Genomic DNA, 57,082 nt, shown 5'->3' on the forward strand with positions numbered 1-57,082 from the left:
CAGTGACGGCCGGGTTCGCCCGGATGTTGTGGAACCAGTCCGGATCCCGATCTTCCCGGAACGAGCTGAGGTAGAGCGTATTGCCGCGATAGTTGGGCGCCAGAGGCACTACTCGGAGCTGACCGCTGCGGGCACCAGTCGTAGTCAACAGGATCAGCGGGTATCCGGCGTAGTCACCGCCGACCTGGCCTGCGTTCGCCCGGAACTCGGCAACCACGTCGTCGTTCCAGTTCGATGGATCTTGACCGGTTTCCTGATTCCACGGGGCGTCGGCGTCGTCGTAGCTGATGTCTTGGTTCGCCATGCTTCGAAATCTCCAAACGTCGATCACTGATGGGGGTCGCGGACTTTGCCGAGTGCCTCAAGCAGTGTGTCGTGGATGTAGGTGAGTTCGGGAGTCGGCTCCCACGCCGCCGAATCGTCAGTGGTGTCGGACCAGTCAGCGCCGGTCGAGCTCTCGTCCCAGTCGTTGTCCAGGGCGGTCCCGCTTTTGTAGACCCACCACAGGTTGTGCCAGGGGTCGAGGAAACGGGAGAAGACATCACCGAAGAACTCGGTTGGGCGGGTGATGATCTCGGCACCGCCGGCGGCCGCCCGCTCCAGCACGACCTCGACATTGTCGACATAGACTTGCAGCAGTGCCGGGGTGAATGGCCAGCCGGGCTTCCGTTCGGCGAACATCACAGTGCTGCCACCGATCTGAAGCTCGGCATGCAGGAGGAGACCGTCATCGTCGACAGTGCGGGCATCGGGATGCTCGACGCCGTCGAAGACATCGGTCAGGAAACGGATCAGGCCCTCGGCGTCACGCGTGACGATGAACGGGTTGATCGTTGAGAAGCCGGCCTGTGCGGCGGGGAAAGCAGTCATGGGACTATTCGATCGCGAGACCGCAGGCGAATTCTTGAACCAAAACGACAACTCTTCGGTGCCGACACCGTCGCGGTGTCGTCGGCAGTCGCGTCAGTGCTGCCGACGCCTTTGGGCGGCAATGATGGCGGCCGGGGTCTGACCGCGAATCAACCGCAGTGAGCGAGTCAGATGCGGCTGATCGGCGAATCCGGCTCCGGCCGCCGCTTCCGCAGGCGAGTGCCCGGTCTGCAACAGGAAGTAGCCGTGCTGCGCGCGGTGAAGTTGATCGATCTGCTGAGCGGTCAGCCCGACCGTGCGACGGTAGCGGCGTTGCCAAGTCCGTTCCGAGGCGCCGATCCGATGCCCGCTCAACGCCTTGCGGACCTCCTCGTCGACCAGTAGCCCGCGGTTCTCAGCCAGGGGACCGACCCAGTCTTCCAGATCGGGCCACGCTGGCACCGGCCATCGGTGGTCCCCAAGGAGGACGTGGCCGCCCGATACCGGCAAGGTCACCGTCTCGCCGAGGATCGCCTGCTTAGGCACGCCTGGGATTGCGACGTAGGCGGCGAGTTCGACGCCCCAGTACCGCTCGCCCACATGCCCGTCGACGATCCGATTACGCAGGCTCGGACCATCCAGCTCGGCGGCCAACTCTCCGTCTCGGCGACGGATGAACGACAAACCCCAGTACTCGGATCCGATCACCGAATAGCGTTCGGGACTCTCCACAGTCGCGCGCCAGACTGTGCGTACCCGCGGTGACCGGCCCGCCCGTTCCTCCCACATCCGAGGAAACATACTGGTCGGTTTCCCCCTCCGGGTAGGCCCCGCCCACGGAGCCGTCAGGTGAGCACCTCGCCGCTCTTTTCGCCGGTGACGGCGGGGTAGGAACGCCCCACCAGGAAATTTCGTATGAATACACAGACCAGGCCGACGAGGATGGGTGGGGACCGATCTGATTCATCAGATGAGCACGGCGAGAGAGTTATCTGACATAATGTGTCTTATCGGCGTTTGATATACGCAGGGCGGATGCGAAGGGCGGCACCACCTGCACCTTTTGCGACGTGCGCCTCCCGTGCCGACGCTCGATCTCACCCCCGGCTGCCAACCTTCACGTCCCCACATATGCCCGCGCCGCTCGGCGCGTGTACGTACGGCAACGCCGTGTCGGCTATCCGCCAAGCACGCTCTGCATCAACATCTAAAACCGCTCGGGCGCAGTTGTCCGTTCTCATTGAATCTGGGGCACATTTACTAGTCTGACCTGCATTGCCCCAGATTGGATGAGAATTTCGATCGCGACGTTTCTCATTGAATCTGGGGCAACCCTGCTTCCGCGCCCGGCTGCGAGCGCAGCAGGGTAGCCGGAATGGTCTCCTGTCGATTCCGTTGGCTCGGGTACGTCTTCGGTATAACTACTGTGATCGTGTCTCTCGTGACACACGATCATGATTCTGTGGTGCGCTCGCTCGTGTTGGTAGTTCGGGTGCCGGCTGCGGCCTTTGAGCACCTTGGCCACCGCCCGTTTTAGATTGTCATAGCGGATACGGGCCGGGACATCACCAAAGTGGTTGAACGCCAACACATGCCGATGCAGGAGCGCCTCCTGGCCCTGAGTGGTGAAGTTGCTCCGAGCTAGAGGGCGAACGCTCCGCCTTTGATGAGGATGAGGGCCCCGATTGTGATCAGTGCAACGGGCAGAACGATGTGGCCCCAGCGTGAGAGTGCTTTGGCGATGATCGGGTGGGAGGCGAAATATCGGCCGGCCGCGCACCAGATGGCCACACCGATGAGGAACACGATGATGTAAACACCGATGGTGGCGATCGTTGAGACGGCGAAGATCGGAACGTACACGCCGATGTTGTCGCCGCCGTTGGCGAAGGTGATGACTGCGACCTGCCAGGTGCCAGGCGTCAACAGTGTTGCGGGATCATCGGTCGGCGCCGGTTGGGTGCGGCGATCCCGCCAGGCCAGCCATGCCGCCCGCAGCCCCAACACGATGGGCAGCAGCCCGAAGTACGGCAGTGCGGCTGGAGGAAGCAGCGTGGCACCCAGGAGTGCGCCGCCGACCGAAACTGCCAAGATGGCGGTGAAGCCGAGGTACTGACCGGCGGTCACTCGGATGGCTGCGCCACGATGACCGGGCGCCTGGCCGAACATCACCGCGAGGACCACGATGTCGTCGATATTGGTGATGGCGAAGGTGGCGATCGCCTGAACGAGTGTGGCTGGGCTCAGCACGGCCAATGCGACCAGCTTCGAGTGAAATCCCACCGCATCGGGTGAGCCTACTGCTCAGCAGGCCCCGCGCTCCCGCGCACCAACGACCTCCAGTGGGGCGGAAATTCATGACGACTGCCGGGGTCAACGGACTTGACGAAATACATGCCTCCGGTGCCACGGAGGTGGCTCCTAGAGGTATCGACATACGTCATCGGCGCTGCATGATTCCGGGTCGACGCTTTCGGCGCCCTGCCGCAGCCGGGCGATGGTCTCGCGCAGTGCCACCAGTGCGCTGATCTGCTCGTCGAGGTCGGTCAGTCGGATGTCGAGCAGGTCGCGCACGTGCGTGCACGGCGCGTGGCCGCTGTCACGGATGTCGAGGATCTGCCGAATCTGGGCGAGGCTGAACCCGGCGGCCTGTCCCCGTCGGATGAAGCCGACCCGGGCGATCGTGTCGGCGGCATAGTCGCGATACCCCGCCGGGGAACGTTCGGCGGGCGGGAGCAGGCCTTCGTCTTCGTAGTAGCGCAGCGTCGCGGTGGTGGCCCCGGTCGCCTCGGCGAGCTTCCCGATTCTCACGATGTCTCCTCAGAACACTTGACCTTCAAGCCTACTTGAAGGTCAAGGATGGGTGCATGAGTCAGGGATTGGACCTCGCGGTCATCGGTTCCGGCGGCGCGGCGATGGCCGCGGCGATCCGCGCTACCGCGCTCGGCAAGTCCGTCGTCATGATCGAGCGCGGCATCTTCGGTGGCACGTGTGTCAACACCGGCTGCGTGCCGTCAAAGGCCCTGATCGCAGCGGCCGAGGCCCGGCATACCGCAGCCGACACTGCCCGGTTCCCGGGGATCGCCACCACGGCCGGCCCGGTGGACATGGCGGCCCTGATCGCCGGCACGCACGATCTGGTGGAGTCGCTGCGCTCAGAGAAGTACCTCAACGTGGCCGAATCGTATGGCTGGCAGCGCATTCAGGGCCAAGCGCGGTTCGCCGGAACCCCGGACGCGCCCGTCATCGAGGTCGGCGATGCCACCATCGAGGCCGAGCACTACCTGATCGCCACCGGCGCGAACCCAGTCATCCCGCCCGCATTCGAGGGCGTCGCCTACCTGACCTCGACCACCGCGATGGAAGTCACCGAGGTCCCGGAGTCGCTGCTGGTGATCGGCGGCGGCTACGTCGCGTTGGAGCAGGCGCAACTGTTCGCCCGGCTCGGGTCAACGGTGACGGTGCTGGTCCGCTCCACGCTGGCATCGAAGGAAGAGCCGGAAGTCGGCATGGCGCTGCTGGAGGTGTTCGCCGACGACGGCATCCGGGTGGTGCGCCGCGCCACGGTGAGCGAGGTCGAGCAGGCCGACGATCAGGTCACGGTCACCGCGACCATCACCGGCGGAACGCAGCAGTTCCGTGCCGCGAAAGTCCTCGTCGCCACCGGCCGCCGTCCGAACACCGACGGCCTGAATCTCGAAGCGGTGCAGGTCAAAACCGGCGAGAACAACGAGGTCGTGGTGAGCGACGGGCTGCAGTCGTCGAACCCACGGATCTGGGCGGCCGGCGACGTGACCGGGCACCGCGAGTTCGTCTACGTCGCCGCCCATCACGGCGCGATGGTCGCCGACAACATCTTCACCGACGCCGGCCGCAGGGTCGACTACCGCCATCTGCCCCGCGTGACGTTCACCAGCCCCGCGGTCGGTGCGGCCGGGACGACCGAGGCCGAGCTCCTCGCCGCCGGGACACGGTGCGACTGCCGGGTGCTGCCGCTAAAACATGTGCCGCGTGCGGTGGTCAACCGAGACACCCGCGGTTTCATCAAACTCGTCGCCGACGCCGGCACCGGCCGCATCCACGGCATCACCGCCGTCGCCAAGGATGCTGGCGAGATCGCCGCCGCCGCGGTCTACATCCTCGACGCCGCGATGACCGTCGACCAGGTCGCCGGGTCCTGGGCCCCGTATCTGACCATGGCCGAAGGCATCAAAATCGCCGCCCAGTCCTTCAGCGCCGATATGTCCCGACTGTCCTGCTGCGCATCCTGACGCATGGCTCACTCGAAAGGTTCCTGATGCCCAATTTCCTTGACCGCCTGACCATTCCGGAAGAGTCCGGGCTCGACCCGACGATGCTGGTGCCGTTGCTGCGGCTGCTCGCCGCCGGCGAGCCGGTCACCGTGGAGGCGCTCGCCGCGGCCGTCGGCCTCCCGGTTGACGAGGTGACCCGGCGTCTGGCCGCGGTACCCGACACCGAATACGACGAGCAGGGCCGCATCGTCGGCCAGGGCCTGACCCTGCGCCCGACCCGCCACCGATTCACCGTGGCCGGCCAAGAGCTCTACACCTGGTGCGCCCTGGACACCCTCATCTTTCCCACCATCCTGGACCGGCCCGCCAGCATCGAATCCGAATCACCCGTCAGCGGGCACCCGATCAGGGTCTCGGTCGGCGAAAACGGTGTCACCAGCGTGCAGCCCGAGACCGCGGTGGTCTCGCTGGTCAACCCCGACGACCTCACCTCGATCCGGTCCTCATTCTGCAACCAGGTGCACTACTTCACCTGCGCGCAGGACGCCGCGCCGTGGCTCGCCGAGCACCCCGAAGGTCAGATCGTCAGCGTCGCTGAGGCCCACCAACTCGGCGCAGCCCTGACCACACAAATCCTTACCCAGCTCCATACCCCGCCAACTGCCCACCCCGGCTGCTGCAGCTGACCAGCCGCACCCAACCTGATGAGGAGAAATCAATGAATCAACGTCCACGAAGAAATCCCGTGCTGCTGGGTGCGGCAGCGGTGCTGGTGACGGCCCTGTGTTGCGCCGCGCCAGTCCTGATCGCCGGCGGCGCGCTCGCCGCCGTGTGTGGACTGCTCGAGAATCCATGGGTCATCGGGGCAGCCGTCGCGCTGCTGCTGGCGGCTGTGGTCGCCTTCGCCCGCCGCGGTCAACGCGGCGATCACTGCTGTCCCGCCGACAGCCATTCACCCGCGACGCACACGCTCGACGACCTGACGAAAGGAAGCATCGACAATGTCTGAAACGCGTTCGTTTACACCCCACAGGTGGGCGGGCGTTACGGCTGTGATGCTGGCAGCGGGCGCGCTGACCGCGTGCGGCCAATCGGCCACAACCAGCAATCCGACCTCACCGCCACACGCCAACGCCACAACCCAGGCGACGGCGGCGACACTGACCACGGTGGACGGCAAAACCGTCGAACTGCCCGCTGCCGCCCCGACCGCGATCCTGTTCTTCTCCTACGGGTGCGGCGAATGCGTCGGCGGCGGTAAATCCCTGGCCGCTGCTCGGGCGGCCGTGGAGAAAGCCGGAGGCAGCGCCAAGTTCCTAGCCGTCGACATCGTCCCCACCGAGAAACCCGCCGATGTTCGCCACTTCCTGGACCAGATCGGCGGCACCAGCCTGCCCGCGGTCGTCGATACTAACGGGGCCCTGACCAGCCGCTACCAGGTGACCGCGCCGACCACCGCCCTCGTCATCGACCCGTCCGGGCAGATCAGCTACCGCGGCCACGCCCCGTCCCAGGATCAGATCCTGGCCGCCCTCGGCAGCAGCGCCGCACGGTGAACCTGCTCGCGCTCGCGTTTACCGCTGGCATGCTCGCCCCGGTCAACCCCTGCGGGTTCGCGCTGCTACCGGCGTGGATCACCGGCACCATCGCCACCGGCGGCACCGATGCGGTGCTCGTGCGGCTGGCCCGGGCACTGCGCACCGGGGCCGTCCTGACCATCGGGTTCACCGGCACCCTCACCCTCGCCGGTATCGCGATCAGTGCCGGTGCCCGGACCCTGGTGACGGCTGCTCCCTGGCTCGGGATCACGATCGGGCTCACCCTGGCCATCTTGGGCGGCTTCATGCTCACCGGCCGCACCATCGGTCTGCGTATGCCTGCCCGGACGCGTCATCGGCCGGACTCCCCAACAGCCGGTGGTGTGCTCGCGGCCGGAATCGGCTACGCCCTGGCGTCACTGTCCTGCACCTTCGGGGTACTGCTCGCGGTGATCGCCCAGGCCCAGGCCACCAGCGGATGGGGCGGTCTGCTGGCAGTGTTCACCGCATACACAGCCGGTGCCGCCACCATCTTGATGCTGGTCAGCGTCGGCACCGCCATCGCCGGCACGGCCCTGACCCGGCATCTGGGTATCCTCGCCCGCCACGGGACCCGCGTCACCGCCGTTGTCCTCATCGCCACCGGCGCCTACCTCGCGTGGTACTGGCTGCCCGCGGCCACCGGGCACACCGCCAGCGGCGGCAACCTGCTCACCGGCTGGTCGGCCACCGCGACCGGATGGCTGCAGGACCACGCCCTCCCGGCCAGCGTCATTGCCGCCTTCGCTGTGGTGGTCAGCGCGGTGGCCGCGTACTGGACCACCCACCGCCGGCCAATCACCGGCAAGCAGCGCCGCCGGTGATGATTCACCGGCCGATACACCCAGCCAGATACCACTGTCCCTAACGATTAGAAAGCCGATAGATACAACCGTCGGACACAGTCAGATGCACACCACAAGTGCCTTACTGATAAGGCACATTCAAGACTGCCGACCCCTAAGCGCGACACGCCAGTTCTGCGCCGTCTGAGCGTGTCGTCAATACGGCAGTGGCGAATAGGCGTCGGTACTGCGCCCATTGCTCGACGGGGGTGGCGTCGGCATGGTGGGCGCCGGTGCGTTCGTTGATGCGGTCGAGCAGTAGCGTCGGCCAGGCGGGTTCCGTTGGCGTCCTGGGCTGTTCAACCCGAGGGCGAGCTGTGAGCAATGTTGCGGCTACGGCGATCACATCGGGGTAGGCCACCACGTGCGCTTCTGGGCCATTCTGCAGAATCCCCGCCGCCACGTGACGCTCTGCGTGAGCCCAGAAGACCAGGATGTGGCGGGCGTCGCCCAAGGCGTCATGAAGGTCGACCTCTGAATACTGACGGGCCAAGCGCCGATGCGTGCGCCCGGCACTGAGCACCGTGGGCCGGTCACGAAGATCCACCTGGTCGTCAAGAACGCGCGTTGGTGAACCGATCCAGCGTCGGTGACGGTGGCATACGGAGACATGTGCAGGCAGGTAGCAGTAGACGGGTTCGTGTATTCCCTTGCGTGCCATACATCTTTGACACAAAGGGCGGCGGAGATATTGCTTGAGCGCGGTGGGGTCGCCAGCAAGCCCGCAGAGACGGGACCGGATTACCTGCTCAGGTTGGCCGCTGACGACGGCCAACCAGTCCGGTCGCGGCCGGGCTGCGCATGATTCGGCGACATGGCCGCGCAGTGTGGAGACGCCGATATGGTTGGCGCGGGCCAGCCTGTCGATGTAGGACGATACGGCTTCCCAACGGAACGGTGCGATCGTTCGCGGGAGCCGCTGGCGTGGTCCGCGCGGCCACGGCCTGACAGTTGCCACGTCAGCTGGCCGTGCGGGCCGCGGCCGTGTGGGCGGCGTAGTCGATCAAAATATCGTCCATGGCCTCGCGGGTGATGTGCTCGGTGCCGTCGAGCATCGCTTGGATTGCTGAAGCCCGGATCAAGTGGGCCAGGCTGCCGATCATCCCGCCGGTGCGGCGGTGCAGGTAACGGGCCTGGGCGACAAGGCTTCCCGGTTCGTGTCGATGCAGACGCAAGGTACCTTCCATGGCGGCGACGAGTTGTCGCCACTCCTTGGCGTCGGGGAATGCGCTGGTGTGGATCACCCCGCAACGGCCGGCCAACTGCCGTCCCCGCGTGCCGGTGAACAGCCCCGAGCGTTCCACTTCGATCCCGGCGTAAACGAATGTCGCAGGCAGATGCTCGGTGAAGTATTTGAGGTGGTCGGACAGTTCTTCGCCGGCGCGGGTGTCGAGGTTGAGGTTGTGGATTTCATCGACCACCACGATGTCGGTACGGGCATCGATGAGCACCTGGCACACGGCATCGGAAATATCGGTCACGTTCATCCGCTGATTGAGCGTGGGAAGCCCCAGAAACCGTGCGAACTCCATCGCCAACTTGCGGGGCGACCCTTTCGGCGGGGCCGTCACATACACCACCGGAATCCGGCTCTCATCGCCGGGAAACCGTGCACGGGTGCGCAATTCGTGAAACCGACCCAGTTGCTTGATCGCCGTAGTTTTCCCCGTCGCTGCCCCGCCGGAGATGATCAGCCCGCGCCGGGCCCCGATCTCGCGCTGGTTGAGCAATGTCAACAGCCGGCCCTGATGGGTGATCGCTTCGATCGCCGACGTGGTGACCACCACCAGCTCCGAATGATGCGCAACCCGGGCCTCGTTGTAGGCCGTCCGCTCGTCCTCACCGAGGCTGGCCCACTCGTCGTCGGCGAGCAACGTGAACTCCGGCGGATCGGCATCAACAAAACGCCGCCAGCCCTCCAGCGTCGTGGTCGGCTGGCGGCGATCCTCTAACTGACCCACCGCCGCAATCTCGGTCACAGTCGCCACGTTTGGGCCTCCTTGCGTGCATCAAACACCGGCAGGGGTATGACCTCCGCCATCTCGCCGTCATCGTCGAAAGTCTCGTTGTCGGCGGCCCGTTCCGACGGTGACGGGCCATGATGTTCGGATGATTCCGTCGGGTCCGGCCAGTCCCGGCCGGCGCTCGCGGCGCTGGTCCGTCCAGTCACTCGGCGCTCGGCTTTCGTCTGCTGCTGCGGCCCAGCGGCGGCGCGGTCCAGCAAGTCCTCCGCGATGGCCGCAATCTCCGCTTCCTGGGTCTTCTGGGCCCCTCTGCGGTCGGCTACGGAGCGGGCGTGGCGCCACAGTGTCTCGCCGAACGGCACCGGCGAGGACCGAAGGTGCGTCCACGTCGCGGCCAGCCATCCGTCTTCGTGGTGATTGCGCACCCAAATCCTCGACACGTCATACGGGTCGTAGTGCACTTCCCACTGTCCGTTACGGGCATCGACCCCGGAATGCTGGCGCCGGTATGGGTTGAGCGCCTTGGCGTCATAGGTGCGATGGTTGATCCGGACCCCGTAACTGTTGATTGTGCGCCACTGCACGGGAAGCAATTCGATATAGTCGTCGGCGTCCAGTGGGACCGGTACATAGCCAGCCACCTCAACGAGGGCAGTGTATTTCTCGTTGGGAGACAACGCTTTCCCCGGCGTCACCGGATCCCGCAGGCCATCGTGGGGGCGGTTCTGCCACACCGCGATGATCCACTCGTCCAGCAGCGCCTGCAGCTCAATCATCGACCACACCGCGTCGTCCTCGGCGTTTTTCCCACGCCGCTCCACCGATGAACCGACGTAACCGGCCACGTACTGTGCGAACAGGGTGCCCACCGACTGCAATGTCCGCTCGATCTTCGGCTTATCGGTCGGGCAGTCGGGATGAGCCGGCTGCAGATTGATCCCCAATGTGCAGCACGCTTGCCGAAATGTTTGGGACAGATACGCTTTCCCGTGATCGCAGACGATCGTCTCGGGAGCGATCACCGGCCTGGCCGCAGCATCGGCCAGGCGCTGATCGACACTGGTCAGGCTGTGGTGCGGAAGTACCGACCGGGACATCCGCAGCGCATCGGCCCATCCCGGGCGCATCGGTTCGGGCGTCAATGCCCGCGCCAAGAGCAGTGACGCGTCCACTGCTTTGGTCGTCGGTCGCAGCACCGCGGCCGGGATGGACCGCGTAGCGTTGTCGACCATCGCAGTCAGCTCGACTCGGTCTACCATGCCGTCATCGAGCACTACCCGTACATCCAGAAGGGTTGAATCGATTTCCACCATCTCGCCGGGGCGCACCACGGTGATCGACCCGAATGGGCCATCGGGCTGCTTGGACAGCGATCGCCGCGTCCGTGCTGACCCGAACGTGTGCCGTCCTTCCGCGAGGCGCTTGACCAGCCGGTAGAAGGTGGGCTGCGACGGCATCGCGGGCGCGTCGTCGGCACCATAGGTGGCCACCAGCGTCTTGGCGACCCGCCGTTGCAGACGCTGCACCGTTCCCGTTGACAGGTCGGTCTCGCCCTCGATCGCATCCCGCACCGCGGCGACGACACGGTCGTCCACACGGCCGAATACCGCGCGCCGCCGATTATGGCGCCCGTCAACCACTCCCAGGAGCCCGTCCCGTTCGTAGGCAAATCGGCGACGCTGCAACGCATTCCGACTCACGTCGTGGCCGGCGGCACGCAGCTCGTCCAACTTGGCCAGCTCACGCTGCCGCAGAGATCGTTTCGCCGTGTCGAACTCTGGGCGGGGACGAATGCCCGCGGCCGTCCCAGGCGGGCGGCCGCTGAGGATCTCCACGATGTGGCGCTCCCACCACCGTGCTTGCTCGACGGCTGCCTCGGGAATGCCAGCCAGCATTTCCTCAGAACACAGTGGCGGTCGCGACCCCGACACCAATTCCAATGCCGGATCAACCATCAGCTGCGAGAGCGGCACCACAATCTGCTCGCCGACAGCGTCAACCAGTCGAGCTGATCCGCCCGACAGGGTTACGACGGTGAAAACACCTGCTGATAAACGGATTTCGTCTCCCTCTCGGACGACACCCGTTCGCACGTCAGGTCACCACCCGGTCCCGAGGCCAATCGCCGTGTCGTCGCCAAGTGCCGCTCCTTGCAGATCGGCAACTAAACGGCCGTGCCAGAGCAGATGAAACAGTACGGGCAGCACCACCAAAGGAGTCCCGACCGCGTGCACACCAGCCATCAACGGACGGACCCGAGCGAAGACCTCCGCCAGTTGATCAGCCAAACCGATCTTCAATACTCGCGGATGCCGATAACCCGACAACCAACGTAGATTCGCCCGCAGCACTGGATCGAGGGAACCGACACGCAGGTAATCCCAACCGACCATCGCGCACGTGGCGGCAGACCGATCGAACACGTCCCGATCAGCGTCAGAGATCCGGTCGTCCTCACGAACGTCGACTACGACGACAGATCCATCGCGGCGCCGCACGAAGTAGTCAGGAGCATGCCGCGTGCCGTCACGCCAATGAATCCAAAATGGTTGCGACAGAACACCAACAACATCCGGATCGGCATCCAACGCCATCAACTGGTCACGTTCTACCCAGGACTCGTGACCTACATGTGCGCCGGTTGTGGCGAACCACCACAGCCCGGGAAAGTTACGCTGACCTCGAAACGAGGGGAAATTCCGCACTGGTGAACAGTCCAACTCAAACCGGGTTGCAGCACATCGGTCCAGCGATTGCCGCGTGCATCCCTCGCGGGTGTTGAACTCCAAGTCCACTGCACTCGCTACACCTGGCCCAGCCGAAACAGCCGACGTCAGCACACATAAACGCTAAGCCTCGTGCCCCAGATTCAATGAGAAAGACACGCACTTACCCCAGATTCAATGAGAATGCCCCAGAATCAATGAGAACGGACAGCAGTATATTTGACGACTATGATACCCCTTCTAGCCATCCAGCCCCACACCATCATATCGTCACAGTGACGATATGATGGTGTGGGGCTCTGCTTGGCTCAACCTGCGGACGCGCACCCGAATCCCCGACGGTCAGCCGAGATCGCCTGACACTCATCCGATTCAGACCACGCACGAAACGATGGCTTATCAACAAAAGGCATCAAGACGACCTATTCGCGATCCCCGTCACCTCCGAAAATCCGCGGCGACTCGTTGACCGCCAACAGTGCTCCGCCGCACTTGCGTCTCGATTCGTAAACAGAAGCTGCGCGATCGCGTTAAACCGTCACAAAACAACGCTACCCCACCGGCCTTGCCCTCCCCCGCTAGTCATGCACATTACGTCACTGTGACGAATTGCTCACGAATCACGCAGCACGACAATCCTTTTCACACACTTTGGTGTCCGTTCTCAAATGACCTGTCGCATTCTCATCTAATCTGTCGCAACCGCGTGTCGTTCTCATTTGAGCCGCATCGGGTCGCCGCTGATGCCAGATCGGTGGGATCGATCGGGTTCTTTTCAGTGTGCCGGGATGCTTCTGAGGTTCTCGTGAGGCTGTTTCTGTAGCTGTTGACGCTGTTGAGTGTGTCCGGTTAGGGAGGTCCGCCAGTAGTGCGTGGCATGCGCAAAATCGTTCCAAGGACTCTCAATCACCCAAGTGATGTTGTCGCCGCGATTCGTGCACGGTGAGAGCGCCTGAAACCGCGCTACCCGACCTGGGCTGTCCAAGCCGGAGTATCCTGGACGTAGACGGATATCTAGTACCTGCCTACTTATGGGCGCGGCACCGTCGAACTATTCGGCACCGATTACGGGCCGAGGCTAGGAGCGTCTCATGGCGCATCAGATATTTTGTCCACAACCACTCCAGTCGGCTCTGTGCCTTCATCTGGATCCGAAAACTGGATACGCCGATGGAGCTTGGTGCCCACGATCGAAGGATCTATCGGTCGAGGTTCTGCCGTTGCTTACGCGACTTAGCCTCGATTTGGGTCCCATTGATCGGATTACCTATCGAGCTGGGGAATGGGCACCCTCCTCGCGGAGGGTGCTTTTCCTCAACCGTCTGGTTCACCTGGGTTGGTCACTTCTGCAGCCCGCCAGCACTATTAGCGTTCGAGGGACGAACGGCGCACATTTGACCCTGCTGATTGTCCCCCCTTCCAGGAAATCGCATTCGGAAGCAGAGGATCAATGCGATTTTGGCGGTAGATCCGACCGGGTGCCTAAGTCGCAATCAGCCGGACCGACAACATCATGATCAGCGCGGTCACATCGGCGGTAGAGACACTCGACTGCGACGACTCGATTCGTCTTCGACTAAAGCCCGATGGTGACTGGAGCGGACATATCGACGGCGCATGGTGGCCGCGCTCACAGGACCTAAATCAAGACTTACCAGCAGTTTTGGATGCTGTAGCTTCCCGGTTAGGGACCATCAAGCGCGTGATCTACCGCATCACCGAATGGGACACAGCGCCGAAACAACTGTGCTACTGGGGTCGTATGGTGTCGTTAGACGGGTACCGTTACCAGAGGCCAGACACCATCTACATCAGCGATCTAGACCATCGTCGACTAGTACTGCTGGTTGTCCCTCCGATGACCGACCCGCATCATGCCCACGACGTGATGACTAGAGCTGCCGAACCGGGCAGCACATGTAGCCCAACAGCATTGCTGTCAATCGAACCATTGGCGGCAGCACGCAGAACAGGGTGATGACCTTCACGGGCTGCCTGGATCGCAGACCCGGGATCGAAAGTCGACCCCGGCTTTGAGTAGTTATCGCATGGCACAAGGCACCGTGGAGTGGTTCAACGCCGAAAGGGATTCGGGTTCATCACTCCCTGACAGTGGCAGCCAGCTTGATCGCGGAGCATCGTTAATACCGTTGCCCGATCGCGACCCTTTGGGCGCGGCCCCGCCGCGCGAATCCCATCATGAAATTGGCACAGTTGGCGAACTTCGTTGTGGTCAAACGCATATGCCAGCTGGTCCCATCTGAGCTTGGCGGCACCTATCGATAGTCGTTGCGTCCGGGACTAACTAAGACTCTGGCATTGAGTAACCGTCACGAGGGTTGAATCCCTCAAGCAGCCAAGATTATTCGTAGGGCCGCAGTCACCTGGTCCTGACTCGAGGAATCAAGTAGGGGCATCTGTGCAGTCAGACGCATGATCCTTCGAGCGAGGAGCTTGTTGGTGCGTGCCGGCACCATGAGCATGCGGACCGTTCGATACTCGCCCCGGAGCGTGACCACCCAATGGAACGGCCGATTTGCGAGGTACTGAGGCATCGCAACCGACCTCATGCAGGAACGCGACGAGCCCGGCTTCCAGTTCAGTGAGACCTGACTGACAGTGCCAATGTGCTCGAATAGCTCGTCGATCAGGGGCGACAACTCCCGGGCAATCAGTCCATCGTCCTGGGGCCACCAAGCCCCGTCCATTCTGCCGGTCCTGCTCGACCCTAACGTGAAGCGAACCGGTGAACCAGCACATTCAGCCTGCGTCATACGTACTTCCCTGTCGCTCAACGGGACTCAGACAACGGACCTCAAACGCACCGCACCGCGATAGGATCGCTAACGGCACGGTTGGTGAATGGTTGACACTTTCAACAGATTCAAATCACAGCGCGGGTCATCGGATCTTCTCCGGAACCGAGTCCAGCGCGTGCAACACCTGGACTGCAGCGATCTGGGCAACATCGTTGTCAAGCGTTGACGATGCCATCAGCGCCTGGACCACCAATTCAACGCGCTTCTCGTAGGGAGTCTGGAACGTGATCGTAGAGTCCATGACCTTTGTCCTGTTCAGTCGGAACGGTTTCAAGTACCGCGATGGTGCGGTTGTTGTGACTGCCGCGCATTACCGGCGCCTGGTGCTCACAGAGCGATTGGTTCGATGTTCAGCGCCTAACGTCCCACCTTCGGTGTCCCATCGGTCTTGCGCCTCAAACATGTCGGTACAGACGGGCATGTCGTGGGCTGGTAGCAGCTGAGCGACAGTTGCGCAGCTGCCCGGTGCTGCCGCAGCCATCATGGCGCTGTGAGCACCACTTGCCTGGGCATCTGGGGCTATTACCAAGAGGTTCAGATGGATCCCATGAGCACCTTGGATACTGATTGTGTTAGGTGGCTGAATGAGTGACCAGTTCAAATGTGCGCGGCGATCCCGAAACAGCATGCGCCGCGAGCTCGATGTCCACTCTGACACTCGGTAAACCACGCGGTCAATGGTGCCCAAGCGAACAGTAAGTACCCGGAGCAGCGATGGCAGCTCGATCATCAAGTCTTTCGAGTAAGGCCACCAGGCGCCGTCGACATATCCACTAGGTGACGCTTTTGGCTTTAACCGAAGACGCACGGCAGGCCCGCATCGTGGTTTTGAAAACAGCTGACGCGTCATCGGACGCTCCTTGCTTTGGCTCCGCGCACGGGGCCGAATCGTCGGCACGGTCACACCCATGGATGAGCGGGCACCAAATATCTCGCCGTACCCTCACCCTACCCCCATTCCTCTGGAAGGAGCACATAAGCAGCGGACTAGTTTCGGGCAGCACTTGCGGATTGCACCTTGTGCCGCTGACAATTTACGGTCAGGGCCCCGCTGACCCGGTCGGGTGCGTCTCGGCTGGCCTGTATGGGCTGCGATGCGTGGACGGTTGCTTGTTTTCCACCGACGACAGCCCAGGACACAACAATTAGTTCAAAATCGAGTATGCAAGATTATTCGTACACGAATGGCAAACGGACAACAGATCAAGTCAAGCTGCCTTAGATCAAACTGATCAAGGAACCAAGCGCCAATATCTTCAATCGATCTGCGGTACCGCAGATCAAGTACCGACAGCACCTGCCTTGGCCGTAGCCTTGGCAGGAAACTGACTGGTTCAACGTCAATCCGAGGTCACCGCTGGTTTCAAACACCCGACGCAACACCCTCGCCTCAGGTGCGCTCCACCGCAACACCACCGGATTGCGCGGAACCGTTCTGGCATCAAGCCAGTGACGTTGGCGACGCGAGCCCGCTCGAGTGGACTTGTGACAGATCAAATGAGAACCACTGGGCCATCAACGGTGAAATGAGTTCTCGCTTAATCTGTCGCAACCCTGTTCAGTAGCGGCTTTTGTCGAATAATCTGCGACAGATCATTTGAGAACGGACACTTGAACCCGTTTGGCTGCTAGAGGATGGATGCCCCATCAAGAAATGGCATACGCAGATTTTTCGTGATCGAAACCCCTTCGAACGATCCGTCCGCTAACCGCTGAACTCCTCCATGGGCCGGGCGCGATCGGTCGGGCCGCCGATGCGCCGTTGCCTACCCTACCGCTGGGCGAAGTAAGTACGGCCTATCGTTACGTCACAGTGACGCAAATATCATGAATCTGCCTGCCCGGCAACCTGTTTGACTCCGTTATCCCCAATGCGTGTTGTTGCGCATGTTTGGGCATCCCTATTGGTTTTTGGGGGCGGCATTGCATACGGCTGCGATCTGAGCTATTGACTCCCCGATGGGCTGGCTGGTGTCGATGCGATATGCCATGTGCGATCTTTCCTCGTCGGCGTTAAGGGCCGCAGCGATTGCGGGTGTGGCGTCCGAGATGGTGCGTCCGCGATGAGCAATTCTCTCCTGGGCAATCGATACCGGCAGGTGGCATTCGAATTCGTATAGCACGGAATGTGTTTCGCTGGCGAGGTGGCGGGTTTGCTCCTGTTGATAAGGATTGCGCCATGTCCCGTCGAGGATCACCGACTCGCCTCGCATCAGCAGCATCCGCGCACGCTGCAACACCGTCTCGTACACCGTTGAAACGTTCTGTGCGGAGTACAGGCCGCTATCAAGGGTGCCCGGATCACCGGTGATGACACCTTGCTCCTGTAGCTGTCGGCGCACTGTGTCAGTTGAAATTATCTGTGCCCCATTTTCTTCCGAAAGGGCTTTAGCGAGCGTTGTTTTTCCGGTGCCCGGCCCGCCGCCGATTCGGATCAGGCGGACTGCGCCGGCGCGAAGGTGCGCAAGTGCCAACTCCAGGTGAGAGGTCGCGTCCCGCGCCGACTCGGTACGCCCCTGCGTGAACCGGATACAGTCCACCTTCGCGCGCACCGTCGCGCGGTAAGCGATATAGAAATGCCACAGTGATTGTGGAGTATCGATTCCGCAGGCGCGCATGTACTGTTCGATGAAGTAGTCGGCTAAATCGGTGCGCCCGAGAAACTCCAGATCCATCGCTAGGAACGCGGCGTCGTCGACACAGTCGACGTAGCGCAGAGTGTCGTCGAACTCTAGGCAGTCCAATGGAACAGGGCCGGTGGATGTGTAGAAGATGTCCTCAGCCAGCAGGTCACCGTGGCCATCGACGATCAGACCACTTTCGATGCGCTCGTCGAACAGCAGATGTCGACCATTGATGAATTCTATTGATAATTTGCGCATTTCATCAAGGGCATCATCCGCCACCATGGATCCGGCGACGTCAGCCAGGACGGTGAGGTTCTCTTGCCAGCGGGCCGTGATGGCGTCAACTGTTCCGGATTCGCTGATTAGGGCACCACGTTCAGCTGTTACGTGAAAGCGTGCTAGCAACTCAGCGATTGCTACAAGATTTAGCTCGACATCTACTCCCGTTCTCACCATCGTGGCTAGTCGCGCAGAGTCTGGATAGCGACGCATCACTATCACGGGCTCGCTGTCACCGGACGGCGGGCCGGACAGGTAGGCGACGCCTAGGTAGCTTTCCGGCGCCATCCGGCGATTCAGGAAAACCTCTCGTTTGCAAGCACTTTCACGTAATTTCACGGTACTGAAGTCAAGGAAATCAGTCGTCAACGACTTTTTCACCTTGTAGGCGAAGTCCCCGATTAAGATCACGATCCCCGTGTGTGTTTCATGGATTTGCGCGCCGGCGGTGTCGCTGGGCGCCAATATTTCGGGAGTCTGATCAGTGCGTGGTCGACTAGCGTTCACAGCTCCCATGATCGTCCGCGGTGGCTACGATATCGAGGCCTTGGGACTCTTTCATTGATGCTTATTTCCGCCGAACTGAGCAGAGCACCCCTTGGCATGAAACTGTCGGTCCCAGTCGCCTGACTCGGGACGAAAGCCCCTTCTGTTGATGTGATGCCGCGGTGATAGTACGAGTTGACCCATCTAAACGGGAGCAGCCGATGCTGAGAACACCGAAGGTCCTTGATCGTCTCCGTGTAGTCCTGTCCGTCGTGTATTTCGACGAGATCGCTTGCTTCGCTTTTGATCTGTGCGAATGAGCACCAGGACTAGTGCCCCACTGACGGCTGGGGCCTCATTGTTCCTCAACTTTCTGCCCATGCTTCCTTCGCAGATTCTGTTGAACAACTTGCTGTACGACACCAGTCAGTTGGCAATCCCGACCGACGAGGTGGATATCGAGCAACTCGCCCGGCCGTCGCGATGGAACATCGGTTTCATCCGACGGTTCATGATGTACTTCGGCCCGATCAGCTCGCTGTTTGACTTCGTCACCTTTGGGGTCATGCTGTGGGTATTCCATTCCGGGCCTACACAATTCCGCTCCGGCTGGCTTATTGAATCTCTCGCTACTCAGATCCTGGTGATCTTCGCAATACGCACCAGACGAATACCGCTCTTTCGCAGCACCCCCAGTATGCCGCTGGTACTTTCGGCGCTCGGGGTTGTTGCCGTCGGGGTACTGATACCAGCAACTCCCCTGGCCAACAGCCTCGGTTTTCACCCACTGCCGCTTGGCTTCTTCGCGGCATTAGCGCTCATGGTCGTCTGCTACCTCGTTCTCATCGAGGCAGGAAAGAAGCTCTTCTACAGCACCGCACAAACTACGATCCGTATAACTAAACAGCAGGATGAGCAGTACCACGTCACGCGTCGCGCAACACGCTTCAGTGTTGCGCATTCCTGGAACCCCAGAAGTTGAAACCGGTTGGTTCACACCTTGCACAGGTGAGGTCTCCACCTACTCAGACATATGTGGCATCGAGTGCGAGGCCTACAGTGCCCGCTGGAGACCGCCGATCATCACAGAGTAGGCACTGTGGTGTGTGGCAGATGGTAAGGGGGCAATCAGCTCGGACAGTCCCTGTTTGCGGTGACGTCCAACTACCAGCAGCTGTACTGAATCACGCTCGTGCGCAAGATATTCGGTTATTTTACTTGACGATATGACGACGTCGATGGCGGCGTCGGGGTGTTTATTGCGCCATGGTTCGAGGAGCTTTTCTAGGTGTGCCCGCAGGACGTCGGCGTCAGCGCGGAAGGTACCGTTGCCTTGACGCGCTCGGCACGCGATGACGCGGACACCGGCGTTTCGTAGCGTCGCGGCGCTCAGACCCTGCATCAGCACATCATCGAAATCCAGTGAATCTTCGAACTCGATGATGACGCTGCCCTGCCTTCCGGAGGCATACTCCTGTCCTCGCACAACCACAACGGGACACTGCGCCAGTCTTGACAACGCGGCGGCGGTGGACGTTGTTCTGTGGTCTGCCGCGCGTTCACGACTCAGTGCCCCAACACATACCAAGGCTGCAGAATGAGACTGCCGAATCAGCACGTCTAATGCCGTGCCTTGAAGAATCTCCACTTCCAGCTTGACAGGCTTGTCGCATGACTGCACAGCGAGTACCGCGCCCTGGGTGGCAATCTCGGCGGTCGCGATGTCGTAGGCCGCGTAGATATCCTCGCTTGACGGGGGTCGAGGCTCGATAGCGAATACGAGACGCAAAGGGATGTCCCGATTTACTGCTTCGTCTACCGCCCACAGCGCGGCCGCTATGGCCCGATGCGATCCGTCGACGCCCACGACCACTGCCGCTGCGGGTTTATGGTCCTCATGATCGACCGGGTGCTGTCGACCCTTGTTCGCGGTTCCATTGTCTCGCATCACATTAGCCTTCCGCGGTGCGCTTAATTCGCAATACATTGCTGCGTTAGTAATAAGCATCTACGGATTCGCAAATAGTAATTAGTGCCAAGCGTCCGTTCCCGTGAGGACAAAAGTCCGCGACGCATAGCTCACACCGGGTGACCAATGGCGACGTGGGAGGGACCGCAGACCCCAGTACTCGGCACGGAATGACCCCTAACCTGCGTAGAAGATACCGGTGAAAGGAAGTGCTTGTCATGTACGAATTCACGCAAAAAGCTGGTGTTGTCGTTGCCGTGGATGGCTCTGCAGAGGCTGCGGCGGCGGTCCGTTGGGCCGCCCACGAGGCGGCGCTGCGCCGCGACCATCTGACGATCGTCTCAGTTGTCAGTCGCGACTATCTGTACATTCGTGACCCCGCCACCCAAGACCGCGTTTACCGGTGGCAGCGCCATCACTGCGAGGAGGTGTTGAGGCGTGCTCAGACTATTGCGGAGGATGCGGTGGGCGCTGCACTGCCGGAGATACGAACCGATCTGATCTTCGGCAAGCCCGTTCCTGCGATCGCGGATATCTCGAAAGACTCGCGTGTATTGGTCGTCGGCCGACGCGGTCTGGGTACGTTCGATCGCCTCATGGCTGGCTCGGTGAGTTCGGGGTTGGCGCGCTACGCACACTGCCCGGTAGCGGTCGTCCAGGAGGAACCCGACCGCAATCAGGATGGTCCGGTCATCGTCGGTATCGATGGGTCGCCAATCTCTGAGTCGGCCATTGCGTTAGCGTTCGATGAAGCCTCGCATCGGGGCGTGCCCTTGGTGGCGATGCACGCATGGGTGGACGTTTTGGACACGGCGCCAGAGTTCGACTGGCGTCTGGAGCGTGAGCAAGCAAACGAGCTACTGGGTGAGCGATTAGCGGGCTGGCAGGAGCGCTATCCGGACGTGAAGGTGATTCGCAAGCTGGTGAAAGCGCACCCGGGCCGTTGGCTGATCGAGCATTCACGGAATGCGCAACTCGTTGTCGTCGGCAGTCACGGACGCGGTGGATTCGCAGGTATGTTGCTGGGGTCTGTGAGCCGAAATGTTCTACACGCATCGCACGCCCCGGTGATCGTGACCAGAGGCCATTAGCAGCTGGAGGTCGTCGTGGACATGCTGATTCTCGAGTTCTATCGGTACCTGGCCGCTCGGGTTTGCGGACGCGATCCCGACATCAGTTTTTCAGCACGAGTCTCGGCACTCGTGGAGCTGACATTGGGGATTCTTGCTGAGTTGACGATTGCCGCGATCGCGGCGATACGCACTGGCGCACAACACAATATATGAAAGGAAGCTCATCATGGACACTCTCACACCAGCCGATCCGGACTATCAACAGGCCCTACTCACGCGAATCCGCGATGTAGCCATCGAGCAGTTCGGCCGGAAGGGATTCGACACCGATTTGGTGTCGATCGCACAAGAGGCCGGCGTCGGTCTAGAGCTAACAATCGAGTTGGTAGGCACGGCCGGAGATCTTCGCAGTGCATGCGACGCCCACGTCTTGGAATCCATCAAGGAATCGAAATCAGAAGCCTTGCAGTCCATGTCGCCGGACGACTGGTTCCGGCGACTCGCCCATATCGACTCATATGCCCCGATGATGCGTTACCTGGCCCGCAGCATGATCTCGGGTGGACAGCTCGGCCGCACTTTGATGCAACAGATGATCGACAACGCCGAGGCATATCTCGAAGATGCCGTCCACATGGGCACCGTCCTGCCCAGCCGCGATCCGAAGGCGCGAGCCCGCTTCTTGGCGCTCAACGGGGGCGGCGGGTTTCTCCTGTACCTGCACATGCACCAGACCCCTGACGACATGCCAGCCGTTCTGCGGGACTACGGCCGGGACATGATCATGCCCGCGCTGGAGCTTTATACGAACGGCCTGCTTGCCGGCAGTGCGATGTATGAGGCCTTCTTAGCCCGATCCGAGAATGAGCAGCAGTTAGCAACCTAGAGTCCAGCGCACAGGTAAGTGTGTACTGGCTTGCTAGACAAGAAAGTTCAGAATTGTTTAGGTGAACTGTGATTGACAGGACGATGGAGCATTCTGGCGAACCGCATCAGGCGAGCATAGGGAGTCGGCTGAACTGGTTACGCGCGGGTGTTTTGGGCGCCAACGACGGCATCGTATCGACGGCCGGCATGGTGGTCGGGGTCGCCGCCGCGACCATCGAGCGTGCTCCAATCTTGACCGCCGGCCTGGCGGGTGTCGCCGCTGGTGCCGTCTCTATGGCATTAGGCGAATATGTATCCGTCAGCACGCAACGCGATACCGAGCGGGCACTTCTCGACAAGGAACGAAAAGAACTACGGGATCTGCCTGCCCAGGAGCTCACAGAGCTTGCGTCGATCTATGAATCAAAAGGCCTCTCCCCTGTCACCGCCCGACAGGTGGCTGCGGAGCTGACCGCACACGATGCGTTCGCTGCACACGCCGATGCGGAATTGGGGATCGATCCGCACGAGCTGACGAACCCCTGGCATGCTGCGTTGTCGTCGGCCATATCGTTCTTGACCGGCGCTGTTCTTCCCATGATTGCCATCCTTGCGCCGTCACCAGCTTGGCGAATTCCGGTGACAGTGGTCGCAGTCTGCATCGCTCTACTTCTCACCGGGTGGGTCAGTGCCACCATTGGCCAAGCAAGCCGGCCACGTGCAATCCTGCGGGTAACTATCGGCGGCCTAACTGCTATGGGTGTCACCTACCTCATAGGAACGATTGTAGGACAAGCAATCTCGTAGTTTTACTAGCGCGCGTTGAACGCCTCGATTGCTGTAGGCAACGTGAGGTAGATTCGGTTCTCGCCTATCCGAGTCAACATGCCTGCTGCTGCCAGCGCATCCCGCAGGTCCTGTTTTACCCGCGCCATCGCGAATACCGTTCCTTTGTTCGTCAAGTCTTCCCGGAGTCGGTCCAGTGCATCCAACGCGGTGAGGTCTACGTCGACGTTCGCTTCCGCGTTCAGGACGAACCATTCAACGGGTTGCGCGTTCGCGTCCACTGCGGCCATCGCACGCCGGCGAAAGTCCTCGGCGTTGGCAAAACACAGTGGCGCGTCATATCGGTAGACCACAAGCCCAGGCACTGCGTGTGCACCCGGATAGTCGTCGACATCATGCATTCCGGGCACGCCCGGGACGAACCCGAGCACGCTGTCGTGTGGATGAGCGACTCGACGAAGCAGATCGAGAATCGAGAGCGCCACCGCCGCCAGAATCCCATAGAGCACCCCGACGCCAAGCACCGCAAGAGTTGTAGCCAGAGCGATGATCAACTCGCTGCGCCGAAAGCGGGCGAATCTACGGTACTCGGATACGTCGATCAGTTTGACGGCAGCAAAAATGATCAGCACTCCGAGTGCTGCGCGTGGAAAATGCGCCAATGCGCCGTGCGCGAGTAGCAGAACAGTCAGCACAAGCGCGAGTGTCACCAAGGAATACAGTTGACTGCGACTCCCCGCGGAGTCACCTAACGCCGTGCGACTCCCGCTGGAACTAATCGGGAAGCCCTGCGTCAAGCCAGATCCGATGTTGCACAGGCCGAGCGCGCGTAGTTCTGCATTGGCATCGATATCTTCGTTCCTACGGTTGCCGAACGCGCGTGCGGTCAAGATGTTGTCGGAGAAGGCGACGATCGCGACGGCCAGCGCAGGCATGATGAGACTGCCCAGGCTGCCGAATCCGATCTGCGGTAGCTGCGGGTGCGGGAGCCCCGCTGGAACCTGACCGACGAGTTCGATGTGCGAACGCGCAGAGGGTATGGCCCCTACGGCAGCTGCCGCCAGCACCACTGCGATCAGCGGACCGGGTGCCAGGGGTGCTAATCGTGCGATCGCAAAGAGCAATATGAGCACCGTGGCGGCGAGTACGAGCGTGGGCCAGTTGATCTTTCCTATCTCTGCGGCGAAGGATCGTAGTTGGTCGATGAATTGATCACCAAGGTTCCTGGTGCCGGTGATTATCCCAATCTGGCTGCCTACCATGGTGATTCCGACTCCACCCATGTATCCGACCAGGACTGGATGCGACAGCAAGTTGGCTAGTACACCGAGTCCCGCGATCCCGGCAAGGAAGCACACTGCCCCGACAAGCAATGCGAGCCCGGCCGCCAGGGCACCGTAAGCCGCCATGTCTCCGGATGCCAGCGGAGCCAGTACTACCGCAGTCATCAACGCCGTGGTGGATTCAGGGCCTACAGACAGCTGCCGGGACGAGCCCATCACCGCATAGAGGGCCAAGGGGGCCAGCGCAGCCCAGAGACCCGAGACCGGTTGCAGGCCAGCGAGGGTCGCATACGCCATGACCTGAGGAATGAGGTAGGCCGCAACCGTGATGCCGGCGAGGATATCGCCCCGTAGCCAGCTTTTTGGGTAGATCTGCAGCTGCGCCAAGCCCGGTGCGCAATCCCGCCATCGCATGGTGAAGATCATGGTGCGTCAACGTTCATCATGGGGCTGAACGGCGCACTGGGCCGGCACTCACTGCCACCACACTGGTTGAATCTCCTGGTTCCCTATTCGCCCACGCACTCAGGGCAACGGCACTGACCAATGGATATTGGTGCCGCCGCGAGACGGTGAATTGATGGTCAGCGCTCCCCCGCTCGCGGCCGCCCGCGCCTCAAGGTTTCGCAATCCCCGCCGCTGAGCGGTTGCCGGTATGCCGACTCCATCATCGGTCACATCGACGGTCACGTTGTCGCCGACGGCGACCAGTACGTCAACCTCTGACGCTTGCGAATGCCGCACGGCATTGCTCACGGCCTCACGGACGACAGCGCACGCATGTTCGGCGATGTCGGCAGGTATGACGTCGAGCGGTCCGGTCAACCGGACCGCAACTTTCAATGGGGTTTCGTCAGTCAGTTCGGCGATGATCTCGCGTAACGCCGATCGCAGTGACGGACCTTCTCTGGCAACACTATGCAGATCAAAAATTGCCGTACGAATGTCCTGGATGACGTTGTGCAGCTGATCAATATGCTCCGACAAGCGCGAGGCCACTAAGGGCGACTTAGCCGCCCGGCGGTGTGTGCCCTGCATCGCCAACCCGATGGCAAACAGGCGTTGGATCACGTGGTCATGAAGATCACGCGCGATGCGGTCGCGATCGGACAGCATCTCCATTTCATTCATGGTTGTTCGGATCTCGGCCTGCTCCAGCGCCAGCGCTGCCTGGTCGGCGAAGGAAGCGGCCATATCGAGCTGCTCGGTGTCGAATGCCGTTCGTTTGACGGTACGTACCAACAGCAGAACTCCGGCGGTGGACTCGTGCCCCCGCAACGGGAGCACCATCGCCGGCCCAAACTCAATATCGGTGCTCGCCGCGACATCGAATTCAAGCTGTGGGACCGTACGCGGGGCGCGCTCACGGAAAGCTGCTCCCGACGTCGACGCGGCGACAGGAATCCGCATTCCGGTGAGGTGCTGTGCTTCCGCCCCTGCGGACACCGCAACGACGAGCTCCTCAACGCCGACGTCGGTACCGGCTCCGGCGGGCAGTGCGATCAACGCGTAGTCGGCGCCAGTCAAGGTGGCCGCGTGTGTGGCTATCAGCTGCAGCGCCTGGCCCGGGTCGACCCCCGCGAGCAGCCTAGAGGTCACTTCGCCGACGGCCTGCAGCCACTGCTGACGTTGACGGGCTTCCTCGTACAAGCGGGCATTCTCGATGGCGATCCCCGCAGCGCCGGCCAGAGCCCGCACGATGACTTCGTCATCAGCTGTGAATTCCTCGCCGTTGTTCTTTTCGGTCAGGTACAGGCGGCCGAATACCTCGCCACGCAGCTGTACCGGTACGCCAAGAAACGAGTGCATCGGTGGGTGGTTGGGAGGGAATCCCACCGATGAAGGATGGTGGGCAAGCTCAGAGAGCCGCAGCGGCTTACCTCCTTCAATCACTACGCCCAGGACCCCGTGTCCGGTAGGCAGTGGCCCGATACGTTCTCGAGTCGGCTCGTCGATGCCCTCGTAAATGAACTGAGCGAGCATGCCCTCGGATCCCAGGACGCCAAGTGCGCCATACTGTGCGTCCACGAGTTCAGTTGCCACTTTGACGATCTGGCGAAGAGTCACGTCCAGATCCAGACCGGCGCTGACTGCCATGACGGCATCAAGGAGCGCATCGACACGAGCCCTGGTCTCGGTGATGATGTGCTCTATGCGCCCCTGCACCTCGGCCAGTAGTTCACTAAGCTGGATATGCGCAAGCTGCTTAGTCACCGATTCCTGGGCACCCGACCTGCCGGCCACGTATCAACTGTGACAGAACCTGTGCACACGCACCAGCCGACGGCACATTTTTAATGCCTTGAGAAACGTTCCGCAGAGATGCGTCGTTCGGCGAGTTTGGTCGCAAGCACCGCGGCTTGAGTGCGTCGTTCCACACCGAGCTTGGCAAGCAATCTCGACACGTAATTCTTGATCGTCTTTTCCGAAAGGAACATCCTCCCGGAAATCTGCCGGTTGGTGAGGCCCTCACCGATCAGTTCCAGCAGCGTCTGCTCCTGCTCTGTGAGCGCGGCGATCGGTGATGCCTCGCCGGCAGCGCGTAGTCGGTCCATCAAGGCTGATGCTGCTCGGTTATCGAGAAGTGATCGGCCTGAGCCCACAGTGCGTATCGCGGACAGCAGCTCCATGCCTCTGATGTCTTTGATGACGTATCCCCCGGCGCCAGCCATGATGGCATCCAGCATCGCCTGCTCGTCGGTAAATGATGTCAGCATCAGACAGTTCAGCTCGGGGCAAAGCGCGCGGAGATCTCGGCATAGTTCGACCCCGTTGCCGTCCGGTAATCGGATGTCGAGTACGGCGATATCGGGTTTGGTGGCAGGAATCCGCACCATCGCTTCGGCCACCGTTCCGGCCTGCCCCACCACAACCAGGTCCTCTTCATCGTCGATGAGATCGGCCACACCGCATCGCACGATCTCGTGGTCATCGACCAAGAACACGCTGATCATTCTCGTTCTCCTTCCCAGCGCCAGTTCTGCACTTCGGGGAGGTCGTCTCCGTGTGTGCGGATCCACGCACGATGGCGATCGTGGATTTGATCCATTTCGTCTCGTAGACGTTGGGCAGCTGCATCTTCAAGTAGCCCCGGGGTCCTCTCCAAGACATCGATCACCAACTGAAACCGGTCCATCTTGTTCAGCACCAACATGTCGAACGGTGTCGTGGTGGTGCCTTCTTCCAGGTAACCCCGCACATGCAGATTCGCATGTCCGCCGCGGCGATACGTCAAGCGGTGAATCAGTGAAGGGTATCCGTGAAACGCGAAGATCACCGGCCGGTCCGCGGTGAATAGGGTGTTGTATTCGGTGTCGCTCATGCCGTGTGGATGTTGGCTATCGGACTGCAGCCGGAACAGGTCAACAACATTCACTACCCGAATTTTCAACCCAGACAGGCGCTTCCGCAATATCGACACTGCCGCAAGCACTTCGATGGTCGGGACATCGCCGGCGCAGGCGAGAACGACATCGGGTGTGTCCCCGGCGTCACTGCTCGCCCACTCGAAGATATCCGCGCCCCGCGCGCAATGCAGGGCTGCCTGTTCGGGATTGAGCCATACCGGCGTGTAGTTCTTGCCGGCCACGATGACATTGATGTAGTCGCGGCTAGCCAGACAATGGGCGGCAACCGATAGCAGGGTGTTGGCATCCGGCGGCAGATAAATCCTGGCCACCTCGGCGCGCTTATTGGCGATATGGTCAATGAAACCTGGGTCTTGGTGGGAGAAGCCGTTATGGTCCTGGCGCCACACATGCGATGTCAGCAAGTAGTTCAGCGACGCGATCGGTTTGCGCCACAGCAGTTCTCGGCTGACCTTAAGCCATTTTGCGTGTTGGTTGACCATCGAATCCACGATATGTGTGAAGGCCTCGTAGCAGGAGAACAAACCGTGCCGCCCGGTGAGCAAGTAGCCTTCCAGCCAGCCTTGGCACAGATGTTCGGACAGTACTTCCATGACGCGCCCGTCGGGGCCCAGGTGCTGATCGCCGGGCAGAATCGTCGCGCTCCACTGCTTGTCGGTGACGTCATAGACATCCCCGAGTTTGTTCGATTCGGTTTCGTCCGGCCCGAACAGGCGGAAGTTTCTGTGGCCGGCGTTGCGCACCATGAGTTCGCGCAAGTATCGGCCCAGTACCCTAGTCGGTGATGCGGTTACTGCACCTGGCTGACCGGTGACGACCCCGAAGGTCGCTGGATCCGGGAGGGCCAGCGAAGCCAGGAGCGCGCCACCGTTGGCATGCGGATTCGATCCCATGCGGCGGTCGCCCTGCGGAATCATTTGGGTAACAACACGTGAAGGACGCCCCTGACTGTCGAAGAGCTCTTCTGGCCTGTATGTCCGCAACCACTTGTCCAGCTGCTCCAGATGTGACGGGTCCTCGCGCACATTGGGCAGGGGCACCTGATGTGCCCGCCAGGTGCCTTCAACCTGATGACCGTCGACCATTGCCGGGCCGGTCCAGCCCTTGGGAGTGCGGAGCACGATCATCGGCCAGAGCGCCCGATGTAAGGTGCCGGAGCGCGAAAGTACTTGGAAATCATGGATTTCCATAACGGCCCTGTCCAGGGCAGCAGCCATTTGTTGATGCATGTCCTCGGGTTGGTCACCGTTGACATAGATAGGGCTGTACCCGTATCCGCGGAACAGATCCTCAAGTTCTTCACCGGTGATTCTCGCGAGCACCGTCGGGTTGGCAATCTTGTAGCCGTTGAGATGAAGGATTGGCAGAACCGCGCCGTCTGTGGCCGGGCTTAGGAACTTGTTGGAATGCCAGCTTGTCGCCAAGGGCCCGGTTTCGGCTTCGCCGTCTCCGACTACACAGACGGCGATGAGGTCTGGGTTGTCCAGAACAGCACCGTAGGCATGCGCCAGGCTGTAGCCAAGCTCTCCGCCTTCGTGGATGGAACCGGGGATCTGCGGCGCCACGTGGCTGGGCACGCCGCCGGGAAACGAGAACTCCCGGAAAAGTTTTCGCATTCCTTCGGCGTCCTGGGCGATGTCGGGGCGCACATCGCTGTAGCTGCCCTCCAGCCATGTGTTGGCGTACAGTGCCGGGCCGCCGTGTCCGGGGCCGATGACATACATGGCGTTCAGGTCGTGGGTGATGATGGCACGGTTCATATGGGCGTAGATGAAGTTCAGCCCTGGTGAAGTTCCCCAATGCCCGAGCAGTCGGGGCTTGATGTGTTCTGCCAGTAGGGGTTGCGTCAACAGCGGGTTATCCATCAGATAGATCTGCGCGGCGGTGAGGTAATTCGCGGCGCGCCACTGCGCGTCGACTGCCAGGAGTTGATCGCCAGATAGCGGACCCGACCGAGGGCGGGTCGCGCCGCGTGTCGCAGTCACCATCATTTGTCTTCCGATGCATGTGCGCGTGCGATCAGTACTGGGCACACCGACTGATGGATCAGGGCATGGCTGGTTGAGCCGAGGAAGAAGCCCCCTACATCGCCACGACCACGACTACCGACCACGATCAATTGGGCGTGCTGTGCCCAGCGCAGCAGCACATCTGCTGGATTACCCTTGCTATGTACGCGGTGGACCGTTACGTCGGGGAATTTCTCCTGCCAACCGGCGAGGCGCTCGGCGAGGATTAGCTCCTGTTCCTGCTCGATGGCGATCCAGTCCATCTTGCTCCATGCGGTGTAGGCGTAAACGTATCCCGGCGGAACCTCGTTCCACACGTGCACCGCCGTCAGCTCGGCACCCCGCATCGATGCCTCCTCAAAGGCCCAGGCGATGGCATCTTCACTTGATGCTGATTCACTGACACCCACCACTATCGGGCCTGCCGCCTGAATGCCTGATTCACGCACGACCACCACCGGGCTGTGCGCCTTGGCTGTCAGTGACACCGATACCGACCCGGCCAGCATTCCCGTGAACCGGCCCAGCCCGCTGGAACCGACGACGGTGAGCAGCGCCTCCTCGGAGAGATCGATAAGCGTGGGTACGGGCCGCGCTGTCACTTGACTGGTGGAGACCTCAAGCTTGGGGTACAGGGCATATGCATGGTCCTCTGCCTGGCTCAGGAAGGCGGCCCCATCCGAATCCAGATGGTCATAAAAACTTGCCGCCGCACCAAGGTTGAAGCCGTACCCGAAACTGGCGTAGTCAACGACGTGAACCAGGCGAAGCGGTAAGTTACGTCGCTCTGCCTCGGCTCCAGCCCAGGTGAGCGCATGGAGCGCGGACGCCGAGCCGTCGATCCCTACCAAGATGTAAGGACGCGGTGTAGTGGTGTTCATGTTGTCCTCCGAGGTAGGTGGCGGTAACTGTTGATCACGACGCTATTGCGGTCGGCCGGATGCCCCTACGGTCGAAAGTCCCCTCCGGACAGGACCCCGGACCTGTAATTCCGGCGCGGTCCGAATGCCCACAACCGCGGGACTAATTGCCCTGACCTGCGTGTCCGGTTGGGGCGAATCCTCTTCATACGAAGACTTGGAGGTATCGAGATGGCACAAGTACTGCTCGATCGTGACGTGGTGGTCAGGGCGGTCCAGGTGGCGTGCCGGGCGCCGTCGGTCCACAACAGCCAACCGTGGAAATGGGTGTTAGACGACGAACTCAAACTCTTTCTTGATCTCACCCGTGTGCTGACTATCGATCCTGCGCGGCGAGAAGCGTTGATGAGCTGTGGCGCGGTCCTGGACCATTTCAGGGTGGCCGCTGCAGCTTCAGGGTGGATAGTGCATCCGGAGTATTTTCCCAACCCCAACGACGGAACACATTTGGCGACAATGAATTTCGCGAAGATGCATTATGTCACCGATGCGCATCGCGATCGGTTGAGAGCTCTGGAACGGCGGCACACCGACCGCCTTCCATTTTTAGGACCGCAACGTTGGGCGGTGACGGAGCAATTGATGCGCCAAGCGGTCGGGAACCGCGCCTTTCTCGATGTTCTTGATGTTCACGCCCGTCCCCGCGTCGTCGAAGCCGCTCAGTTAAGCGAAGGCCTGCGCCAGTACGATTCGACATATAGGGCCGAAATTGATTGGTGGACGGCACCATTCAAGTTATCGGAAGGAATCCCCAATAGCTCATTGTTATCCGCTGAAGAAAGCGAACGCGTTGATGTCGGTCGAACGTTTCCTCTGGCGCTACACCGCGAGCGGCGCTCCAGTGTGAAGGAGGATGAGGCGACTCTTCTCGTGTTGTCGACCGCCGCGGACTCTCCTGACGATTACCTGCGCTGCGGCGAAGCGCTGTCGGCGTTACTACTGGAGGCGACCATGGCGGGCCTGGCGACCTGCACGCTGACGCACGTCACCGAATTGGAGGCAAGCCGGAAAATCGTCGGCGAATTAAGTCAGCGGGACTACCCGCAGGCAGTGGTTCGGGTGGGTACAGTGCCCGCGCTGGATCCGGTGCCCGCGCCTACCCCCCGACTTCCGTTATCGGCGGTACTGCATTTCGGCGGCAAGTAGCCGCCAAATTATGGGACGAGCACGGCGGCGCCGCTGAACCGGCCAGCGGCGAGATCGGCCAATGCCTGGTCGGCATGGCACAGGTCGTAACGAGGTCCGGACAGGTGTAAGCGATGTGATGCGGCGAAATCGAGAAAGGCGCGCGAGTCGGCCCGCGTGTTCGCTGTCACCGATCGGATCTGCTTCTCTTGAAACAGGTGTTTCTGATAATTCAGCACGGGGATATCTGACAGGTGTATGCCCGCGATCGCCAACGTACCGCCGCGATCCAGCGCTTCCAGAGCGGGGATGACGAGTTCACCCACCGGCGCGAACAGTATGGCGGCGTCCAATGACACGGGTGGCCTATCGGCCGGTCCTTGTGCCGAGTTGACCCCGAGCTCGCGAGCGAGTGCCCGCGCCCCGACACCTCGGGTCATGACGTGGACCTCCGCCCCCTGAGCGAGCGCCACTTGCGCTGTGATGTGTGCGCTTCCGCCGAATCCGTAGATGCCCAGGCGACCACCGGGCGGCAGTTGTGCACGCAGGAGCGCACGATATCCGATGATTCCGGCGCACAGCAGCGGGGCAAGCTCAGTATCGGAGTACCCCGGAGGCAGCGCCAAGGCGTACGCGGCCGGCGCGGTGGCGTATTCGGCATATCCACCGTCAGCGTCCCAACCGGTGAATTGCGTTTCTGAACAAAGGTTCTCATCGCCTCGCAGGCAGTATCGGCACACGCCGCAGGTATGCCTTAGCCATGCGATACCGACGCGGTCGCCGATCGAGAATTCGTCCCCAAGTCCGGCGCCCATTCCAATCACCTCGGCGACAACTTCATGTCCCGGCACAACATCTGGCCGATGTGGGGTGAGGTCCCCCTCGGCGACGTGTAGATCGGTGCGACATACGCCGCAGGCTAGGACGCGGACGAGCAGGTCACCGGGTGACGGCTGGGGAAGCGCGGAACGCACTTGTCGTAGCGGACCGTTGACGATGGGTCCCGGCCGATGTACCTGCCAGGCAAGCATGTCCGTGTGAGCCACGGCTATTTCCTTTCCCGTGCAGGAGATGCTCTGAGATCAATGATCACTCTTCCTGGACCCATTGCCATGCACAAGGGCATCGAAATCTGAATCCCAGCGGGCATATCGATGCCGATCGATGAGCCACCGTACTTGCCTGACGACACCCAGAATGAGCCCTACCGAGATCAGCCAGAGCATGGTTGCGAAACCTGCACCATCCGTGACTGCGCTCTCCGGCGCCATGGGTGCCTGCACATGTCGCCCTGATTGGTCCACCCAGATAGAGAAACGATCTCCAACGTTGAGTTCTTTTCCATACCGCACGGTGTCGCGATGCCGCACTCCCGCGTGATCCCACGCAGCAGGGATCAGCACGACGGTGTTGTAGCGGTGTTCAACGACGCTGCCCACACCGACCGCTATTGCTTGCACCTGGTGACGTGAAAGCTGTTGATCGGAGATGTTGCGACGTTCGGCGTCGTACATCGCCGTTCCGAAGGCGCCCGCTACTGAGATCATCGCTATTGCCGTAAGCCAACCCAACACCTGGACTGCGGCGTCTAGGCGATCGGATCCACGAATCAACGGATGTCGCCGGAAAAGTCGGGTCGCCAAGTTCCGGTAGTACCGAAATATCAACGCGGTCATGTCCACTCCTACGCCGACGATTAATCAGGACCATCCGATAGTGGCAAGTCCGTCGTTTACGGCCGAGAGCCCGGAGCCTCCATTCCACCAGGTCATTGGTCGCGTTCTCCGTCGGCATTTCGACTCACTGACGCGCATACAACTGGCTCGGAATCAGGGACTTAGGACTCCGTTAGGACTGCCGGCCCGGGTTCTAACTTCAGGTCAGCCGAAACACCCCGCCGAGAACTGTCACCCTAAGGAGGATTGCGATGTCTGATATCGATCAGCACGGCCCAGTAGTGGTCGGCATCGACGGCTCACGGGCGGGCGTACACGCCGCAACGTGGGCGATTGATGAAGCAATCGATCGCGATGTCCCGTTGCATCTCGTCCATGCGACCCGAATAGCAGTCACCACCAAATCTTTCGTCGATGACTATCAGATCGACAAAGAGTACGCGGAGACCGCGCTGCGCGAGGCCGCTGCCGCAGTCCAAGCGACCGAGAAAGCAGTCAAAGTCGAATGCTTCATCCGTCATGGCTTAGCTTCGGACGCCCTAGCAGATGAATCACGTGGCGCCAGCCTGATGTGCGTCGGCTCCGAAGGCATCGGCCGAGTGGCAAGCGCCTTCTTTGGCTCAACAGCAACTGACGTCGCCATACGCGCACATTGTCCCGTTGCGATCGTTCACCGTCCGGAGTTGTCTGTCGATAAGCGCCCGAAGTGGATTGCCATGCCAGTCAACGGACCTCACGATGCAGACGAGGTCATCGAGGCTGCCATGAATGAGGCACGCATACGTGATCTCCCGGTCCTTGCAGTTGGCACCTGGCAAGAAGATGTGGCTGACTCGCCCCACGATGAGCTCGATCGCACGGTGGACGGACTTCGCGAACGCCACCCAGATGTACGGATGTATCCGGTTGCGACACGAGCTGACATCGGAAGGTTCCTGAACGAATGCGATGAACCTGTATCCCTGGCAGTCATCGGACCCGCCGATGTGCCTCACGTCATTCACATGCGTCCATCGCCCGAGCGGGGCGAGCGAACGATCCTGATAGTCCGTCATTAGTGACACAGCTGACGAGACGGAGGTAGGCAATGTCATCAAGTAACAATGCCGCAATTATCGTTGGGGTCGACGGGTCGCCCTCTTCGGATGCGGCAGTACGTTGGGCTGCACAGGAATCGGCCATGTATCGCGTACCCGTGCATCTCGTGAGCGCGTTCGATATCGAGCGAACCCACGTCCATGAGCAGCAGCGCCGTGAACGGATCTACCAATCACGCGAACGCCAAGCACAGTTGGCGCTGGAGCGGGCGCAGCGAATCGTCAACGCAGTCTCCAACAACGCGGTCCATTGCCACGTTGCCTTTGGACACCCAGTGCAGGTGCTCATGGAGGCGGCGCGAGACGCACGTATTCTCGTGGTCGGTTGCCGCGGACTGCGGCCCATGGATCGGCTTTTGTTGGGATCAGTCAGCACGGCGCTTCTCCATCACGCGCCGTGCCCGGTGGCGGTCGTTCATCAAGAGGCTGCGCCCGACAAAAGCTTGCCGGTGTTGCTCGGCATCGATGGATCGCCGGCTTCCGAGCGGGCCACCGCCATCGCATTCGCCGAGGCATCCCATCGAAAAGTCCCTCTCGTGGCGGTACATGCCTGGCACGACTGGAATGTTGTCGGGCCGGAGATCGACCTCGATGTCACAGTGAATGAGGAAAAACAGACTTTGGCAGAGAGACTCGCGGGTTGGCAGGAGCGGTATCCCGACGTAACCGTTGAGCGCCGCGTGGTCTGCGATCTCGCGAGGCACTATCTTGTCGAGGAGTCCGCTCACACTCAGCTGGTCGTGGTTGGCAGTCACGGGCGGGGCGGATTCACCGGCATGATGCTCGGCTCGGTCGCTTCGGCAGTCGCGCAAGCCTCGCGGGTTCCCGTCGTCGTCGCGCGCCCATCATGAGCGGCGCCGAGCCGTCACCCGAAATGGCGCCACCGATAACTGTCCGAAGTCTCGACGGGTTGCCAATCCTCTTGAGGCAGTTGACTATCCAGGATGCCGCCGCTGTCGCCGAGGTTCACTCGAAACTCACCATAAAAGAGCGCTACCTGCGGTTCTTCACGACGCACTCATCGGCCCTAAGCGATCTCACCGATTCACTCACGACCCAGTCGAAGAACCAGCTGTCAGTGGGGGCCTTCGAAGGGCGACGATTGGTCGGTATCGCGAACTATGCGATCTCCCGTGGAAGTAGCGCTGAAGTGGCACTTGTGGTTGCACATGCCGATCAACATCGCGGTATTGGCACCATGCTCCTCAAGCGCCTCGCTGAATTGGCCCTCCGAAACGGCATCACGCGCTTCACCGCAGACGTCCTCGCCGAAAACCACGCGCTACTGGTCATGCTGCGCGAACTACGATTACCCCACGCTGTCAACCAGACTGGTCGCGATGTTCTTCACCTCAGCGTTCAACTGACGAAACTCACTTCGCCACCAAGCCTCGACACCGCCCAGCCCCACTCCGTAACGGCTGCCCTGCCAAACCGGCGATAGGCGGCTCTGCATTACTGAGTCCATCGACGAGAAGAACGGCGGCGGCCTGACCTGACCGGCGGACCGAGATCGCCTGATATTCATCCGATGTAGGCACACAGGGACAGATCAACTAAAGAAGTAGCCCCAGTGCAACTTTGGCGTGATCACCGAGGACGGCGAGTGGGTGCACCGCAACGCTGCCGCCAAGGAACTGGTCAGCGCCAGACCTGGGAGTGGGACACCCTCCGGGGTGTCCCGGGTGACCGGGCTGCTCGCCTTACTGCCCCGTCACTCCTCACCCCGCGCCACAGCCACGGCTGCGCGACACCAAGGGCGCCTGCGTTCTCCCGAATCCTGATTGGCCGGTCCGATGCTGACAGCGGATTCTCAGGTATGAGATCTAGCCTCATTCGTCGGTCCCGGAATCAACGAGAAGGACGCGATGGCTTTCAGCGTGAGAAATCTTCGCCCCGAAACAACGAGCACACGGATCGCTGCGATTCTGGCAACAGCGCTGTTCGTGGTCTTCGCGACATTGGCTGCAACAGCGCACCACTACGGCTCGGGCACCGCTGTCGATCACCACACGTTGGGCTGGTTGCAGATTCATCGGCATGGTTGGCTCACCGCGGTGGCAGTCGTCGTCACCCACCTCGGTAGCCCGACGGCGGTGTCTATCGCGACAGTCATCGCGGCACTGGTGATCTGGCGTTTCACACGCTCGGTGAGAACCGCTGCCACCGTCGCAGTCGCGGTCGGGTCCGCATTCCTCCTTGCCGCGGTGGCGAAATGGACTGTCGGAGAGCATCGCCCGCCTGGAGACGCTCAGCTGGTTGCCGAAAGCGGCTGGTCCTTTCCCTCCGGACACGTCACGGGCACAGCTGCTCTCGCTGGGATACTGACCGTGGTCGTCGCTTACCGGTACCGCGATTGGCGACGGCATGCGGCGCTATTGGGGACGATCGCTGCGGTGCTGTCGGTGGCCGGCAGTCGTCTCTATCTCGGAGACCATTGGATGGTCGATGTCTTGGCAGGAGTCGTGTTAGCGACGGCCGTGGTGACCATTGCGGCGGCCGTCCTTCACCGGGCTGACGCAACCGCCCACTCTCCCCGGGCCGTGGCCTGAGATGTTCGCACCCGCTGAGCCACTGACCTGGACGATGCTCTGGTGTGCCTGGCATTTCGATGCGGCCGCGGTCGTGTGCACTGTCTTGCTCGGCGCGGGCTATAGCTGGGCACTGGTTCGCGCGCGTCGCCATCAGGTGACGGTCAGTGCCGCCTCGGCGAGCTGCTTTTTCGTTGGAATCGGCTGCTGGGCGCTGGCATGCATGAGCGTCATCGGTGTCTATGCGCAGGCGCTGTTCTGGATGCGTGCACTGCAGGTTGTCTTGCTACTGCTGGTCGTCCCGTTCTTCTTAGCCCTGGGGCGGCCGGTCACTGTTGTGCGCAGCGCACTGCATCCGCGCATGCTGGACAGATTCGATAGCGCAGTGTCGTCGATGCCCGCGCGCGTGGTCACTCACCCGCTCACCACATCTCTGGCGATGCTGGTCACCCCATGGTTGCTCTATCTCACGCCCTGGTACACGGCCTCCCTCACAGTCGGCGTGCTCGGTGCGGCGACAAAAACACTGTTGGTGTTCATAGGGTTTTCGTACTTCTATGCCCGCCTTCAGGTTGACCAGGTACCCCGCAGGTACCCACAGCTGATCTCACTGCTGATCAGCGTGGCCGAGACGATCGGCGACGGGATACTGGGTTTGGTGCTGTGGCAGGGGCCGCTTGTGGCGTCGGCCTATTACCTGGCGCTGCACCGCTCTTGGGGACCGGATATGCGGACCGATCAGACCTATGGTGCCGGGATTCTCTGGATACTCGGCGACGTCCTTGGGCTTCCGTTTCTCCTGCTGCTCATGCGTGCGCTGTCGGCCGACGACAAAGCGCAGGCAGCCCGGATCGACGCGGAACTCGACCAGGCCGACCAGGCCATAGCCGATGTGGGCGACGCGGCGGAGCAGGACGAGGGCTCCTCGACGTTATGGTGGGAGAACGATCCGCAGCTGCGGGAGCGGTTCGGGCAACGCTGAGATCCGCGTCGCTAGTGATCTTTCCCTCGTCAACTTCTGCACGCTTCGTCTATTTTTCGGGCAGTATGGACAGATGGATGTCCCACGGTGCGGCCTGCCGTCGCCCGTCGACTCGCCGTTATCGGAGTCCGCTCCGCGTCAGCGCCCACCACGGCCGTCCTCCCCCGCAGTCGATATCTCGACACCCATCGGTCGTGCCGTCGCGGGCTTCTACCTCGCTTTCGAGGCCGTCGACGATTCCGACAGGCTTCGTGAGGCCACGAATCGACTTGGCCAGCCTGATGCCCCCGAGGCCGACACCCGCGAGAAATACCTCGCGCTCGCCCGCGCCATCACCACCGTGGAGACGATCCGCCGCCACGCCGGGAGCACATTGCGCGAAATCAGCGCCCGCGCCGCACGTACGGCCGGACGCCTCACGCACGATTCGGCGGATCTGCCTTCGGACATCAACGACGCAATCCATGCCGCTGTGCGTAGCGAGTCCATTGCCGTCTGCGAGCGCGCCGTGCAGCTGATCAACGATCAGACCCGCGTGGTGCTGGACCTCGACGAGGTAACGAGCACCATGACGGTGCCTGGCTGGTTAGCGAGCCGTGGCCTAATCCAGTGATGTTCGGGCAGGTAATTGGCTTGCACGCCAGATGCATTGCCGCGAATGCTTTGGTCCGTGGATATGCATGCCGGCCAGCTGGATGTCACTGTTCCCGTGGCGCGCGCCCTGGTTGACGACCAATTTCCTGAATGGCGCGACTTTCCTATCAGGGCCGTCGACGGGCATGGAACGGTCAATGGAATCTTTCGACTCGGTGACCGTCTCGTGTTGCGCTTTCCGCTAGAAGGTGACGACGCTGGGGTGGTTCTGAAGCAACTGGAGGCCGAGTCTGCGGCCGCGCGAAGCCTCATGAGGCGCCTAAGGTTTCCAACACCTCAGCCTGTGGCAATTGGGAAACCAGGCGCCGGCTATGAATTGCCGTGGGCCGTGCAAACATGGCTGCGGGGTGTGGTGGCCACCGACCGCGATCCCGGCGATTCAGTGGGCTTCGCCCACGATCTCGCTGCGCTCATTGGGGACATCCGCGCCATCTCTACCGAAGGCAGAACGTTCGGTGGCGCGGGCCGAGGTGGCGAACTGGCCAGTCACGACGCCTGGATGCAAACATGTCTCGAACGCAGCGAAGTACTAGTCGATATACCCCCACTGCGTCGAATGTGGGCCCGAATGCGACAGCTGCCGCGCGGACCGGAAGCCGATGTCACAAGCCACTGTGACCTGATGTCGGGAAACCTACTGGTGTCCAGCGGCTTACGCCTAGCGGGTGTACTTGATGTCGGTGACCTCGGGCCCGCTGACCCGGCACTGGACTTGGTGTGTGCCTGGCACCTTCTGGATGCCGGTCCTCGCAGAGTGTTCCGAGAACGCCTACATGTGGATGAACCGCAGTGGCAACGCGGTCGGGCGTGGGCATTCCAACAGGCGATGGGACTGATCTGGTACTACGAACAGAGCAATCCCACCGTAAGCAAGATCGGTCGCCGCACTCTTGGCCGATTACTGGCCGATCACTAGTGGGCCGCGGCATCCCAACTGCGGCCGTACCCCACCGAAACCTCCAGTGGCACATCGAGCGGATATGCCGAACCCATGGTTTCGCGGACCAGCGCTTCCAGCGTCTCCCGCTCGCCGTCGGCCACCTCGAACAGCAGCTCGTCGTGCACCTGAAGGAGCATGCGTGACTGTAAGCCCTTGTCGCGCAAAGCGTTGTCGGTGGTAATCATCGCGACCTTGATGATGTCGGCAGCGCTCCCCTGGATTGGTGCGTTGAGCGCGGCACGTTCGGCCGCCTCGCGCCGCAGACGATCGCCGCTGTCCAAGTCGGGCAGGTAGCGGCGCCGGCCGAGCACTGTCGAGGTGTATCCGTCCTTACGCGCCTGATCCACCACGGCGTGCAGGTATTCGCGAACGCCGCCGAATCGCGAAAAGTACTGGTCCATCTGCTCTTTAGCCTCGTCATTAGAGATCTTGAGCTGGGTGGCAAGGCCATAGGCGGACAATCCGTAGGCCAGGCCATAGGACATCGCCTTGACCCGCCGGCGCAACTCGCCGGTGACCTCGTCGATCGGCACCCCGAATGCGCGGGCGGCCACAAACGAGTGCAGGTCCTCGCCGGTGTTGAACGCTTCGATCAGGCCCTCGTCGGCCGACAGATGCGCCATGATGCGCATCTCGATCTGGCTGTAGTCAACCGTCATCAACTCGGAGTAACCCGTGCCGACCACAAATCCGTCCCGGATCTCGCGACCGGCCTCGGTGCGCACCGGGATGTTCTGCAGGTTCGGCTCGGTTGACGACAACCGGCCCGTCGCCGCGATCGTTTGGTTGAACGTGGTGTGGATACGCCCGTCGGCCGCAACGGATTTCAGTAGCCCGTCGACGGTGACCTTCAGCCTGGTGACGTCGCGGTGTGTGAGCAGATGCTCCAGGAACGGATGTCCGGTCTTGTCGAAAAGTGTCTGCAGGGCATCTGCGTCGGTGGTGTAGCCGGTCTTGGTCTTCTTGGTCTTGGGCATGCCGAGCTCGTCGAACAACACAACCTGCAGCTGTTTTGGAGAGCCCAGGTTGATCTGCTTACCGATCACCGCGTAGGCGGCGTCGGCTGCCTCGCGGATACCGGTGGCGAACTGGTTCTGCAGAGAGGTCAGGTGGTCGATGTCGACGGCGATACCAACGGATTCCAATCCCGCAAGCACCCGCTGGACCGGCAGCTCCATGTCGGCCAGCAGACCCGCCGACTCGATACGTTCGAGTTCGATGTCGAGTGCATCGGCGAGGTCGATGACGGCACGGGCACGCAACATCTGGGCCTGAGCAGCCTTGGCATCACCGGCGCCGTCGTCATCGAGTAGTGAGAGCTGTTGCTCTCCATCGTCTTCGGCGCGCAGCTCGCGGCGCAGATAACGCAACGACAGGTCGTCGAGGGCAAAGCTGCGCTGCCCCGGGCGCACCAGGTAGGCCGCGAGAGCGGTGTCGGAGGTGACACCGTCGAGCTGCCACCCACGCCCGGCCAGTGCGTGCATGGCCTGTTTTGCTTCGTGTAGCGCCTTGGGGCGAGCTTCGTCGGCCAGCCACGCGGCCAGAGCTGCTTCGTCCTCTGGTGTGACCGTGGTGGTGTCGATGTACGCACCATCGCCGTCGGCCGACGCGACGGCCACCGCCGTGGCATCGCCGTCATAGGGCGTGTACGCCCCGACGATGGCTAGTCCGCTACGGCGACCATCGGAGGTGTGTGTGGCCAGCCAGTCGGTGACAGTTCCCGGCTCGAGGGCCTGGCCCACCAGCTGGAATCCCTCGTCCACCTCGGGCTCGACGGCTTCCAGGGTCTCGAACAGCCTGTCACGCAGGACCCGGAACTCAAGATCGTCGAAGAGCCGGTGGATCTGATCACGATCCCAGGGAGCCAGCGCCAGTTGGGCAGGGACATACGGAAGCGGCACCGTCCGAACCAGATCGGTGAGCTCGCGATTCAGGACCACCGAGGCCAGGTTTGCGCGCAGTGAGTCGCCGACCTTTCCGCGCACGGTGTCGGCCTTGTCGATCAATTCCTGCAACGACCCGTACTCGAGGATCCACTTGGAAGCGGTCTTCTCGCCGACACCCGGAATCCCGGGCAGGTTATCGCTCGGGTCGCCCCGCAGTGCCGCGAAATCCGGGTATTGGGTGGGCGTCAGGCCGTATTTCTCGACCACCGCCTCCGGCGTGAACCGGGTGAGGTCGCTGACGCCCTTGCGTGGATACAGCACCGTCACGTCGTCGTTGACCAGCTGCAGCGAGTCGCGATCACCGGTGACCACATAGACCTTGAAACCCTCGGCCTGTCCCTGCGTGGCCAGGGTGGCGATGATGTCGTCCGCCTCGAAGCCCTCCTCGGCGAGCACGGTGATACCGAGTGCCTGCAGGACTTCCTTCGTGATGTCGATCTGTCCGCGGAACTCATCGGGCGTGGCCGAACGGGTGGCTTTGTACTCGGGGTACCGCTCCGAGCGGAACGTCTTGCGGGAAACGTCGAAGGCGGCTGCCACATGTGTGGGCGCCTCATCGCGCAGCAGGTTTATCAACATCGAGGTGAATCCATAGACCGCGTTCGTGGTCAGGCCGGACTGCGTCTTGAAGTTCTCGGCCGGGAGCGCATAAAACGCCCGGAATGCCAGCGAGTTACCGTCGAGCAGCAGGAGGGTCGGCTGTTTGGTTCCGGTCTTGGTCGCAGGCGCAGTCACCCTCCTACCCTAAGCAACGGGTGCGACAGCACCTACGACCCCGATGCGTTATCCAGCGCAGCGTCGAACACGGCTCGGTGACCACGGATCTGCACGTGATGGGTGCGTGCCCAGAGCACCAACGCGGCGGAGACGCCGTGCAGGTCGATTCCCAGCGGTGTCAGCGCGTATTCGACTCGAGGTGGCACTTCGGCGAACGCGGTGCGCGTGACGAGGCCATCGCGGCGTAACAGCATCAGCGTGCGGGTGAGCATGCGCTGCGAGATGCCCGGAATGGCCTCGTGCAGCTCGGTGTATCGGCGCGGGCCATCGTGCAGGGTCGCGATGATCAGCACGCTCCACTTGTCGCCCACGCGGTCGAGAACCTCTCGAATGAATTCACCTTCGGCCAGCCCTACCCCGGCACAGATGCTCGGCGACGTGGGGCCGACGGAGGTCATGTCGAGCTCGGTCATCACGCACATCCTTGTTCGCGGGCGCACACGTGTGTGCCTTTTGTAGGAGGTCCAAAACATCTCCATGATGGTGCTACGCACATATCAGAAGAAATGATATGACCTGGAGGTTAGTCATGGACAGAACAATGCTGGTGTTGGGTGCCGGCAGTGGCACCGGAGCAGCGGTGGCGCGGCGGTTTGGGCGCGAAGGATTCCACGTTGCGGTGGTCGGCCGCCGACGCGAACCACTCGATACTTTGGTGGCAGACCTTGCGGAAAGAGGAGTGAGCGCGACCGCGTTTTCCGTGGACCTCACCGATGACATCCGCGTCGAGGAACTTCTCACGGCAGTCGACACCGCATTGCCGCCGATCGAGGCGATTTACTACGGCCCCTCGTCGCCGGTGGCATTCACCCCGGCGCGCGATCTCACCGCGGCCGAGGCCGACCATTACTGGGCGCTGTTCGTGCGGCCACTGATCCGCACGGTGACCGCCGCGCTGCCGGGGATGATTGACCGGAAACGCGGAACGATCCTGGCCACCATCGGCGGTACTGGGGCCAGGGCGAGGCCGGAGATGAGTGGGCCCGGTCCGGCTGCCGCCGCGGCACGAAACTATCTGCAGGGCTTACATTCTGAGATGGCGCCACGCGGCGTGTACGTCGGGCTGCTGACCATCGGGGCCCTCATTCTCGGCAGTGAGATGGCGGCCATGACACCCGGGGACGCCCACGGGTTTCCGACGGTCGAATCGGCGGCGCTGGCTGAGCACCTGTGGGGTATGTCAACTGTGCGCAGCACGTTCGAGAATTTCGTGCCTGCGGACTCGGCCTTCCAGCCCTGATCCCGCTGTGCGGGACACAAAACTGACACACGTTTCAATTCGTTCGCGAGCATGGGTAATCTGACCGGGTGCCTACAGATCAAGCCCCCGCCGTCGACGGTTGGTTCGATACCGACGAATCCGGCCAACCGCATTTGATTGGCGGCAAGTGCACACAGTGCGCCACCATCGTGTTTCCGCCGCGCGCCAACAACTGCCCCAACCCGGCCTGTGACAGTGACGTGCTGGATCAGGTGCCGCTGTCATCGCGCGGCACGGTCTGGAGCTACACCGAGAACCAGTACGCACCGCCTCCCCCGTATCCGCCCTCTGATCCATACGAGCCGTACGCGATCGCCGCGGTCGAGCTGGCGGCCGAGGGCATCATCGTGCTGGGCAAGGTCGTCGCCGGCACCGGCGCCGCGGATCTGAAGGTTGGCCAGCCGATGGAACTCGCCCTGGAGCCGCTGTACACCGACGACGAGGGTGTCGAGCGGCTGGTCTACGCATGGAAGAAGGTTTCCGCATGAGCCGCACCCCGGATCCCGTCTACATCCTTGGCGCGGGCATGCACCCATGGGGCAAGTGGGGTCGCGACTTCACCGAGTACGGCGTGGCGGCCGCCCGCACCGCGCTTCAAGACGCCGAACTGGATTGGCGCCAAATTCAATTCGTCGCCGGAGCGGACACCATCCGAAACGGCTACCCGGGCTTCATCGCCGGTTCGACCTTCGCCCAGAAGCTGGGATGGAACGGTGTGCCCATCAGTTCGACCTACGCGGCCTGCGCCAGTGGTTCACAGGCGTTGCAGAGTGCGCGCGCTCAGATCCTGGCCGGATTCTGCGACGTGGCGCTAGTCATCGGGGCCGACACCACCCCCAAGGGCTTCTTCGCACCGGTAGGCGGCGAACGCAAGGCCGACCCGGACTGGCAGCGTTTCCACCTCATCGGAGCCACCAACCCGGTGTACTTCGCGATGCTGGCCCGGCGGCGGATGGACCTCTACGGCGCGACCGCAGAGGATTTCGCCCAGGTGAAGGTCAAGAACTCCCGGCACGGCCTGAACAACCCGAACGCGCGGTTCCGCAAGGAATCCTCGGTGGAGGATGTGCTGGCCAGCCCGGTGGTGTCGGATCCGCTGCGGCTACTGGACATCTGCGCGACCAGCGACGGCGCCGCGGCCCTCATCGTGGCCAGCGCCGACTTCGTGAAGAAGCATCTCGGTTCGGTCGAAGGCGTGCCCTCGGTGCGCGCCGTCGCAACCATCACCCCCAAGTATCCGCAGCATCTTCCCGAACTCCCCGATATCGCAACCGATTCCACCGCGGTGGTGCCGGCGCCCGATCGCGTCTTCAAGGACCAGATCGTTGACGCCGCGTACGCGGAGGCCGGTATCGGCCCCGAGGACGTGAGCCTTGCCGAGGTGTACGACCTCTCGACGGCCCTGGAGCTGGACTGGTACGAGCACCTGGGCCTGTGCGCCAAGGGTGAGGGTGAGCAGCTGCTGCGCAGCGGCGCCACGACGGTCGGCGGCCGGATCCCGGTGAATGCCTCCGGTGGTCTGGCCTGTTTTGGCGAGGCCATTCCGGCGCAGGCCATCGCGCAGGTGTGCGAGCTGACCTGGCAGCTGCGCGGGCAGGCCGGTGACCGGCAGGTCGAGGGTGCCCGGGTTGGGATTACCGCAAACCAGGGCTTGTTCGGCAACGGCTCGTCGGTGATTGTGGCGCGCTAGCGGCGCTCACCTACGATCGCGGGGCGTTAGCCTCAAGCGATGGTGCGACAGTTCCACGCGTACGGTCCGTCGCACTGGGTGATTCTGGCCGTATTCGTGCTCGGCGCAGGGCTCTTGGTGTGGCAGGGGCGTCGGCTCACCGATACCCCAGCCCGCCTTCTGGGGCGGGTGCTCGGCGCCGTGACCGCGATCATCTATGCCGCCATACTGATCGCGGGATGTATCCCCCCGCGCATCGAGGCCTCGGTGCCTCTGCGGCTGACCGACCTGGCGACCGCGGTCGCCGCCTATGCGCTGTGGTCCCAGCGCACTTGGGCGTATGCGTTGACCTACTACTGGGGCCTGGTGCTCAGCAGCCAGGCGTTGATCTCCCCCGTGCTGACAGGTCCCGACTTCCCGGGGCGGGGGTTCCTGGCGTTCTGGTCGATACATCTGCTCGTGGTGTGGGCGGCCATCTATCTCACCTGGGGGCGGGGCATACGCCCTACCTGGCGCAGCTATCGCATGACCGCCATGGTCACATTGTCCTGGGCTGTCTTCACCATGGCCTTCAATGCTGTCGTCGGGTCAAACTATGGATTTCTCAATCAGAAACCCTCGACCGCAAGTCTTTTCGACCTGATGGGTCCATGGCCGTGGTACGTCGTCACCGCGACCGTACTGGTCCTGACGGTCTGGGCGCTGATGACCTGGCCGTGGCAGCGATCGCTGGCTGAAACCGGTGAACCTCAGACCACGCCGAGATAGGCGGAGCGAATGCTGTCGTCCTGCAGTAATTCTCGCCCGGCACCGGACCGCACGACCGATCCGGTCTCCAGAATATAGGCGTGGTCCGAACGGCTCAGTGCCTGCTGTGCGTTCTGCTCGACCAGAACCACCGTCGTCCCCGAGGCGTTGATCTCCTCGATGATGTTGAAGATCTTCGTGATCAGCAGCGGGGCCAGACCCATGGAAGGCTCGTCGAGCAGAAGGATCTTCGGCCTGGCCATCAGGGCACGTCCAATGGAGAGCATCTGCTGCTCGCCGCCGGAGAGCGTGCCGCCCTCTTGGTGCCGACGCTCGGCCAGCCGCGGGAACAACGCGTTGATCCAGTCGAGACGCTCCCGGCGCTCCGCCCTGGACTTGAATTTTCTTCCGTAACATCCCATTTCGAGGTTCTCGGCGACGGTCATGCCGGGGAAGATTCCGCGCCCTTCGGGGGCCTGCACGATCCCTGCTTTGACGCGCTTGTGCGCCTTCATCTTCGAGATGTCCTGGCCCTCGAAGAAGATCGTCCCCGAACTCAGCGGCACCAGACCCGAGATGGCGCGCATCGTGGTCGATTTACCGGCGCCATTCGAACCGAGCAGGGTGACCAGCTCGCCCTCCCGGACATCGAAGGACAGCGTGCTCACCGCCTGGATCGGACCGTAGTGGACCCCGACGTTGTTGAGTTTCAGCTGTACGGGAGGCATCTACCTCTCGCTTTCGGTATCGGGTGCGGCCGAATCGAGCCAACCGGGATCGGGTCCGTGGAACTCCTCATCGGCCACTCCGAGGTACGCCTCGATGACCGCCGGATCGTTTCGTACCTCGGCGGGCAGGCCGTCGGCGATCTTCCTGCCGAATTCGAGCACCACGATGCGGTCCGTGACGCCCATGACGAGCTTCATGTCGTGTTCGATGAGCAACACCGTGTAGCCGTAGTCCCGGATGCGCTGGATCAGCTTGATCAGCGATTCCTTCTCGCTGGGGGTGAATCCGGCGGCCGGCTCGTCCAGGCAGAGCAGTTTGGGTTCGGTCGCCAGCGCCCGCGCTATCTCGAGTCTGCGCTGGCTGCCATACGGCAGCTCCTTGGCCTTGACGTCGGCTACATCGGCGATGCCGACGAAGTCGAGTAGCCCCAGCCCCACATCGACGGCGTAGTGCTCCTCGCGGCGATGCCGCGGGGTTCGCAGCAGCGCGCCCAGCACCGACGTCTTGTGCCGGGCGTCGGTGCCGACCGCGACGTTCTCCAAGGCGGTCATCTCGCCGAACAGCCGGATGTTCTGGAAGGTCCGGGCGATCCCACGCCGGGTGATCTGGTGGCGCCGCAGCCGGCGCAGTGGCTTCCCGTCGAACACGATGGCGCCCGATGTCGGCTTGTATACCCCGGTGATGGCGTTGAAGCAGGTCGTCTTGCCCGCACCGTTGGGGCCGACCAGCCCGAGGATTTCCCCGCGCCGAATATCGAAGCTGACCCCGTCGAGGGCTTGCAGGCCACCGAATTTGAGCGTCAGTTCCTTGACCTCGAGCAGCACTTCTGCCTCGGCGGAATCGGCCTCGTCCGGGGCCTCCCCGGCGAGGTCAACCGCGGTGCCGGAGTCAATGAGTTCGTCGACTTCCGGTGCGGCCCCTGTGCTGGTCTCGTTGTGCTCGGTCATGCCGTGGTCTCGGCTTCCTCGGGCTTCTTGGCGCCAATCCGCTCAGTTGCCTTGCGCCAGTAGGCCATCAGTTTTTGGTGGGCCGGGAACAGGCCCTGCGGCCGGAAGATCATCAGGACAACCAGCGCCAACCCGAAAAACAGGTACTTCAGATTGCCGAGGTCGACACCCTGCACCTGCACGCCGAGAAGGCGATTGGGCAGGTAGACGATGATGAACGCGCCGAAGATCACGCCAAGCTTGTTACCCTGCCCACCGAGGACGACGGCGCACAGGAACAGCATCGAGTTGATGATGTTGAAGGTGGGCGATGCCACGTATTGCACCTGGCCTGCGTAGAGGGCGCCGGACAGTCCGCCGATGCTGGCGCCGATCACGAAGGCCCACAGCTTGAACCGGAACGTGGGAACCCCCATCATCTCGGCGGCGTCCTCGTCCTCCCGGATGGCCACCCACGAGCGGCCGACCCGGCTGCGCTCCAGATTGCCCATCAGTATCAGCACCACCGCGATCAGACAGAGTCCTAGCCAGTACCACCACACCCCGTAGTTCAGGTGGCCACCGGAATTGCCGCTGGAAAAGACGCCACCACGGACGTACTGCTCCCCCACGTGCGGATAGGCGATCTTGTGTAGACCGCGGGGGCCGTTGGTGACCTCCAGGTTATCGGCCAGCAGGCGGATGATCTCGCCGAATCCCAACGTGACAATGGCCAGGTAATCACCCCGAAGGCGCAGCGTGGGGGTGCCCAGCACCAGACCGAAGAAGGCGGCGATCGCGACCGCGATGGGCAGACACGACAACCAGGCCCAGCTCGAGCTGAAGAAGGCCGATGTCCCCATGCGATTCCAGGGACTGTCGGGACTGGTCAGCAATGCGACCGTGTACGCACCGATGGCGTAGAAACCGACGTACCCCAGGTCGAGCAATCCAGCTTGTCCCACAACGACATTCAGGCCTATCGCGATGAGCGCCACCATAGCGAACTGGGCCATTACCCCGCCGAAGCTGGTATTGGGAGTGTTCAGGTACGGAATCTTCCACACCGGAAGCAGTGCCATGAGCGCGAATCCGATGAGCCCGTACACCCACTGGACCGGACGGGCCAGCTCGGACCACCATCGGCGTATCGAGTCGCCCGGCGCCAGGGCGCGTGCTGCGGTGGTCATGCTTTCGCCCGCCCTAAGCTCTCACCGAGAATGCCGGTGGGCCGGAACATGAGCACGAGCACCAGCAGGACGAAGGCCACCACATCGCGCCACTGGGTGCCGAACACCGCTTGCCCGTAGTTCTCCATCACGCCCAGCAGCAGGCCCCCGAGCAGCGCTCCGCGCAGATTGCCGATACCGCCGAGCACCGCGGCAGAGAATGCCTTGATGCCCAACAGGAATCCGCCGGAGTAGATGATGCCCTGCGGAACTTTGAGCGTGTACAGCAGTGCGGCGGCCCCGGCCAGCAGACCACCGATGATGAAGGTCGTCATGATGATGCGTTCGCGAGATACACCCATCAGCGTCGCCGTCGTGGGGTCCTGTGCGACCGCCCGAATACCGCGCCCAAACTTGGTGTGATTGATCGCGACATCGGTGATGAAGGCCAGCACCAAGGCCGCTGCCACGACGACCAGGGTGACGTTGGTGATCGTGGCCTGGAACGGAATGTGGCGGCCGCCCACATCAAATGGGCCGAAGGTCCATACCGGCCTGGGCGTCACCAGCCGGATTGGCTGTTGCGCGTTGCTGCCGCCGTAACCCTTGAGGATCTTCGGCAGCACGAAATGCACGAATTCCTGGATAACGAAAGACATCCCGATGGCGGTGATGAGGAACGTCAAGGGCCGTGCGCCACGGCGACGCAGCGGGCGGTAGGCGACCGCTTCCAACCCCAGCGCTGTGGTGGCCGATACCGCCATGGCGATGAGCATGGCGACACCGAGGTACAGCACGGTGAGCGAGACGCCCTTGTTATAGGCATTGCCGCCGGGCGAGAACCCGAGCACGACATCCAGGGCGAAGTACGCCCCGAACATGCCCAGCATGAACACCTCGGAATGCGCGAAGTTGATCAGACGCAACACCCCGAAGACGAGCGTGTAACCCACCGCGACCAACGCATAGATGGCGCCCCACGCCAAACCGTCGATCGTCAGCTGACCGATGCTGTTCCACAGTCCGTGCAGATCGAATGAAATTGTGCTGGCCTGCACATCTGTTTGTGCCATCCACCCCGAAATCATTTGCGGCTGAGCCTAGTCCCCTCGTATGTCCTACGTGACCTTATACACCCAGATAAGTGTCGAGGTTAGCTCTCCGTTCTCGTTCCACTTGTATTCACGCGCCACACCCTGCCCCTGGTAATTCCTGACCCAATCAAGCAACCCCGCTCGGGTGGTCTTTCCGGCGTCGATGCCTTTGACCAGGATGGTGGCCAGGTCGTACCCCTCGGTGCTGTAGGTGCCCGGTTCCTGCTGGAACTTGGCCGTGTACTCCTTGGAGAAGGTGTCCGAAGCCGGTCCGCACGGGCAGGACAGCAGTGCGTCCTTCGCGGAATCACCGGCCTGTTTGACGAACTCCATATCCTTTGCCCCGTCCGCGGACACAAATGTCGCGGTCACTCCGGCATTACGCAGCTGCTGGACCAAGGGAGCCGCCTCGGCGTAGTAGCCACCGAAGAACACCGCGTCCGGTGCGGCGTTCTTGAGCTGCGTGACCGCCGCGGAGAAGTCCTTGTCCCCCTTCTTCACCGAGGCATTGCAGTCGGTCCCGAGCGTCCCGCGAACCGCGTTGGCAAGCCCGGATCCGTAGTCGGTGCTGTCGTCGATGACGCAGATCTTCTTGTACCCGAGCGTTTTCTTGAGGTAGTTGGCGACAGCGGGACCCTGCACGCCGTCATTGGCAAGCCCGCGGAAGAACGTCTTCCAGCCCTGCTGGGTGAGCGTCACGTTCGTGGCCGAGGCGGTCGTGGAGACCAGACCTGCCTCGCTGAAGATCTGGCCCGTCGACTTCGTCTCCCCCGAGAACCCCGGCCCGATCAGTCCGACGATGGTGGGGTCGCCGATGATTTGCGGGGCAATGTTGCTCGCGTTCTGCGGCAGGCCCTCGGTATCGAACTCGCGGAGTTTGATCTGGCATCCGGGATTTGCGGCGTTGTGCTTGTCGACGGCGAGTTTCGCCCCGTCGAGGATATTGATCCCGAGCGCGGCATCGGGACCGTTGAGCGCACCGGCCATCGCCAGGGAAACGTTGGCGCACTGTGCTTTTCCGTCACCGGCAGGATCGGCCGCTGATTTCACGTTCGACGCGGGCACCTCGGTCCCATCCTGAGCGATCTGCACCAACGGCGAGATCTTCAGGTTGGTCTGATTGGACTCGTCCGACTGAGTGCCGGCGTGACAACCGACCAGGGCGAGGGACACCGCGCCCAGCATGATCACACTCGCGCGTGCACGCACGATTACCTCCGGATGGCTGGGGCTGACAGGTCATAACAAAATCGCTGATCAGAAAACATAGCCAACCGCGGGGCAACGCGCAGTGCTTACCGGAGTTTCAGCTCGGCGCGTCGGTATCGAGTGTTTCCAGCACCACTTCGGCAACGCGCTTCATGGTGGTGCGGCGGTCCATCGCGGCGCGCTGGATCCATTTGAACGCCTCTGGCTCGGACAGGCCCTGGGTCGACTGCAGAACGCCCTTGGCGCGCTCGACCAGCTTGCGGGTCTCCAACCTGTCGGCGAGCGTCTGAACTTCCTTCTCCAGCGCGGTCAGCTCGCCGAAACGGCTCACGGCGACCTCGATGGCGGGTACCAGATCGGTCTTGGAGAACGGCTTCACCAGGTAGGCCATGGCGCCGGCATCGCGGGCCTTCTCCACCAGGTCGCGCTGGCTGAATGCGGTGAGGATCACAATCGGCGCGATGCGCTTGGCGGCGATCTCCGAGGCGGCATCGATGCCATCGCGACGTGGCATCTTCACGTCCATGATCACCAGATCGGGTTTGAGTTCCTGGGCGAGGTCGACGGCTTCTTGTCCGTCCCCGGCCTGACCTACCACGTCATAGCCCTCCTCGTGCAGCATCTCGACCAGGTCGAGGCGGATGAGGGCTTCGTCTTCGGCGACGAGCACACGGCGGGCGGGCGCCGCCGGTTCGGTGTTCTGAGGGCCGGTCATGGCGACCATTGTGACGCATGTGGTCGTGTGTACGGCGATACCCTGGTGAAAGTGATGTTCCCCATCCCTTAAGGTTGGAGGTCGCGCGACTGGCCGTTGGACTCCAAAACGGCAGTAACGCCAGGCCCTCGTATCCCAACTGGCAGAGGAAACGGATTCAAAACCCGTGCAGTGTGAGTTCGAATCTCACCGAGGGCACCAGAAAGACCACGCCATAGCTCCGCGATATGGAGTCCAAACTCGACCAAGGGCGCCGCGAATCGCGGCCGTCATGCTTTGATTCCCCGCATGAACCGAGCAACTGTGGGTGTGCTGACGCTTATGGTGTGCGCTTCTGCGGTCGCAGCGTGCCAAACATCGCCCGGTATTACCCGCATATCGGACACGGCGTCGTCGACGGCCACCACGAAGACCTTCGCCGCCTCGACCATCCCCCGGTCCACCTCCCTCGCGCCGACTGCCAAGGCCGACGCGGATGACCCGGCCAAGCGCATCCGCGATACCTTCCGGAGCCTGCAGAACCCCGTCATCGCCGCCACGAAGGACGGCACCGGCAGCTATGACATCCCGGTAGCGCCCCAACCATCAGCGTCGGGCCCGGCGGCCTACATCGCGGCCCTCTGCACCGGCGGCCCGGCCGTGAACATCGCGCTGGACAACACCCCGATACCCGGCGGCGGCATATGTGGCGACGACCCCAGCAAGCCCGGGGTGATCGTGATGCTTCTTGCCGTGAAGGCAAATCCGGCGGCCCCCCACACCATCAAGGTGCAAGGAGCCGCCGGTCAGCACAGCTGGGTATCGATGGCCTACGGCCAGATGTATTGACCGCGCCTAGCCGACGTCGGTACAGGTGACCCCGGGGTTCTCGCAGTCGGAGCCGGTCTCGCCGGGTGCACTGACCCAGCCGCCGTCATCGTCATGTCCGGGAGCGATATTGGACTCGGGTGGGTTGTTGTCGGAACCGCACACCACCCAGGCGTTCTCGCACTGAGCGCCGGCGCCGCCGGGGAGGTAGCCCCAGCCGCTGTTCCCGTCGTTGCTCGGCTGATCGACCAGCGATCCATGCGACGGCGAGTTGGGTGCGCCCGGAACCGGAGGTGCCGGCGACGGATCAGCCGAAGCCACCGCTCCGAATCCGACGAACGCAGCTGCCAGGACGCCGGCCGCGGGCGCCACGACAAAACGGGTGAATGAGTTCATGGGCACCTCTTCAAAGGGTGGACGAATACAGGACAAATGTACTCCCACACACAGCTTTTGCAGATGACCTTGGCAGGAACCGCACACCATGTCTAACCCCTGCCGATGTCGCACACGACGCCTCGCCGCGTGCTAAGACTGGCCAGCATGACCCCCGAGACCCTCGTCGACATCCACGAGATCACCGAACTCAAGTACCGCTACGCCCGCACCCTCGACAACAAGTTGTGGGACGAGTTCGCCGACACACTCACCGAGGATGTTGAGGCGACCTACGGCACCGCAGTGCACGGCGCGCCCCTCGAGTTCACCTCGCGCACCGGTGTTGTCGACTACATGCGGTCATCGTTGACCACGGACATCACCAGCGTGCACACCATGAGCCATCCAGAGATCGCGGTGGACGGCGACACCGCTACCGGCAGCTGGGCCATGAGCGACGTCGTCATCGTCCCGGCACACAGCGTCCTCATCACCGGGACCTCGTATTACACCGACCGCTACCGCCGCGACGCCGATGGGAAGTGGCGGATCAGCTACATCTCGTACTACCGCCTCTACGAGGCCATGCAGAACACCAACGACATCGGCTTCAACCTGATCGCGAACCGCTGGTCGCAGTAGCGCCGAGAACCGGGTAACCTATCGCCGGGTTTGGAGACATCCGTACTCCACATAGCTGGCATAGGAGAAACCGGTGCGCTGTCGCCTCTGCGACTCGACGGAGCTGCTCAGCGTCGTCGATCTGGGTGCCACCCCACCCTGCCAGAAGTTTCTGCACGCCGATGAGCTGGATCTGCCGGAACCCACTTATCCCCTGCACCTGCGGCTTTGCCGCGACTGCATGTTGCTGCAAATCCCTGCGTTGATTAGCCCTGAGGACAACTTCACCGAGTACGCATACTTTTCGTCGTACTCCGACAGCTGGGTCGATCACGCCCGCGCATACGTCACCAACTCGATTGCGCGCCTGGGACTTTCTCCCGACGCCCCGGATGACTTCATGATCGAGGTGGCTAGCAACGACGGCTACCTCCTACAGCACGCCGTTGCCGAGGGAATCCGCTGCCTGGGCATTGAGCCCTCGGTGAACGTCGGACAGGCGGCGCGCGACAAGGGCGTTCCGACCCTGACGGCCTTCCTCGACGAGGGCACCGCGGCCCGCGTCCGTTCGGAACACGGTCCGGCCCGCCTGGTCGCGGCCAACAACGTGTACGCGCACATCCCTGACTTGCGGGGATTCACGCGGGCCCTGCGGGGGCTCGTTGCCGATGACGGCTGGGTGAGCATCGAGGTACATCACGCGCTCAACCTCATCGAGCTCGGCCAGTTCGACACCGTCTACCACGAACACTTCCAGTACTACACCGTATTAGCGGCTCAAAGAGCGCTCGCTGTAGGCGATCTGGAAGTGGTCGACGTCGAACTGCTTGACACACACGGTGGTTCGATACGGGTGTGGGCGCGCCCTCGCGAATGCCTGCCCGAGATCGCGAAATCGGTCGCCGAGGTCTTGGAGCTGGAACGGCGGGCAGGTCTGCATGAATTGGCCGGATATGAGCGATTCCGTGCGACAACCGAACGAATCCGCCTGGAGCTCTTGCAGTTCCTGCTTACCTGCAAGGCAGAGGGCAAGACCGTCGTCGGCTACGGCGCGCCCGGTAAGGGCAACACGCTGTTGAACTACTGCGGCATCCGCACCGACCTTCTGAGCTACACCGTTGACCGAAACCCCTATAAGCAAGGCATGTTCAGTCCCGGCACCCGCATCCCGGTGCACCCCCCCGAGCGAATCGATGAAGACAAACCCGACGTGGTGCTGGTGCTCCCATGGAACCTGGAAGCCGAGATCACCCAGCAGTTGCGGCACATCGGCGAATGGGGTGGAAGGCTCGTCTACCCCCTGCCGCAGCTACACGTCGTCGAACCCCATATTGAGCCCGAAGGAGCATCGGTATGAAGGTCGTGCTTTTCTGCGGAGGCTTCGGCATGCGCATGCGCAACGGCGCCGGCGATGTGATCCCCAAACCGCTCCAGATGGTCGGACCGCGCCCCCTCATCTGGCATGTGATGAAATACTATGCGTACCATGGACATAAGGAATTCATCCTGTGTTTAGGCTACGGCGCTGAGGCCATCAAGGACTTCTTCCTTGGCTACAACGAAGCGCAATCCAACGATTTCGTCTTGGCCGAGGGCCAGGTGCGGCTATTGAAGTCCGATATCGCCGATTGGACCATCACGTTCGCCGACACCGGCGCCGAATCGCCCATCGGAGAGCGGCTGCGGCGAGTACGTCACCACCTCGGCGACGATCGCTACTTCCTGGCCAATTACGCGGACGTTCTCACCAACGCTCCCCTGGACGATCTGGTGGCCAAGTTCCACGATTCCGGAGCCGCCGCGTCCATGCTCCTGGTTCCGCCGCAATCGTCGTTCCACACCGTGGACGTGAATGACGGTGGATCGATCACCGACATCACCGCCGTCTCCAAGCTCGACATGTGGGAGAACGGCGGCTATTTCGTGCTCTCCCAGGATGTCTTCGACTATCTGCCCGCGGGCGGCGACCTCGTCGAGGATGCCTGCGGGTCGCTGGCCAAAGAGGGCAGGATGTTCGGCTACAAGTTCAACGGATTCTGGAAGCCGGCCGACACCTTCAAGGAACGCGCCGAGCTTGACGAGGGTTACCGCAAGGGCGTGCGCCCATGGATGGTCTGGGAGCAGGAGCCCGCCACCACGTGATCGAACTCAACACCGGAACCGTCGACGAAATCGCCTTGCTGGCAGCACATTGCGACGATATCGCGATCGGCATGGGTGGCACCCTGCTCACGATGGCGACTCGCCGCCCCGGGTTGCGGGTCCGGGCACTCGTGCTGACGGGCGGTGGCACAGAACGAGAATCCGAGGAGCGGGCCGCGCTGACGGCCTTGTGCCCCGGGGCCGAAGTGACCGTCGACGTACTCGACTTTCCGGACGGACGAGCCCCCGCACATTGGAATCAAATCAAGGATGCGCTATCGGCTTTTCGCCGTGAGTCGGGCGCCTCGCTGGTTTTCGCTCCGCAGCGCCGCGACGCCCACCAGGACCACCGGCTACTGGCAACACTGGCGCCCACCGAGTTCCGTGACCATCTGATCCTCGGTTACGAGATCATCAAGTGGGAAACCGATACCCCGACACCCACCGTATTTCAGCCATTGACTGACCACATCGCCCGCAGCAAGGCAGATCTGATCTACGCGCATTATCCGTCGCAACGCCCCCATGACTGGTTCGACCACGAGACATTTCTTGCCGTGGCGCGCGTCCGCGGCGTGCAGTGCCGCCACCGGTACGCCGAAGCGTTCGTACTGGAAAAGGCAACGATCGAACTCGGAGCCGCACCGTCGGCGACATCCCCACTAGGAGCAGCGTTGTGAAGGTTCTCATCACCGGTCATCAGGGCTATCTCGGCACCGTGATGTCGCAGATGGTCGCCGCGGCCGGTCACGATGTGGTTGGTTTGGATTCGGGGCTTTTCGCCGACTGTGTACTGGGGCCGGAACTCGTCGAACCGCCGTCGCTCGCGGTGGATCTTCGCGACGTGACGGTGGACCAGCTGGCAGGCTTTGATGCGGTGATCCACCTGGCGGCACTCTCGAACGATCCGCTCGGCGCGCTGGCGCCGGACCTCACCTATGACATCAACCACCACGCCTCCGTGCGCCTGGCGCAGCTGGCCAAAGATGCTGGGGTCAGCCGTTACCTGTACGCGTCGACATGTTCGGTATACGGCTCGGCCGGTGAGGACCTGGTCACCGAGAGCGCCCCGCTGAAACCCTTGACCCCGTACGCGGAGAGCAAGGTCCGCGTCGAGGACGATGTCGCGGCGATCGCCGACTCCTCCTTTTCGCCGGTGTTCTTGCGTAACGCCACAGCATTCGGGT

The 57,082-nt window shown here is 62.2% G+C and carries 57 protein-coding genes and 1 tRNA gene (2 of these 58 cut by a window edge); 28 read left to right on the forward strand and 30 right to left on the reverse strand.

All coding sequences use genetic code 11. The features are described from left to right. The 5 genes from AOT87_RS09555 to AOT87_RS09575 all read right to left on the reverse strand — a co-directional run. On the reverse strand, positions 1 to 304 hold the 5' portion of the coding sequence (locus AOT87_RS09555; protein ID WP_057967929.1) for a nitroreductase/quinone reductase family protein. Its footprint begins 179 nt before the window's first position; the window shows 304 of its 483 coding nt (coding positions 1-304); its start codon is at positions 302 to 304; the stop codon falls past the left edge of the window. A 23-nt stretch (positions 305 to 327) separates the two neighbouring features. Further along, positions 328 to 870: a VOC family protein gene (locus AOT87_RS09560; RefSeq protein WP_057967928.1), complete on the reverse strand. Its 543-nt coding sequence runs from the start codon at positions 868 to 870 to the stop codon at positions 328 to 330. 93 nt (positions 871 to 963) lie between these two features. Next, positions 964 to 1,638, reverse strand: a complete 675-nt coding sequence (locus AOT87_RS09565) for a helix-turn-helix domain-containing protein (protein WP_057967927.1) — start codon at positions 1,636 to 1,638, stop codon at positions 964 to 966. Between the two features lie 852 nt (positions 1,639 to 2,490). Continuing rightward, entirely contained in the window at positions 2,491 to 3,132 is a 642-nt protein-coding gene (locus AOT87_RS09570; RefSeq protein WP_079481877.1) for a cadmium resistance transporter, read from the reverse strand. A gap of 138 nt (positions 3,133 to 3,270) precedes the next feature. Further along, positions 3,271 to 3,660: a heavy metal-responsive transcriptional regulator gene (locus AOT87_RS09575; protein WP_005148625.1), complete on the reverse strand. Its 390-nt coding sequence runs from the start codon at positions 3,658 to 3,660 to the stop codon at positions 3,271 to 3,273. A 56-nt stretch (positions 3,661 to 3,716) separates the two neighbouring features. Between AOT87_RS09575 and merA the strand changes: the two genes are divergently transcribed. Genes merA through AOT87_RS09600 form a run of 5 tightly spaced genes read left to right on the forward strand, consistent with a single transcriptional unit; the run spans position 3,717 to position 7,503 of the window. Then, positions 3,717 to 5,120, forward strand: a complete 1,404-nt coding sequence (merA, locus tag AOT87_RS09580; protein ID WP_005148655.1) for a mercury(II) reductase — start codon at positions 3,717 to 3,719, stop codon at positions 5,118 to 5,120. A 26-nt stretch (positions 5,121 to 5,146) separates the two neighbouring features. Beyond that, entirely contained in the window at positions 5,147 to 5,788 is a 642-nt protein-coding gene (gene merB, locus AOT87_RS09585) for an organomercurial lyase MerB (RefSeq protein WP_005148656.1), read from the forward strand. A 32-nt stretch (positions 5,789 to 5,820) separates the two neighbouring features. Beyond that, complete coding sequence (locus tag AOT87_RS09590; RefSeq protein WP_005148657.1) at positions 5,821 to 6,111, forward strand: hypothetical protein; 291 nt, start codon at positions 5,821 to 5,823, stop codon at positions 6,109 to 6,111. Then, a complete protein-coding gene (locus tag AOT87_RS09595) occupies positions 6,104 to 6,658 on the forward strand; it encodes a redoxin domain-containing protein (protein WP_005148658.1) in 555 nt (184 codons plus the stop codon). Before AOT87_RS09590 ends, AOT87_RS09595 begins: the two co-directional genes overlap by 8 nt. Further along, a complete protein-coding gene (locus tag AOT87_RS09600; protein ID WP_005148659.1) occupies positions 6,655 to 7,503 on the forward strand; it encodes a cytochrome c biogenesis protein CcdA in 849 nt (282 codons plus the stop codon). Before AOT87_RS09595 ends, AOT87_RS09600 begins: the two co-directional genes overlap by 4 nt. Positions 7,504 to 7,639: 136 nt before the next feature. On the opposite strand, the gene AOT87_RS29290 is transcribed toward AOT87_RS09600, so the two are convergent. The 8 genes from AOT87_RS29290 to AOT87_RS09630 all read right to left on the reverse strand — a co-directional run bounded on the left by AOT87_RS29290 (position 7,640) and on the right by AOT87_RS09630 (position 18,446). Then, positions 7,640 to 8,185, reverse strand: coding sequence for a hypothetical protein (locus tag AOT87_RS29290; protein WP_240483272.1), 546 nt, complete (start codon positions 8,183 to 8,185; stop codon positions 7,640 to 7,642). 298 nt (positions 8,186 to 8,483) lie between these two features. Further along, on the reverse strand, positions 8,484 to 9,512 hold the full coding sequence (locus AOT87_RS09610; protein ID WP_005148661.1) for an ATP-binding protein: 1,029 nt from the start codon (positions 9,510 to 9,512) through the stop codon (positions 8,484 to 8,486). Further along, positions 9,500 to 11,464, reverse strand: coding sequence for a Mu transposase C-terminal domain-containing protein (locus tag AOT87_RS09615; RefSeq protein WP_005148662.1), 1,965 nt, complete (start codon positions 11,462 to 11,464; stop codon positions 9,500 to 9,502). The genes AOT87_RS09610 and AOT87_RS09615 overlap by 13 nt, the downstream gene beginning before the upstream one ends. A 123-nt stretch (positions 11,465 to 11,587) precedes the next feature. Further along, on the reverse strand, positions 11,588 to 12,328 hold the full coding sequence (locus AOT87_RS09620) for a TnsA-like heteromeric transposase endonuclease subunit (RefSeq protein WP_011894084.1): 741 nt from the start codon (positions 12,326 to 12,328) through the stop codon (positions 11,588 to 11,590). A gap of 2,234 nt (positions 12,329 to 14,562) precedes the next feature. Next, positions 14,563 to 14,922, reverse strand: coding sequence for a DUF5994 family protein (locus AOT87_RS29025; protein ID WP_005093428.1), 360 nt, complete (start codon positions 14,920 to 14,922; stop codon positions 14,563 to 14,565). 193 nt (positions 14,923 to 15,115) lie between these two features. Next, entirely contained in the window at positions 15,116 to 15,274 is a 159-nt protein-coding gene (locus tag AOT87_RS29030; protein WP_005068407.1) for a DUF6307 family protein, read from the reverse strand. A gap of 69 nt (positions 15,275 to 15,343) precedes the next feature. Then, the gene (locus AOT87_RS29295) at positions 15,344 to 15,943 is read right to left on the reverse strand and encodes a DUF5994 family protein (RefSeq protein ID WP_324612955.1); all 600 of its coding nucleotides are present in this window, start codon (positions 15,941 to 15,943) and stop codon (positions 15,344 to 15,346) included. A 991-nt stretch (positions 15,944 to 16,934) separates the two neighbouring features. Further along, positions 16,935 to 18,446, reverse strand: coding sequence for an AAA family ATPase (locus AOT87_RS09630; RefSeq protein WP_234795865.1), 1,512 nt, complete (start codon positions 18,444 to 18,446; stop codon positions 16,935 to 16,937). 358 nt (positions 18,447 to 18,804) lie between these two features. Here AOT87_RS09630 and AOT87_RS09635 point away from each other — a divergent pair, with 358 nt between their 5' ends. Beyond that, positions 18,805 to 19,407 (forward strand): cation transporting ATPase C-terminal domain-containing protein, encoded by a 603-nt coding sequence (locus tag AOT87_RS09635; RefSeq protein ID WP_324612956.1) that lies wholly within the window; start codon positions 18,805 to 18,807, stop codon positions 19,405 to 19,407. Positions 19,408 to 19,479: 72 nt separating this feature from the next. On the opposite strand, the gene AOT87_RS09640 is transcribed toward AOT87_RS09635, so the two are convergent. Further along, a complete protein-coding gene (locus tag AOT87_RS09640; protein ID WP_234795866.1) occupies positions 19,480 to 20,292 on the reverse strand; it encodes a universal stress protein in 813 nt (270 codons plus the stop codon). Between the two features lie 320 nt (positions 20,293 to 20,612). Between AOT87_RS09640 and AOT87_RS09645 the strand changes: the two genes are divergently transcribed. The 3 genes from AOT87_RS09645 (at position 20,613) to AOT87_RS09660 (ending at position 23,141) form a co-directional block, all read left to right on the forward strand. Then, a complete protein-coding gene (locus AOT87_RS09645) occupies positions 20,613 to 21,485 on the forward strand; it encodes a universal stress protein (protein WP_057969738.1) in 873 nt (290 codons plus the stop codon). 208 nt (positions 21,486 to 21,693) lie between these two features. Next, the gene (locus AOT87_RS09655) at positions 21,694 to 22,353 is read left to right on the forward strand and encodes a hypothetical protein (RefSeq protein ID WP_057969727.1); all 660 of its coding nucleotides are present in this window, start codon (positions 21,694 to 21,696) and stop codon (positions 22,351 to 22,353) included. An 83-nt stretch (positions 22,354 to 22,436) separates the two neighbouring features. Beyond that, positions 22,437 to 23,141: a VIT family protein gene (locus tag AOT87_RS09660; RefSeq protein WP_057969726.1), complete on the forward strand. Its 705-nt coding sequence runs from the start codon at positions 22,437 to 22,439 to the stop codon at positions 23,139 to 23,141. A 5-nt stretch (positions 23,142 to 23,146) separates the two neighbouring features. Here the strand turns inward: AOT87_RS09660 and sulP are convergent, their stop codons facing one another. From sulP to AOT87_RS09685, 5 genes are all read right to left on the reverse strand, one after another. After that, a complete protein-coding gene (gene sulP / locus AOT87_RS09665) occupies positions 23,147 to 24,817 on the reverse strand; it encodes a sulfate permease (protein ID WP_109398592.1) in 1,671 nt (556 codons plus the stop codon). 111 nt (positions 24,818 to 24,928) lie between these two features. Next, a complete protein-coding gene (locus AOT87_RS09670; protein ID WP_057969724.1) occupies positions 24,929 to 26,647 on the reverse strand; it encodes a GAF domain-containing sensor histidine kinase in 1,719 nt (572 codons plus the stop codon). A 50-nt stretch (positions 26,648 to 26,697) separates the two neighbouring features. Beyond that, a complete protein-coding gene (locus AOT87_RS09675; protein WP_057969723.1) occupies positions 26,698 to 27,357 on the reverse strand; it encodes a response regulator transcription factor in 660 nt (219 codons plus the stop codon). Then, a complete protein-coding gene (locus AOT87_RS09680) occupies positions 27,354 to 29,759 on the reverse strand; it encodes a phosphoketolase family protein (protein ID WP_057969722.1) in 2,406 nt (801 codons plus the stop codon). Before AOT87_RS09680 ends, AOT87_RS09675 begins: the two co-directional genes overlap by 4 nt. Further along, positions 29,759 to 30,661 carry a universal stress protein gene (locus AOT87_RS09685; protein ID WP_057969721.1) on the reverse strand — a complete coding sequence of 301 codons (903 nt, stop codon included), beginning with the start codon at positions 30,659 to 30,661 and terminating at the stop codon, positions 29,759 to 29,761. The genes AOT87_RS09680 and AOT87_RS09685 overlap by 1 nt, the downstream gene beginning before the upstream one ends. A 210-nt stretch (positions 30,662 to 30,871) precedes the next feature. On the opposite strand from AOT87_RS09685, the gene AOT87_RS09690 reads away from it, so the two are divergent. After that, complete coding sequence (locus tag AOT87_RS09690) at positions 30,872 to 31,846, forward strand: hypothetical protein (protein ID WP_057969720.1); 975 nt, start codon at positions 30,872 to 30,874, stop codon at positions 31,844 to 31,846. A gap of 8 nt (positions 31,847 to 31,854) precedes the next feature. On the opposite strand, the gene AOT87_RS09695 is transcribed toward AOT87_RS09690, so the two are convergent. Then, complete coding sequence (locus AOT87_RS09695; protein WP_057969719.1) at positions 31,855 to 32,856, reverse strand: zinc-binding alcohol dehydrogenase family protein; 1,002 nt, start codon at positions 32,854 to 32,856, stop codon at positions 31,855 to 31,857. Between the two features lie 51 nt (positions 32,857 to 32,907). Beyond that, on the reverse strand, positions 32,908 to 33,501 hold the full coding sequence (locus AOT87_RS09700; protein ID WP_057969718.1) for a hypothetical protein: 594 nt from the start codon (positions 33,499 to 33,501) through the stop codon (positions 32,908 to 32,910). A gap of 251 nt (positions 33,502 to 33,752) precedes the next feature. On the opposite strand from AOT87_RS09700, the gene AOT87_RS09705 reads away from it, so the two are divergent. The 7 genes from AOT87_RS09705 (at position 33,753) to AOT87_RS09735 (ending at position 39,681) form a co-directional block, all read left to right on the forward strand. Beyond that, positions 33,753 to 34,559 (forward strand): universal stress protein, encoded by an 807-nt coding sequence (locus AOT87_RS09705; RefSeq protein WP_057969717.1) that lies wholly within the window; start codon positions 33,753 to 33,755, stop codon positions 34,557 to 34,559. A 29-nt stretch (positions 34,560 to 34,588) separates the two neighbouring features. Beyond that, positions 34,589 to 35,449, forward strand: coding sequence for a universal stress protein (locus tag AOT87_RS09710; RefSeq protein WP_057969716.1), 861 nt, complete (start codon positions 34,589 to 34,591; stop codon positions 35,447 to 35,449). Beyond that, positions 35,446 to 36,042 carry a GNAT family N-acetyltransferase gene (locus AOT87_RS09715; protein WP_070940488.1) on the forward strand — a complete coding sequence of 199 codons (597 nt, stop codon included), beginning with the start codon at positions 35,446 to 35,448 and terminating at the stop codon, positions 36,040 to 36,042. Before AOT87_RS09710 ends, AOT87_RS09715 begins: the two co-directional genes overlap by 4 nt. 436 nt (positions 36,043 to 36,478) lie before the next feature. Next, the gene (locus tag AOT87_RS09720; RefSeq protein WP_157859583.1) at positions 36,479 to 37,150 is read left to right on the forward strand and encodes a phosphatase PAP2 family protein; all 672 of its coding nucleotides are present in this window, start codon (positions 36,479 to 36,481) and stop codon (positions 37,148 to 37,150) included. A 1-nt stretch (position 37,151) separates the two neighbouring features. Further along, the gene (locus tag AOT87_RS09725; RefSeq protein WP_057966649.1) at positions 37,152 to 38,111 is read left to right on the forward strand and encodes a cytochrome c oxidase assembly protein; all 960 of its coding nucleotides are present in this window, start codon (positions 37,152 to 37,154) and stop codon (positions 38,109 to 38,111) included. A 73-nt stretch (positions 38,112 to 38,184) separates the two neighbouring features. After that, positions 38,185 to 38,724 (forward strand): hypothetical protein, encoded by a 540-nt coding sequence (locus AOT87_RS09730; RefSeq protein WP_109398584.1) that lies wholly within the window; start codon positions 38,185 to 38,187, stop codon positions 38,722 to 38,724. Positions 38,725 to 38,787: 63 nt separating this feature from the next. Next, positions 38,788 to 39,681 carry an aminoglycoside phosphotransferase family protein gene (locus AOT87_RS09735; RefSeq protein ID WP_057969737.1) on the forward strand — a complete coding sequence of 298 codons (894 nt, stop codon included), beginning with the start codon at positions 38,788 to 38,790 and terminating at the stop codon, positions 39,679 to 39,681. On the opposite strand, the gene polA is transcribed toward AOT87_RS09735, so the two are convergent. Together polA and AOT87_RS09745 are read right to left on the reverse strand one after the other, a co-directional pair. Beyond that, positions 39,678 to 42,386 (reverse strand): DNA polymerase I, encoded by a 2,709-nt coding sequence (gene polA / locus AOT87_RS09740; protein WP_057969020.1) that lies wholly within the window; start codon positions 42,384 to 42,386, stop codon positions 39,678 to 39,680. The two genes, AOT87_RS09735 and polA, sit on opposite strands and share 4 nt — an antisense overlap. A gap of 32 nt (positions 42,387 to 42,418) precedes the next feature. Continuing rightward, positions 42,419 to 42,826 (reverse strand): helix-turn-helix domain-containing protein, encoded by a 408-nt coding sequence (locus tag AOT87_RS09745; RefSeq protein ID WP_198528434.1) that lies wholly within the window; start codon positions 42,824 to 42,826, stop codon positions 42,419 to 42,421. A 131-nt stretch (positions 42,827 to 42,957) separates the two neighbouring features. Here AOT87_RS09745 and AOT87_RS09750 point away from each other — a divergent pair, with 131 nt between their 5' ends. The 4 genes from AOT87_RS09750 to AOT87_RS09765 all read left to right on the forward strand — a co-directional run bounded on the left by AOT87_RS09750 (position 42,958) and on the right by AOT87_RS09765 (position 46,126). Further along, positions 42,958 to 43,668, forward strand: coding sequence for an SDR family NAD(P)-dependent oxidoreductase (locus AOT87_RS09750; RefSeq protein ID WP_070940489.1), 711 nt, complete (start codon positions 42,958 to 42,960; stop codon positions 43,666 to 43,668). Positions 43,669 to 43,736: 68 nt separating this feature from the next. After that, the gene (locus AOT87_RS09755) at positions 43,737 to 44,177 is read left to right on the forward strand and encodes an OB-fold domain-containing protein (protein ID WP_030097764.1); all 441 of its coding nucleotides are present in this window, start codon (positions 43,737 to 43,739) and stop codon (positions 44,175 to 44,177) included. Further along, entirely contained in the window at positions 44,174 to 45,379 is a 1,206-nt protein-coding gene (locus AOT87_RS09760; RefSeq protein WP_057969091.1) for a lipid-transfer protein, read from the forward strand. The genes AOT87_RS09755 and AOT87_RS09760 overlap by 4 nt, the downstream gene beginning before the upstream one ends. A 39-nt stretch (positions 45,380 to 45,418) precedes the next feature. Next, entirely contained in the window at positions 45,419 to 46,126 is a 708-nt protein-coding gene (locus tag AOT87_RS09765; protein WP_057969023.1) for a TIGR02206 family membrane protein, read from the forward strand. Here AOT87_RS09765 and AOT87_RS09770 read toward each other — a convergent pair. From AOT87_RS09770 to AOT87_RS09795, 6 genes are all read right to left on the reverse strand, one after another. Then, positions 46,108 to 46,833, reverse strand: coding sequence for an ABC transporter ATP-binding protein (locus AOT87_RS09770; RefSeq protein WP_030097761.1), 726 nt, complete (start codon positions 46,831 to 46,833; stop codon positions 46,108 to 46,110). The two genes, AOT87_RS09765 and AOT87_RS09770, sit on opposite strands and share 19 nt — an antisense overlap. Continuing rightward, positions 46,834 to 47,781 carry an ABC transporter ATP-binding protein gene (locus AOT87_RS09775; protein ID WP_057969024.1) on the reverse strand — a complete coding sequence of 316 codons (948 nt, stop codon included), beginning with the start codon at positions 47,779 to 47,781 and terminating at the stop codon, positions 46,834 to 46,836. Next, on the reverse strand, positions 47,778 to 48,950 hold the full coding sequence (locus AOT87_RS09780; protein WP_057969025.1) for a branched-chain amino acid ABC transporter permease: 1,173 nt from the start codon (positions 48,948 to 48,950) through the stop codon (positions 47,778 to 47,780). Before AOT87_RS09780 ends, AOT87_RS09775 begins: the two co-directional genes overlap by 4 nt. Continuing rightward, entirely contained in the window at positions 48,947 to 50,017 is a 1,071-nt protein-coding gene (locus AOT87_RS09785; RefSeq protein WP_030097758.1) for a branched-chain amino acid ABC transporter permease, read from the reverse strand. Before AOT87_RS09785 ends, AOT87_RS09780 begins: the two co-directional genes overlap by 4 nt. 30 nt (positions 50,018 to 50,047) lie before the next feature. Next, positions 50,048 to 51,232, reverse strand: coding sequence for a branched-chain amino acid ABC transporter substrate-binding protein (locus tag AOT87_RS09790; protein WP_030097757.1), 1,185 nt, complete (start codon positions 51,230 to 51,232; stop codon positions 50,048 to 50,050). A 97-nt stretch (positions 51,233 to 51,329) separates the two neighbouring features. Further along, a complete protein-coding gene (locus AOT87_RS09795; protein ID WP_057969092.1) occupies positions 51,330 to 51,947 on the reverse strand; it encodes an ANTAR domain-containing response regulator in 618 nt (205 codons plus the stop codon). 124 nt (positions 51,948 to 52,071) lie between these two features. Between AOT87_RS09795 and AOT87_RS09800 the strand changes: the two genes are divergently transcribed. Then, positions 52,072 to 52,148 (forward strand) — tRNA-Leu (locus AOT87_RS09800). Positions 52,149 to 52,235: 87 nt separating this feature from the next. Next, positions 52,236 to 52,775: a hypothetical protein gene (locus tag AOT87_RS09805; RefSeq protein ID WP_070947524.1), complete on the forward strand. Its 540-nt coding sequence runs from the start codon at positions 52,236 to 52,238 to the stop codon at positions 52,773 to 52,775. 6 nt (positions 52,776 to 52,781) lie between these two features. Here the strand turns inward: AOT87_RS09805 and AOT87_RS09810 are convergent, their stop codons facing one another. Then, on the reverse strand, positions 52,782 to 53,150 hold the full coding sequence (locus AOT87_RS09810) for a hypothetical protein (RefSeq protein WP_030097754.1): 369 nt from the start codon (positions 53,148 to 53,150) through the stop codon (positions 52,782 to 52,784). 147 nt (positions 53,151 to 53,297) lie between these two features. Between AOT87_RS09810 and AOT87_RS09815 the strand changes: the two genes are divergently transcribed. The 5 genes from AOT87_RS09815 to AOT87_RS09835 form a co-directional block, all read left to right on the forward strand. Beyond that, positions 53,298 to 53,774 carry a nuclear transport factor 2 family protein gene (locus tag AOT87_RS09815; RefSeq protein ID WP_057969026.1) on the forward strand — a complete coding sequence of 159 codons (477 nt, stop codon included), beginning with the start codon at positions 53,298 to 53,300 and terminating at the stop codon, positions 53,772 to 53,774. 73 nt (positions 53,775 to 53,847) lie between these two features. After that, entirely contained in the window at positions 53,848 to 55,110 is a 1,263-nt protein-coding gene (locus tag AOT87_RS09820) for a class I SAM-dependent methyltransferase (RefSeq protein ID WP_057969027.1), read from the forward strand. After that, positions 55,107 to 55,895: a glucose-1-phosphate cytidylyltransferase gene (locus AOT87_RS09825; protein WP_030097751.1), complete on the forward strand. Its 789-nt coding sequence runs from the start codon at positions 55,107 to 55,109 to the stop codon at positions 55,893 to 55,895. The genes AOT87_RS09820 and AOT87_RS09825 overlap by 4 nt, the downstream gene beginning before the upstream one ends. Beyond that, complete coding sequence (locus AOT87_RS09830; RefSeq protein ID WP_057969093.1) at positions 55,892 to 56,575, forward strand: PIG-L family deacetylase; 684 nt, start codon at positions 55,892 to 55,894, stop codon at positions 56,573 to 56,575. Before AOT87_RS09825 ends, AOT87_RS09830 begins: the two co-directional genes overlap by 4 nt. Next, positions 56,572 to 57,082, forward strand: partial view of an SDR family oxidoreductase gene (locus AOT87_RS09835; protein WP_057969028.1) — the start only. Its footprint extends 515 nt past the window's final position; only the first 511 of its 1,026 coding nucleotides appear in the window; the start codon lies at positions 56,572 to 56,574; the stop codon falls past the right edge of the window. Before AOT87_RS09830 ends, AOT87_RS09835 begins: the two co-directional genes overlap by 4 nt.

It is taken from the genome of Mycobacteroides sp. H003 (genome assembly GCF_001440135.1).
Lineage (GTDB): Bacteria > Actinomycetota > Actinomycetes > Mycobacteriales > Mycobacteriaceae > Mycobacterium > Mycobacterium gwanakae.

Bases quoted from the DNA above. Each gene is read 5' to 3' on its own strand.
- merB (WP_005148656.1), top strand. From the start codon at position 5,147: ATGCCCAATTTCCTTGACCGCCTGACCATTCCGGAAGAGTCCGGGCTC.
- AOT87_RS09705 (WP_057969717.1), top strand. From the start codon at position 33,753: ATGTCTGATATCGATCAGCACGGCCCAGTAGTGGTCGGCATCGACGGC.
- AOT87_RS09730 (WP_109398584.1), top strand. From the start codon at position 38,185: ATGGATGTCCCACGGTGCGGCCTGCCGTCGCCCGTCGACTCGCCGTTA.
- AOT87_RS09805 (WP_070947524.1), top strand. From the start codon at position 52,236: ATGAACCGAGCAACTGTGGGTGTGCTGACGCTTATGGTGTGCGCTTCT.
- AOT87_RS09695 (WP_057969719.1), bottom strand. From the start codon at position 32,856: ATGCTTGCCTGGCAGGTACATCGGCCGGGACCCATCGTCAACGGTCCG.
- AOT87_RS09785 (WP_030097758.1), bottom strand. From the start codon at position 50,017: ATGATTTCGGGGTGGATGGCACAAACAGATGTGCAGGCCAGCACAATT.
- AOT87_RS09745 (WP_198528434.1), bottom strand. From the start codon at position 42,826: ATGACCTCCGTCGGCCCCACGTCGCCGAGCATCTGTGCCGGGGTAGGG.
- AOT87_RS09700 (WP_057969718.1), bottom strand. From the start codon at position 33,501: ATGACCGCGTTGATATTTCGGTACTACCGGAACTTGGCGACCCGACTT.
- AOT87_RS09635 (WP_324612956.1), top strand. From the start codon at position 18,805: ATGCTTCCTTCGCAGATTCTGTTGAACAACTTGCTGTACGACACCAGT.
- AOT87_RS09775 (WP_057969024.1), bottom strand. From the start codon at position 47,781: ATGACCGAGCACAACGAGACCAGCACAGGGGCCGCACCGGAAGTCGAC.
- AOT87_RS09680 (WP_057969722.1), bottom strand. From the start codon at position 29,759: ATGGTGACTGCGACACGCGGCGCGACCCGCCCTCGGTCGGGTCCGCTA.
- AOT87_RS09660 (WP_057969726.1), top strand. From the start codon at position 22,437: ATGGAGCATTCTGGCGAACCGCATCAGGCGAGCATAGGGAGTCGGCTG.
- AOT87_RS09765 (WP_057969023.1), top strand. From the start codon at position 45,419: ATGGTGCGACAGTTCCACGCGTACGGTCCGTCGCACTGGGTGATTCTG.
- AOT87_RS09675 (WP_057969723.1), bottom strand. From the start codon at position 27,357: ATGATCAGCGTGTTCTTGGTCGATGACCACGAGATCGTGCGATGCGGT.
- sulP (WP_109398592.1), bottom strand. From the start codon at position 24,817: ATGCGATGGCGGGATTGCGCACCGGGCTTGGCGCAGCTGCAGATCTAC.
- AOT87_RS29025 (WP_005093428.1), bottom strand. From the start codon at position 14,922: ATGGACGGGGCTTGGTGGCCCCAGGACGATGGACTGATTGCCCGGGAG.
- AOT87_RS29295 (WP_324612955.1), bottom strand. From the start codon at position 15,943: ATGGGTGTGACCGTGCCGACGATTCGGCCCCGTGCGCGGAGCCAAAGC.
- AOT87_RS09780 (WP_057969025.1), bottom strand. From the start codon at position 48,950: ATGACCACCGCAGCACGCGCCCTGGCGCCGGGCGACTCGATACGCCGA.
- AOT87_RS09725 (WP_057966649.1), top strand. From the start codon at position 37,152: ATGTTCGCACCCGCTGAGCCACTGACCTGGACGATGCTCTGGTGTGCC.
- AOT87_RS09690 (WP_057969720.1), top strand. From the start codon at position 30,872: ATGGCACAAGTACTGCTCGATCGTGACGTGGTGGTCAGGGCGGTCCAG.
- AOT87_RS09590 (WP_005148657.1), top strand. From the start codon at position 5,821: ATGAATCAACGTCCACGAAGAAATCCCGTGCTGCTGGGTGCGGCAGCG.
- AOT87_RS09815 (WP_057969026.1), top strand. From the start codon at position 53,298: ATGACCCCCGAGACCCTCGTCGACATCCACGAGATCACCGAACTCAAG.
- merA (WP_005148655.1), top strand. From the start codon at position 3,717: ATGAGTCAGGGATTGGACCTCGCGGTCATCGGTTCCGGCGGCGCGGCG.
- AOT87_RS09565 (WP_057967927.1), bottom strand. From the start codon at position 1,638: ATGTGGGAGGAACGGGCGGGCCGGTCACCGCGGGTACGCACAGTCTGG.
- AOT87_RS09560 (WP_057967928.1), bottom strand. From the start codon at position 870: ATGACTGCTTTCCCCGCCGCACAGGCCGGCTTCTCAACGATCAACCCG.
- AOT87_RS09715 (WP_070940488.1), top strand. From the start codon at position 35,446: ATGAGCGGCGCCGAGCCGTCACCCGAAATGGCGCCACCGATAACTGTC.
- AOT87_RS09760 (WP_057969091.1), top strand. From the start codon at position 44,174: ATGAGCCGCACCCCGGATCCCGTCTACATCCTTGGCGCGGGCATGCAC.
- AOT87_RS09645 (WP_057969738.1), top strand. From the start codon at position 20,613: ATGTACGAATTCACGCAAAAAGCTGGTGTTGTCGTTGCCGTGGATGGC.
- AOT87_RS09655 (WP_057969727.1), top strand. From the start codon at position 21,694: ATGGACACTCTCACACCAGCCGATCCGGACTATCAACAGGCCCTACTC.
- AOT87_RS09810 (WP_030097754.1), bottom strand. From the start codon at position 53,150: ATGAACTCATTCACCCGTTTTGTCGTGGCGCCCGCGGCCGGCGTCCTG.
- AOT87_RS29030 (WP_005068407.1), bottom strand. From the start codon at position 15,274: ATGGACTCTACGATCACGTTCCAGACTCCCTACGAGAAGCGCGTTGAA.
- AOT87_RS09795 (WP_057969092.1), bottom strand. From the start codon at position 51,947: ATGACCGGCCCTCAGAACACCGAACCGGCGGCGCCCGCCCGCCGTGTG.
- AOT87_RS09770 (WP_030097761.1), bottom strand. From the start codon at position 46,833: ATGCCTCCCGTACAGCTGAAACTCAACAACGTCGGGGTCCACTACGGT.
- AOT87_RS09735 (WP_057969737.1), top strand. From the start codon at position 38,788: ATGCATGCCGGCCAGCTGGATGTCACTGTTCCCGTGGCGCGCGCCCTG.
- AOT87_RS09595 (WP_005148658.1), top strand. From the start codon at position 6,104: ATGTCTGAAACGCGTTCGTTTACACCCCACAGGTGGGCGGGCGTTACG.
- AOT87_RS09750 (WP_070940489.1), top strand. From the start codon at position 42,958: ATGGACAGAACAATGCTGGTGTTGGGTGCCGGCAGTGGCACCGGAGCA.
- AOT87_RS09825 (WP_030097751.1), top strand. From the start codon at position 55,107: ATGAAGGTCGTGCTTTTCTGCGGAGGCTTCGGCATGCGCATGCGCAAC.
- AOT87_RS29290 (WP_240483272.1), bottom strand. From the start codon at position 8,185: ATGGCACGCAAGGGAATACACGAACCCGTCTACTGCTACCTGCCTGCA.
- AOT87_RS09710 (WP_057969716.1), top strand. From the start codon at position 34,589: ATGTCATCAAGTAACAATGCCGCAATTATCGTTGGGGTCGACGGGTCG.
- AOT87_RS09685 (WP_057969721.1), bottom strand. From the start codon at position 30,661: ATGAACACCACTACACCGCGTCCTTACATCTTGGTAGGGATCGACGGC.